This window comes from Roseburia sp. AF15-21, from assembly GCF_003479505.1.
Lineage (GTDB): Bacteria > Bacillota > Clostridia > Lachnospirales > Lachnospiraceae > Roseburia_C > Roseburia_C amylophila.
The window spans coordinates 1-57,671 of record NZ_QUHG01000007.1 but is presented as its reverse complement, the minus strand read 5'-3'; the positions used below and the strand labels follow the sequence as shown (position 1 = coordinate 57,671).

Annotated in this window: 51 protein-coding genes and 2 pseudogenes (1 of these 53 running past the window's edge); 47 read left to right on the top strand and 6 right to left on the bottom strand. The window is 39.5% G+C overall.

Annotated features, from left to right (window positions below; genetic code table 11):
- Positions 1-2,058: the 3' end of a DEAD/DEAH box helicase gene (locus tag DWW33_RS10710; RefSeq protein ID WP_118639487.1), read on the top strand. The gene continues 2,628 nt to the left of window position 1, outside the view; the window shows 2,058 of its 4,686 coding nt (coding positions 2,629-4,686); its start codon lies beyond the left edge, outside the window; the stop codon is at positions 2,056-2,058.
- A 371-nt stretch (positions 2,059-2,429) separates the two neighbouring features.
- Here DWW33_RS10710 and DWW33_RS10705 read toward each other — a convergent pair.
- Positions 2,430-3,328, bottom strand: a pseudogene (locus DWW33_RS10705) (virulence RhuM family protein); the annotation flags it as partial.
- 172 nt (positions 3,329-3,500) lie between these two features.
- On the opposite strand from DWW33_RS10705, the gene DWW33_RS10700 reads away from it, so the two are divergent.
- The 16 genes and pseudogenes from DWW33_RS10700 to DWW33_RS10620 all read left to right on the top strand — a co-directional run bounded on the left by DWW33_RS10700 (position 3,501) and on the right by DWW33_RS10620 (position 15,755).
- Complete coding sequence (locus DWW33_RS10700; protein WP_158577482.1) at positions 3,501-3,737, top strand: hypothetical protein; 237 nt, start codon at positions 3,501-3,503, stop codon at positions 3,735-3,737.
- A gap of 73 nt (positions 3,738-3,810) precedes the next feature.
- A complete protein-coding gene (locus DWW33_RS10695) occupies positions 3,811-4,176 on the top strand; it encodes a helix-turn-helix domain-containing protein (protein ID WP_118639485.1) in 366 nt (121 codons plus the stop codon).
- A 2-nt stretch (positions 4,177-4,178) separates the two neighbouring features.
- Positions 4,179-5,036, top strand: a complete 858-nt coding sequence (locus tag DWW33_RS10690; protein ID WP_118639484.1) for a KilA-N domain-containing protein — start codon at positions 4,179-4,181, stop codon at positions 5,034-5,036.
- Between the two features lies 1 nt (position 5,037).
- Positions 5,038-6,546: pseudogene (locus DWW33_RS10685) on the top strand (recombinase family protein); the annotation flags it as partial.
- Positions 6,547-6,980: 434 nt separating this feature from the next.
- Entirely contained in the window at positions 6,981-7,385 is a 405-nt protein-coding gene (locus tag DWW33_RS10680; protein WP_330419816.1) for a type II toxin-antitoxin system RelE/ParE family toxin, read from the top strand.
- Positions 7,372-7,659 (top strand): helix-turn-helix domain-containing protein, encoded by a 288-nt coding sequence (locus DWW33_RS10675; RefSeq protein WP_022432063.1) that lies wholly within the window; start codon positions 7,372-7,374, stop codon positions 7,657-7,659. The genes DWW33_RS10680 and DWW33_RS10675 overlap by 14 nt, the downstream gene beginning before the upstream one ends.
- A 149-nt stretch (positions 7,660-7,808) precedes the next feature.
- Entirely contained in the window at positions 7,809-8,444 is a 636-nt protein-coding gene (locus DWW33_RS10670; protein WP_055263184.1) for a hypothetical protein, read from the top strand.
- 202 nt (positions 8,445-8,646) lie between these two features.
- Positions 8,647-8,916 carry a hypothetical protein gene (locus tag DWW33_RS10665; protein WP_147404721.1) on the top strand — a complete coding sequence of 90 codons (270 nt, stop codon included), beginning with the start codon at positions 8,647-8,649 and terminating at the stop codon, positions 8,914-8,916.
- A 469-nt stretch (positions 8,917-9,385) separates the two neighbouring features.
- Entirely contained in the window at positions 9,386-9,550 is a 165-nt protein-coding gene (locus tag DWW33_RS10655) for a helix-turn-helix domain-containing protein (protein ID WP_118056992.1), read from the top strand.
- A 31-nt stretch (positions 9,551-9,581) separates the two neighbouring features.
- Positions 9,582-10,313: a LytR/AlgR family response regulator transcription factor gene (locus tag DWW33_RS10650; protein ID WP_158577481.1), complete on the top strand. Its 732-nt coding sequence runs from the start codon at positions 9,582-9,584 to the stop codon at positions 10,311-10,313.
- A 67-nt stretch (positions 10,314-10,380) separates the two neighbouring features.
- Positions 10,381-11,553: a sensor histidine kinase gene (locus DWW33_RS10645; RefSeq protein ID WP_158577480.1), complete on the top strand. Its 1,173-nt coding sequence runs from the start codon at positions 10,381-10,383 to the stop codon at positions 11,551-11,553.
- Positions 11,554-11,713: 160 nt separating this feature from the next.
- A complete protein-coding gene (locus DWW33_RS10640) occupies positions 11,714-12,871 on the top strand; it encodes a hypothetical protein (protein ID WP_118639479.1) in 1,158 nt (385 codons plus the stop codon).
- A gap of 2 nt (positions 12,872-12,873) precedes the next feature.
- Positions 12,874-13,629: a hypothetical protein gene (locus tag DWW33_RS10635; protein ID WP_118056996.1), complete on the top strand. Its 756-nt coding sequence runs from the start codon at positions 12,874-12,876 to the stop codon at positions 13,627-13,629.
- Complete coding sequence (locus DWW33_RS10630) at positions 13,622-14,467, top strand: hypothetical protein (RefSeq protein WP_118056997.1); 846 nt, start codon at positions 13,622-13,624, stop codon at positions 14,465-14,467. The genes DWW33_RS10635 and DWW33_RS10630 overlap by 8 nt, the downstream gene beginning before the upstream one ends.
- A gap of 6 nt (positions 14,468-14,473) precedes the next feature.
- Positions 14,474-15,103, top strand: a complete 630-nt coding sequence (locus DWW33_RS10625; RefSeq protein ID WP_118639478.1) for a hypothetical protein — start codon at positions 14,474-14,476, stop codon at positions 15,101-15,103.
- Between the two features lie 4 nt (positions 15,104-15,107).
- Positions 15,108-15,755 carry an ABC transporter ATP-binding protein gene (locus DWW33_RS10620; RefSeq protein WP_118056999.1) on the top strand — a complete coding sequence of 216 codons (648 nt, stop codon included), beginning with the start codon at positions 15,108-15,110 and terminating at the stop codon, positions 15,753-15,755.
- Positions 15,756-16,094: 339 nt separating this feature from the next.
- Here DWW33_RS10620 and DWW33_RS15995 read toward each other — a convergent pair whose 3' ends face one another.
- Positions 16,095-16,883, bottom strand: a complete 789-nt coding sequence (locus DWW33_RS15995; RefSeq protein ID WP_330419822.1) for a DUF3800 domain-containing protein — start codon at positions 16,881-16,883, stop codon at positions 16,095-16,097.
- Positions 16,884-17,558: 675 nt separating this feature from the next.
- Positions 17,559-18,401: an AraC family transcriptional regulator gene (locus tag DWW33_RS10610; protein WP_118173408.1), complete on the bottom strand. Its 843-nt coding sequence runs from the start codon at positions 18,399-18,401 to the stop codon at positions 17,559-17,561.
- 169 nt (positions 18,402-18,570) lie between these two features.
- On the opposite strand from DWW33_RS10610, the gene DWW33_RS10605 reads away from it, so the two are divergent.
- The 5 genes from DWW33_RS10605 to gtfA are packed head-to-tail and all read left to right on the top strand — an operon-like array spanning position 18,571 to position 25,880.
- Entirely contained in the window at positions 18,571-19,872 is a 1,302-nt protein-coding gene (locus DWW33_RS10605) for an ABC transporter substrate-binding protein (RefSeq protein ID WP_118639476.1), read from the top strand.
- Positions 19,869-20,744 (top strand): carbohydrate ABC transporter permease, encoded by an 876-nt coding sequence (locus DWW33_RS10600; protein WP_118639475.1) that lies wholly within the window; start codon positions 19,869-19,871, stop codon positions 20,742-20,744. The genes DWW33_RS10605 and DWW33_RS10600 overlap by 4 nt, the downstream gene beginning before the upstream one ends.
- Positions 20,744-21,583, top strand: coding sequence for a carbohydrate ABC transporter permease (locus DWW33_RS10595; RefSeq protein ID WP_442969663.1), 840 nt, complete (start codon positions 20,744-20,746; stop codon positions 21,581-21,583). Before DWW33_RS10600 ends, DWW33_RS10595 begins: the two co-directional genes overlap by 1 nt.
- A gap of 21 nt (positions 21,584-21,604) precedes the next feature.
- Positions 21,605-24,412 carry an alpha-galactosidase gene (locus tag DWW33_RS10590; protein WP_118639474.1) on the top strand — a complete coding sequence of 936 codons (2,808 nt, stop codon included), beginning with the start codon at positions 21,605-21,607 and terminating at the stop codon, positions 24,410-24,412.
- Positions 24,402-25,880, top strand: a complete 1,479-nt coding sequence (gene gtfA / locus DWW33_RS10585; RefSeq protein ID WP_118639473.1) for a sucrose phosphorylase — start codon at positions 24,402-24,404, stop codon at positions 25,878-25,880. Before DWW33_RS10590 ends, gtfA begins: the two co-directional genes overlap by 11 nt.
- 30 nt (positions 25,881-25,910) lie before the next feature.
- On the opposite strand, the gene DWW33_RS10580 is transcribed toward gtfA, so the two are convergent.
- Positions 25,911-26,225, bottom strand: a complete 315-nt coding sequence (locus DWW33_RS10580; RefSeq protein WP_158577479.1) for a helix-turn-helix domain-containing protein — start codon at positions 26,223-26,225, stop codon at positions 25,911-25,913.
- A 197-nt stretch (positions 26,226-26,422) separates the two neighbouring features.
- On the opposite strand from DWW33_RS10580, the gene DWW33_RS10575 reads away from it, so the two are divergent.
- The 23 genes from DWW33_RS10575 to atpC all read left to right on the top strand — a co-directional run bounded on the left by DWW33_RS10575 (position 26,423) and on the right by atpC (position 54,819).
- Positions 26,423-26,890, top strand: coding sequence for a hypothetical protein (locus DWW33_RS10575; protein ID WP_117841544.1), 468 nt, complete (start codon positions 26,423-26,425; stop codon positions 26,888-26,890).
- A gap of 168 nt (positions 26,891-27,058) precedes the next feature.
- A complete protein-coding gene (locus DWW33_RS10570; RefSeq protein ID WP_118639471.1) occupies positions 27,059-28,336 on the top strand; it encodes a substrate-binding domain-containing protein in 1,278 nt (425 codons plus the stop codon).
- Positions 28,337-28,424: 88 nt separating this feature from the next.
- Positions 28,425-29,933: a sugar ABC transporter ATP-binding protein gene (locus tag DWW33_RS10565; protein WP_117698237.1), complete on the top strand. Its 1,509-nt coding sequence runs from the start codon at positions 28,425-28,427 to the stop codon at positions 29,931-29,933.
- Between the two features lie 19 nt (positions 29,934-29,952).
- Complete coding sequence (locus tag DWW33_RS10560) at positions 29,953-31,605, top strand: galactose/methyl galactoside ABC transporter permease MglC (RefSeq protein WP_118173430.1); 1,653 nt, start codon at positions 29,953-29,955, stop codon at positions 31,603-31,605.
- A 167-nt stretch (positions 31,606-31,772) separates the two neighbouring features.
- Positions 31,773-33,371 carry a response regulator gene (locus tag DWW33_RS10555; RefSeq protein ID WP_117698265.1) on the top strand — a complete coding sequence of 533 codons (1,599 nt, stop codon included), beginning with the start codon at positions 31,773-31,775 and terminating at the stop codon, positions 33,369-33,371.
- 14 nt (positions 33,372-33,385) lie between these two features.
- Positions 33,386-35,266 carry a cache domain-containing sensor histidine kinase gene (locus DWW33_RS10550; protein ID WP_330408306.1) on the top strand — a complete coding sequence of 627 codons (1,881 nt, stop codon included), beginning with the start codon at positions 33,386-33,388 and terminating at the stop codon, positions 35,264-35,266.
- Positions 35,253-36,218, top strand: coding sequence for a substrate-binding domain-containing protein (locus DWW33_RS10545; RefSeq protein WP_117698236.1), 966 nt, complete (start codon positions 35,253-35,255; stop codon positions 36,216-36,218). The genes DWW33_RS10550 and DWW33_RS10545 overlap by 14 nt, the downstream gene beginning before the upstream one ends.
- On the top strand, positions 36,211-37,248 hold the full coding sequence (locus DWW33_RS10540) for a galactose ABC transporter substrate-binding protein (RefSeq protein WP_117698235.1): 1,038 nt from the start codon (positions 36,211-36,213) through the stop codon (positions 37,246-37,248). Before DWW33_RS10545 ends, DWW33_RS10540 begins: the two co-directional genes overlap by 8 nt.
- A gap of 18 nt (positions 37,249-37,266) precedes the next feature.
- Positions 37,267-37,842 carry a DUF6553 family protein gene (locus DWW33_RS10535; RefSeq protein WP_117698234.1) on the top strand — a complete coding sequence of 192 codons (576 nt, stop codon included), beginning with the start codon at positions 37,267-37,269 and terminating at the stop codon, positions 37,840-37,842.
- Between the two features lie 216 nt (positions 37,843-38,058).
- Entirely contained in the window at positions 38,059-39,990 is a 1,932-nt protein-coding gene (locus DWW33_RS16165) for a [Fe-Fe] hydrogenase large subunit C-terminal domain-containing protein (RefSeq protein ID WP_118639470.1), read from the top strand.
- 127 nt (positions 39,991-40,117) lie between these two features.
- A complete protein-coding gene (locus DWW33_RS10525) occupies positions 40,118-40,660 on the top strand; it encodes an ECF transporter S component (RefSeq protein ID WP_118639469.1) in 543 nt (180 codons plus the stop codon).
- Positions 40,661-40,969: 309 nt separating this feature from the next.
- Positions 40,970-42,871, top strand: coding sequence for an NPXTG-anchored protein (locus tag DWW33_RS10520; RefSeq protein ID WP_118639468.1), 1,902 nt, complete (start codon positions 40,970-40,972; stop codon positions 42,869-42,871).
- Positions 42,872-43,045: 174 nt separating this feature from the next.
- Positions 43,046-45,166, top strand: a complete 2,121-nt coding sequence (locus tag DWW33_RS10515; RefSeq protein ID WP_118639467.1) for a SulP family inorganic anion transporter — start codon at positions 43,046-43,048, stop codon at positions 45,164-45,166.
- 84 nt (positions 45,167-45,250) lie between these two features.
- Positions 45,251-47,917, top strand: coding sequence for a hybrid sensor histidine kinase/response regulator (locus DWW33_RS10510; protein WP_118639466.1), 2,667 nt, complete (start codon positions 45,251-45,253; stop codon positions 47,915-47,917).
- 23 nt (positions 47,918-47,940) lie between these two features.
- Positions 47,941-48,261 (top strand): rhodanese-like domain-containing protein, encoded by a 321-nt coding sequence (locus DWW33_RS10505; protein WP_022243517.1) that lies wholly within the window; start codon positions 47,941-47,943, stop codon positions 48,259-48,261.
- Positions 48,262-48,570: 309 nt separating this feature from the next.
- The gene (locus DWW33_RS10500; RefSeq protein WP_117698228.1) at positions 48,571-49,257 is read left to right on the top strand and encodes a F0F1 ATP synthase subunit A; all 687 of its coding nucleotides are present in this window, start codon (positions 48,571-48,573) and stop codon (positions 49,255-49,257) included.
- 56 nt (positions 49,258-49,313) lie between these two features.
- Positions 49,314-49,544, top strand: a complete 231-nt coding sequence (atpE, locus tag DWW33_RS10495; protein ID WP_012743658.1) for an ATP synthase F0 subunit C — start codon at positions 49,314-49,316, stop codon at positions 49,542-49,544.
- A gap of 33 nt (positions 49,545-49,577) precedes the next feature.
- Positions 49,578-50,030, top strand: a complete 453-nt coding sequence (atpF, locus tag DWW33_RS10490; protein ID WP_118639465.1) for a F0F1 ATP synthase subunit B — start codon at positions 49,578-49,580, stop codon at positions 50,028-50,030.
- Entirely contained in the window at positions 50,008-50,526 is a 519-nt protein-coding gene (gene atpH / locus DWW33_RS10485) for an ATP synthase F1 subunit delta (protein WP_118639464.1), read from the top strand. The genes atpF and atpH overlap by 23 nt, the downstream gene beginning before the upstream one ends.
- Complete coding sequence (atpA, locus tag DWW33_RS10480; RefSeq protein WP_442970220.1) at positions 50,523-52,043, top strand: F0F1 ATP synthase subunit alpha; 1,521 nt, start codon at positions 50,523-50,525, stop codon at positions 52,041-52,043. Before atpH ends, atpA begins: the two co-directional genes overlap by 4 nt.
- An 18-nt stretch (positions 52,044-52,061) precedes the next feature.
- Positions 52,062-52,955, top strand: a complete 894-nt coding sequence (atpG, locus tag DWW33_RS10475; RefSeq protein ID WP_118540792.1) for an ATP synthase F1 subunit gamma — start codon at positions 52,062-52,064, stop codon at positions 52,953-52,955.
- Positions 52,956-52,970: 15 nt separating this feature from the next.
- Positions 52,971-54,371: a F0F1 ATP synthase subunit beta gene (gene atpD, locus DWW33_RS10470; protein ID WP_022243511.1), complete on the top strand. Its 1,401-nt coding sequence runs from the start codon at positions 52,971-52,973 to the stop codon at positions 54,369-54,371.
- A 31-nt stretch (positions 54,372-54,402) separates the two neighbouring features.
- Entirely contained in the window at positions 54,403-54,819 is a 417-nt protein-coding gene (gene atpC, locus DWW33_RS10465; RefSeq protein WP_117699298.1) for an ATP synthase F1 subunit epsilon, read from the top strand.
- A gap of 195 nt (positions 54,820-55,014) precedes the next feature.
- Here atpC and DWW33_RS10460 read toward each other — a convergent pair whose 3' ends face one another.
- Positions 55,015-55,251, bottom strand: a complete 237-nt coding sequence (locus DWW33_RS10460; RefSeq protein WP_147404720.1) for a hypothetical protein — start codon at positions 55,249-55,251, stop codon at positions 55,015-55,017.
- A 178-nt stretch (positions 55,252-55,429) separates the two neighbouring features.
- The gene (locus tag DWW33_RS10455; protein ID WP_118639461.1) at positions 55,430-56,371 is read right to left on the bottom strand and encodes a hypothetical protein; all 942 of its coding nucleotides are present in this window, start codon (positions 56,369-56,371) and stop codon (positions 55,430-55,432) included.
- A 464-nt stretch (positions 56,372-56,835) separates the two neighbouring features.
- On the opposite strand from DWW33_RS10455, the gene DWW33_RS10450 reads away from it, so the two are divergent.
- Together DWW33_RS10450 and DWW33_RS10445 are read left to right on the top strand one after the other, a co-directional pair.
- Positions 56,836-57,072, top strand: a complete 237-nt coding sequence (locus tag DWW33_RS10450) for a helix-turn-helix domain-containing protein (protein WP_118639460.1) — start codon at positions 56,836-56,838, stop codon at positions 57,070-57,072.
- 11 nt (positions 57,073-57,083) lie between these two features.
- Complete coding sequence (locus DWW33_RS10445; protein WP_118639459.1) at positions 57,084-57,470, top strand: hypothetical protein; 387 nt, start codon at positions 57,084-57,086, stop codon at positions 57,468-57,470.
- Positions 57,471-57,671 lie beyond the last annotated feature (201 nt).

The window sequence follows — 57,671 nt, the reverse complement described above, 5'->3', positions numbered from 1 at the left end:
TTGTTTAAGAAGCATGAAACGAAGGAATGCTATCAAATTGAGGCGAGTAAGTATGTAGTCAAGAATTATAAAACCTCAAAATATTATATTTGCTCTAAATGCGGTCGTTTGACTCCATATAATGTCCACAACAAATGTGTTCAGGATAAATGCGACGGTATCTTGAGCGAAGTAGATCCGGATAAGGCACTTGCATCAAATTATTATAGAAGACAATATAAAACAAAGAAAATCGAGAGTATCGTTGTAAAGGAACATACTGCTCAGCTTGATCGCAAGAAGGCAAAACAATATCAGCAAGATTTTAAAAATAAAAAAATCAACATCTTAAGCTGTTCAACAACTTTTGAGATGGGGATTGATATTGGTGATCTTGAAACAGTATTTATGCGTAATGTGCCACCTTCACCTGCAAATTATGTTCAGCGTGCAGGACGTGCAGGTCGTAGAAAAGATAGTGCGGCGTATATTTTGACTTATTGTGGAACGGGCTCTCACGATTATACATACTTTTGCAGTCCAGAAAAGATGATTTCAGGCGTTATAAAGCCACCTTATTTTAATGTAGTAAATCACAAGATAATCGTTCGTCATCTGATGGCTACGTGTTTAGGTTTCTTTTTTAGACAGCATCCAGATTATTTCACCAGCATTGATGAATTAGTCTTTGGGAATGCGTTGGAGGAGTTTAAAAACTATATTTCGAGTCATCCGAGTGATTTGAATATCTACATCAACGAGAAAATACTGCCTGGTGATACATATCGAGCTTATCATAACTTTAAGTGGTTTGATGAAATTGAAGGAAATGATGAAAAGATGGAGCATTTTGTTTCAACGATTAAATCTATTGCAGAAGAATACGAAAAAGCAAAGAAAGAAGCGATAACAGAAGAAAATTATAAAGAAGCGGATTATTACCAGAGACAGATTGAGAATTTACATAAGGAAAAGGTAATTGATTCACTTTCAAAGTACTGCGTCATTCCTAAATATGGGTTCCCGGTGGATGTTGTTGAATTACAAATATATAAAGAAGGCATTATGGATAACAGCTATGATTTGAGTCGCGATTTAAAAATAGCGATCTCAGAATATGCACCGGACTCAGAAATCATTGTTGATGGTAAGAAGTATACTTCTAAGTATATATCTCTACCTAAAACAGGAGAGTATCCACGTAACTATTTCTGCACTTGTCCTAACTGTAAAAAGATAAATGTATCTGTAAGTACAAGAACAGGAAATGAGTGTAAGTATTGTGGTGAGCCTCTTGGTGCAGTTGTACAAGAATTTTATATTGAACCGATAAATGGATTTAAAACTGGTATTACGAAAGAAAGTACTCGTGCTAAGCCAAAGAGATCTTATGCCGGCGAAGTATCATATCTTGGTGGTGGTATAAAGGATGAGAATATTGTTTCTTTATCAAATGCTATTACCATTGAGACAAGCATCAATGATGAGCTTCTTGTAATGAATAAATCGTCATTCAATATGTGCCCGATATGTGGATACAGTGACATTGTTAAAGGAAAAGTGATAACACCTACTTCTTTAAATAAGCATAAGAATTACAGACAGTTTGACTGTTCATGTGAAGAGCTTACTCAAGTTAGGCTTGGGCATAGATTCCAAACAGATGTAGCACGATTTACAATTCCTATGTTAGGTTCCTTTACCAAGGAAGATTATGCGATTGCGTTGTCATTTATGTATGCATTTCTTGAAGGAATAAGTATTGGTCTTGGTATTGAAAGAAATGATATAGATGGTGTTCTTGAACTGAATCTTGAACAGTATAGCTACGATATTTTGCTCTACGACAATGTCCCAGGCGGAGCAGGTCATGTTAAGCGATTAGTCGAAAAGAATGCTGTAATTACATCGTTAAACGCAGCGTATGTTAAAGTGTCCCAGCAGTGTTGTGATGAAAACACTTCTTGTTATAACTGTCTTAGAAACTATTACAATCAGACAAATCACAGCAAGTTGAAACGTAAATATGCTCGTGATTTCATTGAAAGTTTATTGAGACAAATAGGTGTTAGACCTTAAAAAATAGTTTTATAAGAATAGGGATATATGTTTTGGAACAGGAGATAAGAACTATCATTGATAGATAAGTACAATGTGAAGAAATGAATGGCTTGTCAAAGGAAAATTATCCGAACTCATAATATTTAACGATAACTTTTCAATCGTTAAATATGTAGTAGAAAGGGGGAGAAATTATGTAGCGGTGTCCAGATTGCGACAAGGTATATTATGAATCTCGTCCATGCCATGAATGTGGTGGCTACTTACAGTGGGCTGGCGAAGTTTGGAAATGTTCTAATTGTGACTATTCAGAAGAAGTCTAAAACAGAAAAGCTCTCCATCACCGGATTTGTTCCAGTGGTGAAGAGGCTTTTTTTGATGAAAAAATGCTACTTTTTTGAGCTGTCTGTAATTTGTTCTAACATACCGATACTTTCAATAAAATCCTTTTCAACTGGAGAGAGGGTATCATCCAGTCGATTCTTATATTTATCATATTCTGCATGAGCTTTTTCGATAGTCTGTTTATGGCTGATGCGACCGCTACTGGTAAGAATATCACGTCGTGTCATTTTCAGATAATCGTCAATGGTTTCCAGCAGTCTTTCATATACATTGGTTCTTTGTTAAGGGCGTGTGCCTCAGCAATATCAAGGTAGGCGGTGACAATCTTATTGAGAGCATCAAGCTCCTGTTCAGTAAGATAGTTCTTTGCTACTTCTACATCAGAACGACGGATTTCGTTATGTTCCCACGAGGTAAGCCCCATATTTTCTTTTTCTGCATCGGCATGCTCATAGATTACTTCGGCGGCGGTATGCTTGTGGGCAGCCCAGTGCATTTTGTTTTGAACCTGTTTGAAGAACAGAACAGAGCTTTCAGCATGGGGATCATAATCAATGCTGGTTGCATAGATTTCCAGAACCTTTCTCCAGAATACTTTTTCGGAAGAACGGATGTCTCTGATACGGGCGAGCAATTCGTCAAAATAGTTGCCTCCGCCTAGTCTTTTTAGTCGGTCATCATCTAAGGCAAATCCTTTTTTCATATATTCCTTTAATATTCCCATAGCCCAGATACGGAACTGTGTACCACGGTGGGATTTCACACGGTAGCCGACGGAGATAATGACGTCAAGGTTATAGTGATCTACCTGATATGTTTTTCCGTCAGAGGCAGTTGTTGCAAATTTTGCAACAACTGAATTTCGTTGTAATTCACCTTCTTCAAATATGTTTTTGATATGCCTTGAGATAGTAGATTTATCTCTTTGAAAAAGCTCTGCCATACAGACTTTTGGTATTTACAGGTTTTGAACAGTAAAAATCAAAATCTAATAAGACTAATAATAACAATACTAATTTTAATGATATCTATCTTATCCTATCAGGAAGTGAAGAAACATCACTATGGATGGGATACGATGGATTTCAATGACAATGTCAGAAAGGATTTTAATTATGGTTAAAAATAAAGTGGTTCTAAAAGAAAGAGATGCCTGGAGTGATTTAGCAAATTTTATTGGAGAAATGGTAGCAAAGTATGCGGAAACAATGGACTTGGATAATTTGCCTGATCCGGATTTTTATCTTCGTAGGGAAAGAATAAGACAGTTGTACACGGAGCTATATAAAGAGAAGGATATAACAAAGTTCAGAAATACAAAAATCTCTATTGAAAGAAAAGTTGCAGCATGATACTATAACCGTATAGACGGATATATAAATTTATAAATACGGATATGTACGAAATGATGATGGAGGAAAAATCATGATTATCAGTGAAAGAATTTTTTGTGTGATGGAGCAGAAGAACATAACGCAGTTGGAACTCTCAAGAAGGACCGGGATTGCAACAAGTAACATCAGTGACTGGAAGAAGAAAAAGACGAATCCCAAAGCGGACTGTCTGTTGTCTATATGTGATGCATTGGAGATTACTCCCGAACAGCTTTTGACTGGAAAAGGAATTGATCCGGAATATAAAGATGCAGATATGGATTATGAAGTTACCAGGTCGGATATTAAGATTTTAAAGCAGATTCACAGCCTTGGAGATGCGCAGTATAAAAGATTGATGGCGTATATGAAAGCCTTGCAGAATCTGGAGCAGATGGAGAACATGGTGGAGGAATAGAGATGGCAAATAAAATAGTTAGGGAAATTATTCACGCAAAAGGAATTGATATTGGGATTTACACGAAAGATTTTGAAAATGAATATATTTCGTTGACAGATATTGCAAAATATAGAAATGATAATGATCCCAGATTTGTCATTCAGAACTGGATGCGAAACAGAAATACAGTTGAGTTTTTGGCTGTGTGGGAAGAACTTCATAATCCAGATTTTAACCGTGTGCAATTCGAGGCGGTTAGAAGTGAGGCAGGATTAAACAGGTTTGTTATGACGCCAACCAAATGGATTGAACAGACCAATGCTATTGGAATAGTGTCAAAAGCAGGCAGATATGGTGGAGGAACTTATGCACATAGTGATATTGCAATGGCATTTGCTACATGGATTTCTCCGGAATTTCAACTGTATATTATGAAAGATTACCGCAGGTTAAAACAAGATGAAAATAGTCGATTTTCATTGGACTGGAACTTGAACAGGGCTTTATCAAAGGTGAACTACCGTATTCACACGGATGCGGTGAAGGAAAATTTGATTCCACCAGAGCTAACACCAGAACAGATTGCTTATACATATGCCAGTGAAGCAGATATTTTAAATGTTGCTTTATTTGGTCAGACTGCAAAGCAATGGAAAAATAATAATCCGGGTAAAAAGGGGAATGTGCGTGATGATGCAAATTTAAATCAGTTGTTGGTGCTGGCAAATATGGAAAGTTATAATGCTATTTTAATTGAGCAGGGGAAATCTCAATCAGAAAGACTTATATTGCTTAGAAATTTGGCAATCAGGCAGATGGATACATTAGTCAGTATCAATCTGTCGGCAGTTTCGGCACTTCCTGGAGGTGATATGTAAATTGAATAAAGAGAAAATCAAAGTATATTTATACACCCGTGTCTCGACAACCATGCAGATAGATGGCTATTCTCTGGATGCACAGAAAACAAAAATGAAAGCGTTCTGCGACTATAATGAATATGAAATTGCCGGTGAGTATGAGGATGCAGGAAAATCCGGCAAATCAATAGAGGGAAGAGTTTCATTTAATTAGATGATGGAGGGTATTATGATATCTGTTCTGTCAGCAGTGGCAGAGATTGAACGTGAGAACATTCGTGTTCAGACCATGGAAGGCAGGATGCAGAAAGCCAGGGAAGGTAAATGGAACGGTGGTTTTGCACCATATGGATATTCTCTCATTGATGGAAAACTGGAAGTCAATGAGGAAGAAGCAGTTGCCATCAGAATGATATTTGACCAATATGTAAATACGGATTTGGGTGCAAATGGAATTGCAAAGTATCTTGAAAATCATGGAATCCATAAGATAGCCAGACAGAATGGTAAAAATCCGTTATTTGATGCTGCTCTTATCAGAAGGATTATACAGAATCCGGTTTATAGTGGTAAAATCTTTTATGGAAGAAGACGGACAGAAAAGGTTCATGGTACAAGAAATGAGTATAGGCAGGTTAAGAAAGACGATTACCTGTTAGTAGATGGTCTGCACGAAGCTCTTGTATCAGAAGAAGTATGGGAGCAGGCGCAGGTCAAGGTGGCGGCACAGGCTAAAAAGTATGAAAAGGTCAATCGTGACAAGAGAGAAAAGATTCATCTATTATCAGGAATTTTGAAATGTCCTGTCTGCGGTGCAGGAATGTATGGCAACAAGTCTATTAAGAAACGCAAGGATGGAAGCAATTATAAGGATTTTTATTACTATGGTTGCAAGCACCGCAATATGACCAGAGGCCATAAGTGTGATTACAGAAGACAGGTGCATGAAGAGATGTTGGACGTTGCTGTTGCAGAGGTGATCAGCAAGTTGGTTAGCAATCCTAAGTTCTCAGATTTGATCCGTAGCAAGATAAACATGGAAGTAGATACCAGTACACTGGATCAGGAGATAGCAAATTATGAGAAGCAATTAAGACAGCTATATCATAACAAAGATTCTATCTTGTCTGATATTGATTCTCTTGACTACGAGGATAAGCATTATCAACGAAGAAAAGCAGATTTGGAGAACCGTTTGTACAAAACCTATGATAAAATAGAGGAAGCAGAGGAACTGCTTGTATCTGCAAAAACCAAGAGACGTTCTCTGTTGGCAGATAAGATTACCGGAGATAATATCTACAAGGCACTTATTTTCTTTGATAAACTGTATGATAAAATGAACGAAGCAGAGAAACGAGAGTTCCTGTCGCAGTTAGTGGATAATGTACAGATTTATGAAGAACGGAAAGAAAATGGTCAGTGGCTAAAATCCATAGAATTTAAGTTGCCGATTATAGAAAAAGAGTTTACACTAAGTTTGGACAACAATGCGCAAAACGAGACGGTTGTCAAATTATCCCTCAAAAAAGATACACCTAAGATTGAGGTTACAATGGAGCCTGATGAAGAGAGTAATTATACCCCACAAGAAAAGGCTACTTATTCAAAGATTAAGGAATATGTGAAGAACAAGTATGGTGTGAATGTGCATACTTCTTATATTGCACAGGTAAAGCGTATGTGTGGTCTGGACATGGGCGAGAACTACAATAAGTCCAAGAAAGAGAATCCAGAGGTGAAGCAGTGTCCACAGGAGAAGGTGGAGTATATTAAGGATGCGTTGAGGTATTTTAAATTGATTTAGCAAAATTGATGGTGTGTCACGGCAATATCACTAGATACTCCTACAAAGCCTATAAATAAGCCATTTCTCGGCTGGAAAAGTGCTCTACTACACACTTACTATACGTTTTTAGAGAAATAGCTCGGTATGATTATATTAAATGGATAATTGACATTATGGCATATATGCCATATAATATTTACAAAGGTGATTACATGACAGAATTTAAACTGATAGCATATGAAAAAGAAAATGGCGAAGTTCCAGTGGAAGAATTTCTGGATTCTGTTAATCCTAAGATGCGAGCTAAGATATATGGTTTGATGGGAATTTTGCAGGAAAAAGGAAATATGCTTAGGGAACCATATAGCAAGCATCTGGAAGATGGTATTTTTGAATTGCGATGCAAATTCGGAAGCGATATTACCAGAGTATTATATTTTTTCTATTATGAGGGAAAAATTATAATGACGAATGGTTTTGTTAAGAAAACACAGAAAACTCCCAAAGAGGAGATACAGATTGCAAAAGATAGAAGAAAAAATTTCATAGAAAGGGTGATGAAGAATGAGAACATTTGATGATATGCTTTCTAATCAGTTGAAGGATGAAGAATTTAGAAAAGAGTATGAAGCGATTCAGCCAGAGATGGATGTTATCAGAGCTATCGTAGATGCAAGAACATCACAGAATCTTACGCAGAAAGAACTTGCGGAGCGTACTGGTATTAATCAGGCTGATATTAGTAAGCTTGAAAATGGAACAAGAAATCCTTCTGTCAATTTACTGAAAAGATTAGCGGATGGTATGGGAATGGCTCTTAAGATTGAGTTTGTACCGAAACAGAAAGCGTAATTATGTGACCTCACTGGATTTTGTCTGGTGAGGTTGTTTTATCAAGTTATATTAATGTATGATGAAAAAGATTATCTTATAAAATAGAAAGAATGTAAATTGATAAGAGATAATGGCAGAATAGATATATTTGCATAGGAGAACTAATTATGATAGCTAAAGATATTATTGCAATTGCAACATCAATAATTATAAGTGTGGGTGGCTCTGGAGTAATAATATGTGCATTAGCAAATTTTATTTCAGAGAGAATTGCAAAACGTATTGATGGAAAATATCAGCAGAGATTTGAGCAAGAATTTGAAAAGTACAAAAGTATAATGGAACATCGTAGATATATATCAAAAACTCAATTTGATAATGAATACCAGATATATAAACAACTATCAAAAGCATTTTTCTCTGTAGCAGTTAAGTTATCATCATTTGCATATAAGAGAATAGGCAATCGTATTATTTCTATTGAAGAAGATGATATAATTTCTATGGAAGAAGTTAGTAGAATAATTAGTGTAAATAGTACTGCTCAAAATTTGCTTTTTGAAAATGCACCATTTATTCCTGAGGAAATATATAATGAATATCTTGCGTTAAATGAGCTGGCAAATACCTTGTTTTGGGGAATTATTGCTAGAATAAAGGAATATGAAGCAGAATGCGTGGAAATTAATAAAATTATAACAGAAGATGAAATTGGTATGTCAGAAGATTTCCAAAATAGGTTGAATGATGTTAATAAAAAAGTAAGAAAATATTTAGAAACATTAACGATTATTGCTGATTAATATTAAGGAAGGTTGAAATACACCTTCTTTTTTTATACACATTTTTAAGGAGGTGGTGTCAAAAAGCATACATAAATACCGGGACGTTCCGTAAATGGATGTTCATACATTTTGGGACTGTTTAGCAGTCCTTTTTTTGTAGTTTCAAAAAGTACACATTTCAGGACTAAGGAAGGAGCTAATATCATGAAGAGATATGTGTGTGGTATATGATGTTAGGTTTGGCTTTATTGTACTGGAGTATTACATGGACGGATACTTTGAGAATAATTCCAACTACGTCAATGCAGAGGACTTGTATCATCACTTGTTGGATAAATGGAAATTCTGCTGGATTGTGGATAAGGCAAAGGTCAACGGGACAGAAGAATTTGAAGATTATGAACGGTCATTGACAAAGAAACAGCGGGCAGAAAGGGATAAGGCTTTAGCACATTTTGAAAAAGCATTTCAGCAGATACAGACGAAATAAGAAAGTGTCACAACATCTGAGGGGCAATCGGTTTGAACACTGATTGCCTTTTCTGGCAGGAAATGGACGATTTAAGCGGTTCCTGATGAAGTGACAGAAAAATATGCCTTGCATGTGTTTTGACATGCTTAGAGGGCATAAAAAACGGAAAAAGGCTACATAATTTGAACATTTTGAAGGAGGGTATCGCAGTGGCGAGGATGGGAAAAAAAGAAAAACGATTGTGGGTGTTCTTTTTGAATGATAAGAACAGGATACAATATAATGACCAGTGCAAGAAGTGTGTGCATGACTGTAAGCAGAGATTCCGGTGCTGGATTGTGTGGTGCGGGAAGTATCACTCTAAGCGGAGTAAAGGTAGAAATTTGATACGTTTGTTTTAGAAACTCTTGAATGATATATTAGCATAGAGAGTATAGTCTTGCTTTGTTCGAGAGAACGAATTATAATAACATTCGGAGGGATAGATATGGATTATATGACATTAAAAGAAGCTGGTGAAAAATGGGGTGTAACACCTCGTTGGATAAATTATTATTGTTCTGCCGGACGTATTCCAGGTGCTGTAAAGATGGGAACGGTTTGGCTGATACCCAAATCAGCGCAAAAACCTAAGGATGGTAGAAGAAAGTGATTGATGCTACGTTGACTGAAAGGAAATGACCATGTATAAGATTGGAATTTGTGATGATGATAAGATTTTATGCTCTGTTTTGGAAGAACAAATCTATGAAATTTCAAAAAAAATAGAAATAAAAGCTGATGTTGAGGTATGGTATTCTGGGGAAAGCATACAAAATGATTTGAAAAAGGGAATAGAATTAGACCTGCTTTTTCTTGACATAGAATTAGTCCAGAAGAATGGTATTGCAGTAGGAAATTTTATTCGCAACGAAATGGAGAATATGCAGACGCATATCGTATATATTTCTTCAAAGGAAAGTTATGCCATGCAGTTATTTAAGGTTCAACCATTAGATTTTTTGATTAAACCTATCTCTAACGAAAATATAAGAGAAGTGCTGATAAGAAGCGTAAAGCAAAAAAGCAGTGCGGATCCCTATTTTGAATACCAAAAAGAAAATTCTGTTTTCAGAGTTCCAATAAGAAACATTGCTTATTTTATGAGCATGGATAAGAAAATAATAATTGTAAAAAAAGATGGAAAGGAAGAATTTTATGGAAAGTTAAAAAACATAGCAGAGATTCTTCCTGCTGATTTTATGATGATTCATCAATCATATATTATTAACCAAGCATATGTAAGTGAATATTCTTATGAAATGGTAAAAATGGTAGATGGTGAAAATTTAAATATCAGTAAGCCGTATAGAAAAGAAACCCGAAGTAAAATAATACAGCATCAGAAAGCGAATATGAGAGATGGTATCATATAGTCCAATAATTGTGTTAATTGTAAATGTTCTTAGAGTTTTGCTATTAAAGAAAGTCATGGATGTATTTTTGTCAGCAGATGATATAGAGGAAAAATCATTAAAAATTGGTTTGGGGATATATTGCCTGCTAACTACAACAGTATATAGCATATTCCAGGTATCTTTTGTGTATGAAATTTGTAATTGTTTAGGAATCATAGGAATTACTTGTTTTTATCAGGAAATGTGGAAAAAAAGATTATGGGTATCGTTGGTATTATTTAGTTTGGATATGGCAAATTCCCTGATAGTCCTTTTTGTTTTTGGGGATATTGCAAAATTTCAGCAGCCGGCAGTTCAAGTTCTGTTAATGTTGATTTTTACAACGATTATAAATCATATTTCTTATCTACCCGAAACAAAAGAGATAGCTTTTGATAGAAAGCAGACATTATTGCTGTTGGTGATTCCAGCAATGAGTATTATTGTCTTAAGTGTGCTAATGCTGGGAGAACTTGAGAAAATGTTTGCAATATTGATTAGCGGCTGTATGTTAATTATCAATATCAGTGTATTTTATTTATATAATATCCTGATAGAAAATTATATACATTTAAGGGATAATGATATATATAAACAACAAACATATGCATACCAAAACCAGTTAGAAGTCATTATGGAATCTCAAAACCGAGTTCGCGCTTTAAGACATGATATGAAAAACCACATTTTAGCGTTGCAAGTCTTAATACAAAGGAAAGAGGTAGAGGAAGCAAATCAATATTTAGATTCTATGAAGAATTTTATGACCAATCCTCAGGAGTATGTTAAGACAGGAAATGATATGGTTGACAGTTTGTTAAACTATAAGATACAAAAGGCGAATGAGGTCTTAAATGTGGTAGAAACAAAAATCAGCATACCAGAACAGTTGCGATTGCATTCGTTCGACTTAAATGTACTTTTGGGGAACCTATTGGATAATGCAATAGATGCTTCTATGCAGACAGAAAATAAGAAACTGAAAATAACGATAAAGCTTGATAAGGGAATTTTATTTTTGAATATTTGTAATAGCTGCCAGAGAATTGTAGGCGGTAGAAAGAATTTTTTGGAAACGACAAAAGAAGATAAAGTAAATCATGGGATAGGACTTAAAAATGTCCATAGAATTGTAGAAAAGTATCATGGAGATATAGAGTTTATATATGAAAATGATTCTATGGAAACGGATGTTATGATGTATGTAAAAGAGATGTAGCAGAGGGCTGTTGCAAATTCATGCTGAAAGATGCGATATGATTTTGTAACAGCTCTTTTGGGTTGATTTCAGCAATAATGTGGTCGAATTTCGCAAAGCTGAAGAAAAAGATAAAATTGCATTTATAATATGCTCATAATAAATCGTACAGGAGGCAATTATGAGAAATAAAGTTTTTAGATTGGTAGTTGTAACGATACTGATGTCAATTGGTATTTGTGGCTGTCAGAAAGCTCCGGAAAGATCGGCTAACAGGGATATTCTTCACGCAAAAGATTCCGTAGAGGATGAAATGGCTGCAATAGTGAATGAGTCTGAAAGCGCAATGGAAAATGATATGCAGGAAATTAACAGTACCATTGGTACTGGAGATAATGTGATCACAATTCGGGCACAGATGCCGGATGTTCCACAGAATGTTTATAACATGGTGCTTGGCGAAAATGAAGCACTTACAAAAGACGTTTTGACAGAGTTTTTAGGAAGTGAAACAGGGAATATTAAGGATTTATCAGAGGAAGCACAAAAGGAAATGGAACAAATTAAGGAAGAAAACGAGCAAGGAGAAGAACGGGCAGAATATTCGGTCTTTGGAAATGCACCTATTTATAAATTATCAGATGAACAAAAGACAGCAAGTTTTTCATATGGAACAGGTGCATATTATCAGGATGAACTTTTGTATGAAAAGTGCGCATCTATTTATAAATCTGCAGATGAAACTGTATTAGAGGAAGCAGATAGTAAAAATGTTTATATGAATGCTGAAAAAATATTATTGGCAAAGCTTTCCTTAATTGGTATGACAGAAATTGATATTTACAAGATTACGCAGTATCAGAAAGAAAACGTCACATTTTATGAAATTGAGTTTACTCCGTCTTACGAGGGCATGGGGATTGTACATGAATTTGGTTCTATAACGTCAGGAGAAATTTTCCCGTCAGGAAAAGCATGGATATGTGAAGAAAGCATTGCAACCTTAAGTTTGGATGCTTGTATTGGCAAAGTGGAAACGCAGGAAAAATGCGAGACAGTATTGTCATGGAGTCAGATTGAAAAGATTCTGGAAACAAATCTGAATAGTGGAAAAATAAATGGAAGTAATAAAGCGGTTCTGACGGAAGTTGAATTTTTATATTATCCAATCTATAAAGAAGATGAAAATAAATTAGAATTGGTTCCCGTATGGCATATTTATACGCCTATGTCTGTATGGACGAAGAATGAAGAATTAGCTGAAGCGTTCACGGAAAATGGATCTATATGGAGTATTTGTGTGAATGCGGTATCGGGAGAAATCGTTAGGAGTGAGTAATTATGAAAGGGTTCTTTTTACAGGATTTGAAAAGAAGCTTCTTAAATAAAGGTTTTTTTGCAGGTCTTTTAGTAGTGACATGGATTTTAGTGTCAGCAGCATTCCATGCGCCACTTAACAGGAGCAGAAGCAGTTATTTTATTATGATGGAAGTATTTGCAGCATCAGGATTTACGCCGTTTGCGGCTATATTTCCGGGACTTGCTTATGCTTCTGCCTTTTGTGAAGAGTATAGCAGTGGATATATAAAAATGATTTATTCGAGAATGTTACCGAGAAAATTTGCTCTTACCCGTATTGTTACGGTCGCACTTTCAGGCGGGACTATGCTGGCTGTCCCATTTATCATTGTTTTGGGTATTGCTTACTGTTTCGGAATTCCTGGAATACCAACAGGAAGTGATGAGGGGCTTATGGCGGGAACGACATTGATTTTTTACATAGAACACTATGGAGAGTGGTATATCTTTCTTTGGAAGGTGATATTAGGTTTTCTATTTGGATGTATATGGGCATTGGCAGGTCTTGCATTTGCAGTATGGCTTCCCAATAAATATGTGGCGTTAATTGCACCATTTGTATTGTATGAGGCTATGTGGCTGGCGTTAGGAAAAATTTCGGTACTGAATCCGATTTATCTTATGCGGGGGGATGATTTGAACAATTATCCATTGTCTGGGTTTATGGAATGTGTTTACATTTTGCTCATATCACTTGTAGTTATGTGGGGATTGAAAAGGAGGTATCGAAATGGATAGGATAAAGCAGGTCTTTTACATGACGAAAACTACTTTTTTGGAAGAACAGCATAATAAGCGGGTAATTATGGGTTTTATTTTGGGAATAGCATTGTTTGGATACTGGTTAAATTTGTTTTTACAGTATGCATTGGATATCGGGGAACCGGTTAATGTCTTGGAAGCATTCATTGTAGTGGAACATCATCATAAAAGTATTTTGTTTCTTGTTGTTGGCTGGTTATTGATTATATCAGATGCTCCTTTTATTAAAAAGAATACATATCTGTCGCTATGTAGGAGCAGTCGAAAAAAATGGGATGCAGCTATGCTGCAATATATTATGATTCAGGCATTTTTATATGTTTCCAGCATAGCTGCTGTATCGGTAACTGTCAGTGCATTGCTTGGATTTTGGGGAAATATGTGGAGCAGTCCGGTTTATAATTTGGCGATGGATACGAATAATCATTTAGGAGTGAAATATAATATTTCATTTCCATGGGTGAATGTTATGCAAGCAATGACAGTACCACAGGCGTTTATGATTACTTTTATCCTTCTATTCTTTTATTTGGTATTGATTGGATTTTTGCTTTATGTGTGCAATCTTTTGCTAAAAGAAATTTATGGAATATTGCTCGTATTCGGTATACAAATTTCAGAATACTTATTACAACAAGAGGGAGTTACATATTTATCTCTCATGGCAAAAGCAATTCCCGGATATGCCATAGATGGAAATGGTGGACAATGGAAAGTCGTAGTTTTGTTTTGCACTATCATATTGGTTTTAGCGTTGATTTCTTTGTGGTTAATTGGACGGGTAGATTTTAAGGATGCAATGGAGGAGGAATAGACGGGAATGTCTTTGTTTTTTCAGTTATTTGCAGGTGTTCCTATGGATGAAATGGATACATTTCCGTTAGTTCCTTTGGGATGCTGGCTATTTCCGATAGGTATTTATTTATTGATAATTAGTTTTCGCCTTGACAGGGATAAGCAGAATAGATGTTTTGTTATTGCTCGATATGGGTGGATACAGAAGTGGTGGAAACATTATTTCTTGAGAAACTTGTTAAATGGAATATTTGTAACGGTTAGTTTATTGACACTGTTCAAGCTGATTGATTTGTTTGTATTACATATGTTTACAGGAAATCTAAAGGAAATGTCAGTGATTTTCGTATTATGGGCAGTTCATACAATGACTTTATCGGCATTATTTCTTTTTTTGGAAACTTTAAGGATAAAAAAAGTGATACCTGCAGGTCTATTGTTATTAGAAGGCTTAACTTTTCTGAGCGGTTTCCGTTTTAGAAAGAGTGCGAGATTTATGTTTGGAGTATGGGGAATGTATGTACAAAGTAATTTATATGAAGATATGTACGGCTTCTCTATTATAAGTGTAATTATTGTACAGGGCACAATCATTATTGCCTGTTATTGGCTTGGTAGCTATTTACTGAAAGGCAAAGAAATGGAAGGAGTTTAAGATTATGGAAAGCATTATAAAAGTTGATAAAGTAATAAAAAAATTTGGCTCAGATATTGCTCTTAGCAATGTTTCCATAGAATTTGAGAGAGGAAAAATTTATGGGATCATTGGAAGAAACGGTGCCGGAAAAACTGTTTTATTTAAGACAATGATAGGATTTTTAAAACCTACTAGCGGCAGAGTCATTGTAGACGGTAAAGAAATCGGCAAGGATACAGATTTTGCCGATAATATAGGAATTATCATTGAAACTCCCGGTTTTCTCAGCTCTTATAGTGGATATAAAAATTTGGAGTATCTTGCAAGTATTAAAAATATGATTGGGGAAAAAGAAATAAAGGAGAGCATGGAACGAGTCGGACTTGATCCGAACAGCAAAAAGAAAGTTGGCAAATATTCTTTGGGGATGCGTCAAAGACTAGGGATTGCTCAGGCCATTATGGAAAATCCGGATATTCTGATTTTGGATGAGCCTATGAACGGTTTGGACAATCAGGGCGTGGAAGATGTTAGAGAAATCCTTCTAAATTTAAAGGATGAAGGGAAATCTATTATTTTGGCAAGTCATAACAAAGAGGATATAGAAGTGCTGTGCGATGAAGTGTATGAGATGGATCATGGAAAGCTGATTACTGACAGAGGCAGATAAATATAATTATGAAAACAAATGTCCGTTTCAAATCATTTTAACAACTGGCATTGATACTTATCCAGAAGATTATAAGAAATTTGTATTTTTTAAATTGGAAGGAGAAAAGTATTTATTACAAGAGAATATTCTCGAAGAGAAATGTTAGTGTATATAGAACTCTCGAGGCTAAAGACAGTAGGTTCTCCTACTGTCTTTTCTTTGTGTAAAAAATCGCACCTGCTAAACTGCAAGTGCGACACTTTTGTTAATATTACGAGTCCTACGCAGCTCCAGGACGGAACAACATATGACTCTAGTAATATTATACATCATATTTGTATGAAGTCAAACAAAAAATTATTCAGATAAATCATTAGAAAATTCTTCACTTAAAAGGTTTTCATCATTATCAGAAGTAGTAAATTTCTCGCGTACAGGATAGGAGAAGTTTTTGCCTATTTTCTGAAAGCCATATTCCAGATAATGTGATTTGGGGATGAAGTTATTTTCCGTAAGATTATGTAGTTTGGCGAAAAGCGCTACAAGCCATTCCTGAAATTCTGTTTCTGGTTCTTTTTGGTCAAGCTCATTTTCGTAATAATGTCTCACGATACCAGCAAATATATCGGCGAACTGTACTGCAGGAGTTACAGCAGAGCTGACAAACAAAGGCATTTCTAATATGTGCTGGAAAGAACGCCCAAACTTCGTTTTGAAAAGAAAACCTGTAATTGCCTCAGCAATTTTTCGGTCAGCATCCTCCTGTACCTCATCAAATATCATCATAGCTTTGCCATAGTGATGATGGTTACAGTAAAAATCAACCTTTTTTAAAAGAAGGTAATACTGCTTCGGAAGATGATGCTCCGGAACAATAATTGGTTCATCTGGCTTGTCCATAATTACAGCGAAAATAGCAGCGTCATAAGAGGTAATGATGTCTACCATGCCCTCAACATATGCTTTATTATTTGTACGATTCTTGGTAATTGTCGCTTCACGAATAAGTTTTGTAGACTTTATTTCGTCCTGTTTTCCATAAATAGAATCTTTTAATTTGTATATCTGATTTGTGATTGGTTTAATATCATTCTCATGGATACAGACACCAAGCAGGATAGGATTCTTGGCTTTTTTGTAGCCGATATGATAGGAGCGGTTGTCTTTGTACGGATGTGCGTATTTGATGATTTCCGCAATGGTGCTTTTGATCAGAGAGTGGAATCCGGACAGGTTGAACGTGTTGTTCAGCGAATGATAAAATTGCTTGAAAAATAAGGAAAGGTTTATTTATAGCATTTAACTGCAACAGGATTCAGTTATTCGAAAAATTCGAATAACTCATAATTACAAGAGTGGTCCGTTATCCGATAATTTTGGATAACTGCTGGTAGCGGTTATTCACAGGGCGAAATTGGAAAAACAGTATCTACCCAATTCACAAATCAGTTTAAATGAACTATTCGGAATTTCCGGATAGTTCAAATCTAATGGAAGCTAGGGCATATGTAATACCGATAAAATAATGACCGGATACCAGGTCGAGACAGTGGCAGGGAGCAGCAGTGTAAAATTGCCTTGCATTATATAGATAGCAAAGGCCTTATACAGATTTGTTCCCATAGACTTCAATGGTTAAGACCGTAATATGGATGTCAATTTTGCCACAGATTGCATCTGTTTGCATCTGCGAATGCGCGATATCAGAGGTGTGGACATGTTTCCGTTTTGATCGGATATGTTTCAGCGAACGGGCACAATACCTGACATCAATCGGAAGGTATCTAAAACTGATAGGAATGATATCTATCTTATCTATTGTTACTTGTTCTGATTTCTCCATTCCCGTGGGGAGACACCATAAATATTTTTAAATGCACGGGAAAAATGAAGCTGATTTTCGTATCCGACAGCAGAGCCGACATCTGCAATGGATAAGGAAGTCAGCTTTAATAATTCCGTAGCCTTTACCATGCGGTAGTTCATAAGAAATTCCTGCGGGGAGCGGCCAATCGAGTTGCGGAAGATTTTTCCGAAATAACTCCGGTTGATGCCACATACCGCAGCGATATCTTCAATCGAAATATTATTCTGAAAATTCTGTTCCATATAATTGATCGCTTCTTTTATATAATAATCACTCATGCGTCCGCTGGAGACCAGCTTTGTCGATTGTGCCGACTGTAGCAGATAATCCAAAAACAGATACAGATGCCCAATCAGATGGAAGGAGGATTCCTGCGGATGATTGACGATATAAAGCATTTCATCGGCAAGCTTTTCCCGTAATTCTTTGGAGTGTGAATGATAAATGGGCGCGTCTTTGCACAAATCTGTGACACTTAAAGCCTCTTTTACACGTAAGCCGTCAAATTCGATCCACATATATTCCCATGGAAGCTGTTCATCGGCAATGTAAGTATTGATCTGCCCCGGGAAAATCATAAATCCCTGTCCGCTTTTTACGGAATAGGTCTGTGTATCCCCGTTTGCATTGTCTGCCATAAGAGTTCCGGTTCCGGAAAGAATGTAGTGAAACAGGTAGTGGTTGCGTGTTGCAGGCCCGAATGAATGGCCGGGATCACACTGTTCATATCCAAACTGATACATGCACAGATCGATAAAATTTTCATTTGGAAAAATATTAAAAAATGTATTACTCATAAAACACTCCGTATATACCAAAATGCAATATTAGTATCTATTATAGCACAAAATATTGCATTTGGGTATAAAATTAAAAAAAAACGGATATTTAAGGATGCATAAAGGTATGTTATAATCAGATTATCAAAAAGGTAAGCGGATATATTTAAGAAAAGGAGAGAAGAATATGGCAAAAAGAAGTATTTTCCGCAGTGTTGCGGTGGTGCTCGCAATTGGCATGTGTATGACGGATCTTGCCGGATGCGGAAGTGAAAAAAGGGCAGACGGGAAAACCGAAATCGAAGTGGTTTCCTACAAACCGGAAGCAGTTAAGGCATTTGAAAAGATTGAAAAGCAGTTCAATGAAACACATGATGACATCCATCTGACGATTTCATCTCCAAACGAAGCAATGACCATTTTAAAGACACGTTTTATCCGGGAGGATTATCCGGATATCATCGCAATCGGAGGAGACATCAACTATTCCAACTTTTTAGATGCAGATCTGTTTGATGATATTTCCGATCTGGATGAAGTCCAGACCGTAAAACAGGCATATCTGGATATGGATAAGGAACTGGAGTTTATTCCAAAGGATGGCACGTATGCACTTCCATATGCGGCAAACGCGGCAGGAATTTTATATAACAAAGATATGTTTGAGGAAAATGGCTGGAAAGTTCCGACCACCTGGCAGGAATTTACCACACTGTGTGATGAAATAAAACAGAGCGGAACACTTCCGTTGTATCTGGGCTTTAAAGATACCTGGACCTGTCTGGCTCCGTGGAATGCGCTGGCAGTCGGACTTACCGATTCGGATACCTGCAATCAGGTAAATATGGGAAATACCACATTTTCCGATACGTATGGACCGGTAGCAGAAAAGATGCGTGCGCTTTTGGATTACGCAGAAAAAAATCCGTATGCATATGGTTATAACGATGCATGTACAGCATTTGCCCGCGGGGAAGCTGCCATGTATCCGATTGGAAGCTATGCGATCCCGCAGATCAAATCGGTCAATCCGGATATGAATATCGGCTCTTTTACATTTCCTGCAAATGATGAGGAATCAGACAATGTATTAAATTCAGGAATTGATCTGCAGTTTTCCGTAATGAAATCATGCAAAAATAAAGAGGCTGCATATGAAGTTTTAAAATATCTGTATGACGATGAGACCATTCAGATTTATCTGGATGATCAGGGCGGAATTGCCTGCAAAGACGGGGATTTTGCAATTCCGGAAACACTCGAGGATATGCGTCCTTACATTGAAAACAACCGCATGGCAGATTATCAGGATCACCATTATCCGAGTGAGATGAGTGTGGATGCCATGATCCAGACGTTCCTGCTGGATACAAGCGACAATGCACAGGAAAAGTTTTTGACAAAATTTGATTCCGACTGGAAGCGCTATAACCGGGATCTGATTCGGAAAGTGCAGGATTATCAGAAAGAACAGGAGGATGCACAATGAAAAAGAAAATGTCAAACAGGGACAAAACATTCTGGGCGGTTATCATACCAGTTGTGATCTTATTTTTTGCATTCAATACACTTCCAATGATCAAAGGTGTGATTTACAGCTTTACCAATTATAAAGGATACGGAACGTACGATTATGTCGGATTCCGGAACTATGCAGAGCTGTTTACGGATTCCCGCGTGGGAAAAAGCTATTTGTTTACGTTTAAATATGCACTGGCAGGAACTGTACTGGTAAATGTGCTGAGCATGATCATGGCAGTTGGATTAAACAGTGCAATCCGTTTTAAAAGTGCACTGCGCGGTATTTATTTTGTACCGAATATTTTAGGAGGACTTGTCATCGGCTATATTTTCAGTTTTATTTTTACTTACATTCTTCCAACTGTGGGAAATGTGTTCCATATTGGATTTTTACAGAACAGTATTCTTGCAAGTGAAAAATACGCATGGATTGGTGTGCTGATTGTTGGTGTATGGCAGGCAGTTGCCATGAATACCATCATCTATATTTCCGGTCTGCAGACTGTACCGGAGGAAATCTACGAGGCGAGCATGCTTGACGGAGCCAGTAAATGGAAGCAGTTCTGGAAAGTAACATTTCCACTGGTGATGCCGTTTGTGACGATCAATCTGGTACTGAGCACAAAGAATTTCCTCATGGTATTCGACCAGATCATGTCATTGACCAAGGGAGGTCCGGCACAGAGCACCGAATCCATCTCTTACCTGATTTATAAAAATGGTATGGATGGCGGACAGTTTGGATTCCAGAGTGCAAATGCAGTCATTTTCTTTATTGTGATCGTGGCGATTTCACTTTTCCAGATGACAGTCATGAATAAGAAGGAGGAGCAGCTATGATGAAAGAAAAACAGAAAACAAACTGGGTACTTACGATTGTTCTGATTTTGGGGACGGTTACGGTATTTTTCCCGCTGTATATGGCAGTGATCATTGCGTTTAAGAAACCGAGTGAGATGACAAACGATGTGGCGGGTGCACTTTCTTTCCCGAAACAGTGGAGTTTTGAAAATTTCCGTCAGGCAATGGAAGTGACCGATTTCTGGCACTCTCTTGGAAACAGTTTACTGATCACACTGGTAACAATCGTACTGGCAATCCTGATCCACTCAATTGCAGGCTACGTGATCGGACGCGGCATGGCAAGAAGAAAAAGTTTCCGATTTATCTATCTGTATATTGTCAGCGGAATGTTTGTTCCGTTTTCCATCTTAATGATGCCTCTGGTAAAGCAGACGGCGCATATGGGACTTGGAAACCGCGCGGGTGTCATTCTGTTGTATCTGGTATTTTATATGCCAATGAACGTCCTTCTTTACAGTGGGTACTTAAAAAATATTCCGATAGCGCTGGAAGAGGCGGCAGATATTGACGGAGCAAGCACATGGACTACTTACTGGAAAGTGGTCTTTCCAATGATGATGCCAATGCATGCAACAGTTGCAATCCTGACAGCTCTTGGAACGTGGAATGATGTTATGACACCGCTTGTGATCATGTCTGGAACCGGACAGAATACGCTGCCGCTTGCACAGCTTAATTTCCAGACACAGTTTGGAACCAATTACAATCTGGCATTTGCTTCCTATATTATGGCACTGATTCCAATCCTTATTTTCTATGTGATTTGTCAGAAACAGATTTTAAACGGTGTGGCAAACGGTGCAGTCAAAGGATAAAAATAAAACGAGGTGACTTCTATGGCAATTATATACAATCCAAATAAAAAAATATTTAACCTGCATACGGTGCATACAACTTATCAGATGCAGGTCGATTCACTGGGATATCTGCTGCATCTGTACTATGGAGATAAAACAAACAGCCCCATGGATTATGTTTTAACCTATGCAGACCGTGGATTTTCCGGAAATCCTTATGCAGCGGGCATGGACCGCACCTATTCGCTGGATGCGCTGCCACAGGAGTATCCTTCCATTGGAACTGGGGATTACCGCAATATTGCGCTGAATATCAAAAATGAAAAAGGAGTGGAAAGTGCAGATCTGCTTTTTAAAAGTTATGAGATCCGAAGCGGCAAATACCAGTTACAGGGACTTCCGGCTGTCTGGGCAGACAAAGAGGAAGCACAGACACTGGAAATTGTCCTTGCAGACGAAAACGCACAGGTTGAAGTTCGTCTGCTGTATGGTGTTTTGGAAGAAAACGATGTCATTACAAGGAGCGTCCAGATTAAAAATACGGGAACTGGGCAGATTACGATCGAAAAGGCAGCGGCAGCCTGTCTGGATTTTGTACAGGGAGATTTTGATGTCCTGCGGTTTTATGGAAAGCATGCCATGGAGCGCAATCTGGAGCGTACACCGCTGGGGCATGGAACCATTGCGTTTGGCAGCCGCAGGGGAACGTCCAGTCATCAGTATAATCCGGCAGTGATTTTGGCAGAAAAAGGAACAACAGAGACCGCAGGCAGCTGCTATGGAATGCTGTTTGTATACAGCGGAAATTTCTCCTGTGAGGCAGAAAAAGATCAGTTCAACCAGACGCGCCTGCTTCTCGGATTAAATGAAGAACTGTTTTCCTATCCGCTTGCGGAAGGAGAAACCTTCACGGTACCGGAAGTCATTTTGTCTTATTCGGCAGACGGATTGTCTGCACTGTCGCAGCAATATCATAACTGCATCCGCAACCATGTGTGCCGCAGCAAATATGTCCATATGCAGCGCCCGGTGCTGATTAACAGCTGGGAGGCAGCATATTTCGATTTTACGGGAGATACGATCGTGGATCTGGCAAAAGAAGCTGCTTCCCTTGGAATTGATATGGTAGTGATGGATGACGGCTGGTTTGGGAAAAGAAACGATGATAATTCTTCCCTTGGGGACTGGCAGGTCAATGAAGAGAAACTGGGGGGGAGCCTGGCAGAGCTTATTACCCGTGTGCATAATCAGGGGGTGAAATTTGGCATTTGGATTGAGCCGGAGATGGTCAATGAAGACAGCGACCTTTACCGGGCACATCCAGACTGGGCAATTCAGATTCCGGGGAAAAAGCCGGTGCGCTCGAGAAACCAGTTACTGCTTGATTTTTCCAGAAAAGAAGTGCGCGACTGTGTATTTGATCAGATTTGTGCCGTGCTGGATCAGGGAAAAATTGATTATGTCAAGTGGGATATGAACCGCAGTATGGCAGATGTCTATGCCGGAAATCTTTCCTATGATTACGTGCTTGGTGTCTATGATTTTATGGAGCGCCTGTGCAGCCGGTATCCGGATCTTCTGCTTGAGGGATGCAGCGGTGGCGGTGGCAGATTTGACGCAGGAATGCTTTATTATTCCCCACAGATCTGGTGTAGTGACAATACCGATGCAATCAACCGCACAAGGATCCAGTACGGAACGTCGTTTTTCTATCCGGTTTCCGTAATGGGGGCGCACGTTTCAGCGGTGCCGAACCACCAGACCGGACGGGTAACAAATTTCCACACCCGAGGGGTGACGGCGATGGCTGGAACCTTCGGTTACGAATTAAACCCGGCGCTTTTATCCGATGAGGAAAAACAGCAGATCCGGGAGCAGATTAAAACATACAAGAAGTATGAAACGCTCATTAACGAGGGAACCTACTGGCGGCTGTCCGATCCGTTTATGGATGAAATTGCGGCATGGATGACGGTGTCAGAGGAACAGGATCATGCATTAGTCAGCGCAGTGCGTCTTAGGGCAGAGGCAAATCAGGCAGCCGTTTATGTCCGCCTGCGTGGGTTAAAACCGGATGCCGTGTATCTGGAAGAACAGAGCGGCAGACAGTATTCCGGTGCAGCACTGATGCATGCGGGAATTCCGCTTCCGCCGTTTACCAGAGAATATGAGGCGTATCAGTTTGTTTTTACAGAGCTGAAAGAGGCTGGAGCATTATACGAAAAAGTACAGAAATGGTGTGAGAGGAATACCAAAAATCGCATGGTCATCAGTATTTACGGTGGCTCCGGTTCCGGAAAAACAACACTTGCCACGGCATTGCAGCAGTATTTTTTAAATGACGGCAGGGGCTGTTACCTGCTCTCGGGCGATGATTATCCACGACGGGTTCCAAAACGCAACGATGAAGAACGGCTGCGTGTGTATAAAGAAGCCGGGGAAGACGGACTGCGTGGATATCTCGGGACAAAGAAAGAGATTGACTTCGACCGGATCAATGAAGTGCTTGCGGCATTTCATGAGGGAAAAGATTCAATCACATTGCGGCATATGGGACGGGAAGATGGCGAGATTTCATCGGAAGAAACCGATTTTTCCGGAATATCCGTATTACTTCTGGAGTGGACACACGGAGGCAGTGACGATTTACATGGTGTGGATCTACCCGTCTTTCTGGAAAGTTCCCCGGAGGAGACCAGGGAGCGGCGCATCCGCAGAAACCGCGATGAGAATGCCGCAAGCCCGTTTATCTGTCGCGTGGTAGAACTGGAACAGGAAAAAATTGAAGTGCAGCGCAAAAATGCAGGATTAATCGTGGGAAAGGACGGAAGAGTTTATGAACCATAAACCGATGCTCAATGCATATCCCGACAGCCTTGGAGGAAATCTGGGAGATATCGTAACATTGCTGAAAACTGAGGCTTTGCAGGATGTATTTTCTTCTTTTTACATTCTGCCGAGCCTGTACCATTCCGATCTCGACCGGGGATTTTCCGTGATTGACTATGACCTGAATGAGCAGCTTGCCAACCGGAAAGACCTTGAACAGTTAAAGGATATGGGAATTGATTTGAAACTCGATTTTATTTTAAACCATGCTTCCGCACAGTCCCCGCAGTTTCGGGATCTTGTGGAAAAAGGGGAGGCTTCTGCGTACCGCGATTTTTTCATCGATTGGAACCATTTCTGGGAAGGGCATGGAACCATGACGAAGGAAGGCTATATCCAGCCGGATGAAAGCTGCCTGAAGCAGATGTTTTTCCGCAAACCCGGGCTGCCGATCCTGATGGTGGAATTTCCGGATGGAAAAAAAGTGCCGTACTGGAATACCTTTTATCAGGAAGTGCATGGCAGACAGTATCTCGGACAGATGGATGTAAACATCCAGTCACCAAAAGTGTGGGAGTTTTATCGTGAAACACTGGAAAAAATAGCCTCTTACGGTGCGGCGATTGTGCGGCTGGATGCCTTTGCTTATGCACCGAAAACACCGGGAAAGAAAAACTTCCTCAATGATCCGGAAACGTGGGAACTTTTACAGAAGATCCATGCGCTGGCAGAACCTTTGGGACTTACGCTTTTGCCGGAGATCCACGCAGCGTATGATGAAAAAATATATGAGACACTTGCAGAAAAAGGCTATGCAACCTATGACTTTTTCCTGCCGGGACTGGTCATTGATGCGATTGAGAACCGGCGGGGAACGTACCTTGCGGCATGGGCGAAGGAGATTGTGGAAAAGAAGATCTCCACGGTCAACATGCTCGGCTGTCACGACGGTATCCCGCTTCTGGACTTAAAGGGGCTGCTTCCGGAAGAGGAGATCCAGTCGTTAATTGACCGGATTGTATCCCGCGGAGGCATGGTCAAAAATTTACATGGACAAAAGAATCTGTATTATCAGGTAAATGCCACGTACTACAGTGCATTGGGAGAGTCAGATGAAAAAATGCTTCTGGCGCGGGCAATCCAGATGTTTATGCCGGGCAAACCGCAAATCTGGTATCTGGATCTGTTTGCCGGAAAAAATGACCATGAAGCGGTGCAGCGCGCGGGAGAATCCGGACATAAGGAAATCAACCGGACAAATCTTTCCACTGATCAGATCACGGAAGGGTTGAAAAAAGATGTGGTTCAAAAACAGCTTGCGTTAATCCGCATGCGAAATACCCATAAGGCATTTTCAGAAGGCGCAGAGGTAGCAATCTCCGGAGGGGAGAGGTCTCTGGAAATCCGCTGGGAATATAATAGTGCATTTGCAACATTATATGTAAATTTTGAATCAGGAACATATACAATAGTAGAAAGCAGATAGTTAAGTTGGGCTGTCGATTGTACATGAAACCTAAACTTTATAATGGAAGCTTTCATGAGAGAGTAATTCTGATAATAACCGTGGATTATATTTTTCATCAGTCAGTATTTGAACTGCATCATCATTGAGATGCAGATGGGATACTGACTTATTTGTATGTTCACGTAGTTCGGTTCGGCAAAGAAGATAATCGGTGCTTACTTGATAAAAGTCTGCAAGCGTCAGTAGATTGCCAAGTGACATATCTACATTTTCATCTTTCTCATAGTTGCCGGGTGTGGAACTTGGGATGCCGGTAGCATCAGACAATTCCTGCAATGACATTCTTTTTTCTGCGACTCTCAAATCTTTCAGCCGTTCCGGTATGGTAAGCCTTGTGTGCATAGTACAAAGGAAGTGTGGGAAGCAGGTAATCGGAAGAAAGCAATAAGGACTTGTCAAAAAAATTTTTAAAAAATAAAACCTGCCATAATATTATTCCGTCATATAAGTGAAAACAATAATAAAAACCGGTGGAACATCGGAGAAAAGAGGAAAATATTATGGCAAAAGAAAAAAGAAATCTTTATGAAGAAGTGGAATTTGGTAACGATTATGGTTATGCAATGCAGGTAAAACGGGAAGCGGAGACACAGTTATATGAGATTCAGAAAATCTGGGGACTGGCAATTGCTGGAACGGTCTGTGGAGGTATCAGAATGATGCTGGCATTCCATCCGATTTTTATTATGATAGGATTTGTTATGGGCTGTGTTTGTTACAGCAAAGTGGGTGGTTTTGGAATAACGGCAAAATGGGCATGGAACATTGCAAAATTTGGCTGGTTTGTAGTCCCGTATTTTCCGATTGATTTATTAGTCGGTGCCATCGCATTGTGTTTAGGTTTCCTTTCCTTATTTTTCCTGCCTTTTTTCGTGGTTAATCATATCAGAAAACAGGCACAGCAGAACCAGCAGCTGGCAGAGGCATTCCTGCATACATGCCAACAGAATGATGGTGCAGCTGCATAGTTGTTCGTCAAAATACATATAAAAATTACAGATTATCAAAATATTTTGATATTTCATCCAAAAAAATTCTATTCTTTCCAGATCGGTTTGTGATTATAATGAATTTAGTCGATGAGACAGGTTCGGAGAAACCAAAATCAACAAATTGCAAACCAGGAGGAAAAAAGAATGAGAAGGAAAAAATTATTAACTGTATTGGTGGCAGCAACACTTGCATTATCCATGGTTGGATGTAGCTCTTCCGGAGGAAGCGGCTCTGGTGACTCAGGAAGCACCAGCAGCGTAGCAAACAAGGATAAACCACTTTGCTGGTTTAACCGTCAGCCATCCAACAGCTCCACAGGAGAACTTGACATGGATGCATTAAATTACAACAAAGATACCTATTATGTAGGATTCGATGCAAATCAGGGTGCTGAACTGCAGGGACAGATGGTTCTTGACTATATCAAAGAAAATGCAGCGACCATTGACCGTAACGGAGACGGAGTAATTGGTTATGTACTTGCAATCGGAGACATCGGACATAACGATTCTATTGCACGTACCCGTGGTGTCCGTTCTGCACTTGGAACCGGAGTAGATGCAAATGGAGCAATTGATTCAACACCGGCTGGTACAAACGTAGACGGTTCTGCAAAAGTTGTTCAGGATGCAACACTGGATGTAGATGGAAAGACTTATACAATTCGTGAACTTGCTTCACAGGAGATGAAGAACTCTGCTGGTGCAACATGGGATGCAGCTACAGCAGGAAATGCAATCGGAACATGGACCGCATCTTTTGGTGACCAGATTGATGTAGTTGTTTCTAATAATGATGGTATGGGAATGTCAATGTTTAATGCATGGGCAAAAGATAACAAAGTACCAACCTTTGGATACGATGCAAACAGTGATGCTGTTGCAGCTATCGCAGAGGGATATGGCGGAACAATTTCACAGCATGCAGATGTTCAGGCTTACCTGACATTAAGAGTGCTTCGTAATGCATTAGATGGAGTAGACATTGATACCGGTATCGGTACTCCGGATGATGCAGGAAACTGCTTAACAGAAGGAGAAGATTACAGATATAGTGAAGAAGAAAGATCCTACTATGCATTAAATATAGCTGTTACAGCTGATAATTATCAGGATTTCACAGACTCAACCAAGGTTTATGACAAAGTATCCAATCAGCTGGATGAAAGCAAGAGCCCAAGCAAGAAGGTATGGCTTGATATTTACAATGCTTCCGATAACTTCCTTAGCTCAACCTATCAGCCACTTCTTCAGAACTATGACAAACTTTTGAATCTTGAAGTAGATTATATCGGTGGTGATGGACAGACAGAGTCTAACATTACAAACCGTCTTGGCAACCCGGGTGAGTATGATGCATTTGCAATCAACATGGTTAAAACAGACAATGCATCATCTTATACATCACTTCTTTCAAAATAAGGTTATTGCCTGGAAGAAAACAGCATAGATACAGAAGGGCATCAGATAAAAATGGTGTCCTTCTTTTCAAAGAAAAGGAAGTAGAATTATGGCAGAGGATAAGAATAAATATGTCTTATCGATTAACGGCATGAGCAAATCGTTCGGAAGAAATAAGGTTCTGAATCATATCAATCTGAATGTCAGACCTGGAACAATCATGGGACTTATGGGTGAAAATGGTGCCGGTAAATCGACAATGATGAAATGTCTCTTCGGAACTTATCAAAAGGACGAAGGAACAATAATATTAGATGGAAAAGAAGTTAATTTTTCTGGCCCAAAGGATGCACTTGAAAATGGTGTCGCAATGGTTCATCAGGAATTAAACCAGTGTCTGGAGCGCAGTGTCATTGACAATATGTTCTTAGGACGCTATCCGAAGAATTCATTGGGAATGATTGACGAAGGAAGAATGAGAAAGGAAACTTCCGATTTATTCCGTAAACTTGGTATTACTGTTAATCTGACACAGCCAATGAAAAAAATGTCTGTATCACAGCGCCAGATGTGTGAAATTGCAAAAGCAATTTCTTATCATTCCAAAGTAATCGTATTAGACGAGCCGACTTCATCACTGACAGCACCGGAGGTTGCAAAACTTTTCAAGATGATGCGGCAGTTAAAAGAACAGGGAATTTCATTGATTTATATTTCACATAAAATGGATGAAATTTTTGAAATTTGTGATGAAATATCAGTTCTTCGGGATGGCAGCCTTGTTATGACAAAGGCAAGTAAAGATACCAATATGAATGAACTGATTTCTGCAATGGTTGGCCGTTCTTTGGATAACCGTTTTCCACCGGTAGATAACCAGCCTGGTGAAACGGTTCTTTCTATACAGAATCTTTCAACTAAGTATGCACCAAAATTACAGAATATTTCTTTTGATATTAAAGAAGGAGAAATTTTTGGACTGTATGGTCTGGTTGGAGCCGGTCGTACGGAACTATTGGAAACTATTTTTGGTATGCGTACCAGAGCGGCAGGAAATGTAATTTATAATGGAAAAGTAATGAATTTTACATCCCCGAAAGATGCAATGGATCATGGATTTGCTTTAATTACAGAAGAACGAAAAGCAAATGGACTTTTCCTGAAAGCAGATATTACATTTAATACTACAATCGCCAATATGAATCATTATAAAAATGGATTCGCACTTTCCAATGATGATATGGTTCGTGCGACGGCAGAAGAAATTAAAGTCATGCATACAAAATGTATGGGACCAGATGATATGATTTCCAGTTTGTCCGGAGGAAATCAGCAGAAGGCAATATTTGGTAAATGGCTGGAGCGCTCACCAAATATATTTATGATGGACGATCCTACAAGAGGAATTGATGTAGGTGCCAAATACGAAATATATGAATTAATTATCAATATGGCAAAACAGGGAAAAACAATCATTGTTGTATCCTCTGAGATGCCGGAAATCCTTGGAATCACAAACCGGATTGGTGTTATGTCAAATGGACATCTTGCCGGAATTGTTAATACTAAGGAAACAAGTCAGGAAGAGTTATTAAGACTCAGTGCGAAATATTTATAATCAGGAAGGAGCATTGGATATGGCAGACAGTAGTATTATTCTTTCATCCGCTGCAGAGGCAGAGCTTTTGAAGCCGATTGATGAATATGTAGGAAAAATACAGGCACAGATTGATGAACTTCGTAAGGATGGTTCAGATAAGGTGCGCAGCTTAAAAAATCACATTGCAATCGTAAAGGAAAATAAGAATTTAACAAAAGAAGAAAAGAGCAGAATGATTGCAAAGGACAAGGAAGCCTTAGAACAGGCAAAAGCGGTAGAGTCTTCGAATAAAGACAAAGTATCAAAACTTATCGCAGATGCAGAAGGTTATCTTGCAAAACATTATAAAAATGATTACTATCAGAAAGTTGCTGATAGCTGCAAAGCTGAGAAAGAAGCTGAAAATGCAGAATACAAAAAGATATGTGCTTCCATCAAAGCAGAGCATGAGCAGAATATGAGCAGACTCAGCGATGCAGATGAGAAAAAAGACGAGAAGTATGTTTATAAGAATAAATTATTTGATGCCCAGATGGCACATGAGTCCAGACTTCAGGAGATTAAGGACAGAAAGCATGATGCATATGCACATAAGTATCATCTGATTGACTTACTCCGTATGTCAAGATATACATTTGCACAGAAGAGAGCACAGAAATTTGAAAATTACAAATATACCTTTAATACCACACAGTTCCTTTATAAAAATGGATTGTATATTGTCATTATTTTAATCTTCATTGCTTTATGTATTATTACACCGGTTGTAAAGAATACACAGTTGCTGACAACGACAAACATCTTAAATATTCTGCAGCAGGCTTCACCAAGAATGTTCTTGGCATTAGGTGTTGCAGGACTGATTCTTTTAACAGGTACTGACCTTTCTGTTGGACGTATGGTTGGTATGGGTATGGTAACAGCAACCATCATCATGCATAACGGAATTAATACAGGTGGTGTATTTGGCCATATCTTTGACTTTACCGGTATCCCGGTTGCTGCAAGAGCAATTCTTGCATTGGCAGTCTGTATTGTACTTACAACAGCATTTTCTATGCTGGCAGGCTTCTTTATGGCGAAGTTCAAGATGCATCCGTTTATTTCAACCATGGCAAACATGCTGATTATTTTCGGACTTGTAACATATGCAACAAAAGGTGTTTCCTTCGGAGCTATTGATTCTGCAATCCCGGCTATGTTTATTCCGCAGATTGGAAAATTCCCGACAATTATCCTTTGGGCTGTTGTTGCAGTTATCGTAGTATGGTTCATCTGGAATAAAACAACATTTGGTAAGAATCTGTATGCGGTTGGTGGAAATCCTGAAGCAGCAGCAGTTTCCGGTATATCAGTATTTAAAGTAACATTAGGAGCATTTATTCTGGCAGGTATCCTGTATGGATTTGGTTCCTGGCTGGAATGTAACAGAATGGTTGGTTCCGGTAGTGCAGCATATGGACAAGGATGGGATATGGATGCTATTGCAGCCTGCGTAGTTGGTGGTGTATCCTTTACCGGTGGTATTGGTAAGATTTCCGGAGTTGTAACTGGTGTACTTATCTTTACATCCCTTACATATTCCCTTACCATTCTGGGTATTGATACAAATCTTCAGTTTATTTTCGAAGGAATCATCATTTTGGCAGCAGTAACACTTGACTGTCTGAAATATGTACAGAAAAAATAAGTAATTCGTAATCAGAATCATTCATATATAATCACCATAGGCCGCCCGCTCATCGCCAGAGATGAATGGACGGCCTAAACAATATCAGGTATTCAGAAAAAGACATTTGTCTGATATAATAAGAGCAGGAGAAGAAAGAGCTGAACATGCTGAAAGAGGAACGTCATATGGAAAAGTATAAAGTGATTTTAGTTGATGATGAAATAGAAGCAATCCAGGCAATGGAGCATAAGATGGACTGGGATGGACTGGGCTTTGAGGTGTCAGGCAGTGCAACCAATGGAGTGAAAGCCCTGGAACTGGTAGAAAATATACAGCCGGATGTTGTGATAACCGATATAAAAATGCCTTATATGAATGGCCTGGAACTGGCGCAGAAGTTAAATAATGATTATCCAAATATACATATTATTATTTTTACAGGATTTGATGAATTTGAATATGCCAAAGAGGCAGTACATCTGGAAATTGAAGAATATATGTTAAAGCCGGTAAATGCAGTTGAATTATCTGACTGCATGGAAAGATTGAAAGAGACTTTAAACCGGGAAAGAGAAGAAAAATTAAATGTTAAAAAACTGCAAAATTATTTCCAGGATGCACTTCCGGTGCTAAGGACGAATTTTTTTGTTTCGTTAATTGAAGGCAGGGTAAATGAGACAGAATATGAGAAATTTTTATCTGCCTATCAGATTCCACTGGAGGGACCCTATTATTGCAGCGTGGTATTTCATACTTCAGAGCACCATGTGCCGGAAGGAATGAATCCATTGTTGTTATCCATGTCTGTCGAGCATGAAATAAAGGAAAGGATTGCATCAGAACTCAACTGTCAGGAATTTATGTATCTTGGGAATACAGTTTTGATAGTATCGCTTGATTCAGAAGATAAGGCAACAGAACTGACAGATTTTTGCGATAGATTCTGCAGATGGGCGAACCGTGTGATTGGTGCAGTTGTAACGGCCGGTGTTGGAAGATATTGCGATAGTCTTTTGAATATCAGTAATTCTTATGAAGGTGCAAGAAAAGCAGTATCCTACCGGGTTCTTTATGGAACTGCAAGGGCTATAAATATTGCGGAAGTAGTTCCACGGGAGCAGACGGTAGCCGTACAGTCAGAAGATACGAAAATGCATGAGTTGTTTAAAACGATTTATCTTGGAAATGTAAAAGACATTGAGTCAGCAGTAGAGAGGGAAGTGGAAAAACTTCATAAAAGTGCTGCCACAGTAAATCAGTATCATTTATCAGTTATGGAGATGGTAGGTGCTTTTTACCGGTTCTGCGCCAATAATTTTATGGACTTTAATGATTTCTTTGAAGAAAAAGAAAATCTCTATGAAAAGGTGCCGGAACTGGATAAAGCAACTCTGATGAAGTGGATGAAAAAAGCAGCAGTGGCAATTAGTGAAAAACTGAAAAGTGCAAGAAATAATACTTCAAGGCGGCTGATTACAGATGCAAAGAATGTTGTGGCAGAGCGTTATATGGAACCTGATTTTTCCCTGGATACGGTATGCTCAGTGCTTGGTGTATCCAATTCGTATTTTTCAACGATATTTAAAAAAGAAACTGGGAAATCCTTTATTACATATCTGACGGATTACCGGATGGATGTCGCAGTCAGGCTTATTGTAGAAACCAATAATAAAAGTTATGAAATTGGAGAAAAAGTAGGGTATCTGGACGCAAATTACTTCAGTTATGTGTTTAAAAAGAAATTTGGAGTATCTCCGTCAAAATACAGAAAATCACCAGAATAGGAATATGGAGAGGTATGGATCAGAAAAAAAACAGAAAGAAAAAGCACGAAAAAAGGAATACAATTCAAAATATGATGCAGAATATTTCAGCCTGGATGGATATACAGTCACTGCTTATGACAGTTCTTTCTGCCATGACCATTGTTACAACAATAGTTATGGGATTACTGATTTATAGCCGTTTTAAAATGTCAGTAAAAGAAACCGCAATTTCCAATGCAGAAAGCCGGATAGAGAGTACAGTGGATCAGGTAAATAATGAATTGCGGAATATGAGACAGATTTGTAATGCTGTTAATTATAATATCGTACAGGAATATGATATTTCTGACCAGGAATTCAGCAGGCAGTTCAGTCTGTTGTATGAAGTAAATAATGATAAGCTGCAGAGTATGGCCCTTTATGACAGTGATGGGAAAATTATTGCAGCAGAACCAGTAGCTACCAGAGAAAAGAATCAGAAAGTAACAGAGCAGGACTGGTATAAAAGCGCTATAGATGAGATAGAAAATATACATATATCAACACCCCATATACAGGATTTGTTTGAGAATGAGACATATCAATATAACTGGGTGGTGTCTTTAAGCAGTCTTGTGGATATGAATCATGGTGACACTCCGGACAGTGGAGTATTGCTGGTTGATATGAAGTATTCCATGATAGAAGAGGTTTTAGATAACCTGAATGAAGCAGCGGGAGAGACGTATTATTATTTATGTACAGATGATGGGGAAATTCTTTATCACCCAAGAAAAGCAGAAATAGACAGGGGATTTTTTACAGAAGATAGCAGTACGGCTGCCGGTTATGCAGATGGTACATATGAGATTTCTGTGAATGGGGTAAAAAGTAATATAGTTGTGAACAGTCTATCTTATACCGGATGGAAACTGGTAGGAGTTGTACCGGAGGGGGTACAGACGGCAAGCATTAATAAGTTCCGGTATTATATAATTGCCACGGCAATTATTCTTCTGATGATGCTTTTTGTTGTGAATAAAATTATGGCAAGAAAGATTTCGAAACCGATTTTGAAATTGGATGAATCCGTAAAGTCTTATGAAACAGGAGAAAAGACTGAAATATATATAGGGGGTGCTTCAGAGATAAGGCATCTGGCATATTCTGTCCAAAATTCATATAAGCAGATAGAACAATTGATGGAAGAAATTATCCGGCAGCAGAATAAGCGGAGAAAAAGTGAAATGGATGCACTGCAAAGCCAGATTAATCCACATTTTCTTTATAATACACTGGAATCCATCACCTGGATGGTAGAGGCAAATAAGAATGAAGAAGCTGTTTTTATGATTTCGGAACTGGCAAAACTGCTTCGCATCAGTCTTTCAAAAGGAAAGACAGTGATAAGGATTTCGGAAGAATTACAACATAGCAAAAGTTATATGAACATACAGCAGATTCGTTATAAAGACCGTTTTCAGGTGGAATTTCTGATTGATAAAAACGTAGAGGAATGCTGTACTGTAAAACTGGTAGTACAGCCATTGCTTGAAAATGCAATTTATTATGGAGTAGGAAATATGGATGAAGATGAGGGTGGCAAAATTATTGTCCGCGGTGAGCAGAAAGGGAATGATATTTTCCTGTCAGTAGAGGACAATGGAATGGGCATGAGCCAGGAAGTGGTTGATAATCTTCTGACAAATAGTGAAAAAGTTCCAAAGCATGGTTCGGGAGTTGGGCTTATCAATGTGCATACCAGAATACAACTGATGTTTGGCAAAGAATATGGATTAAAAATTTACAGTGAGCCGGATGAAGGAACAAAGGCTGTAATACATATCCCGGCAATTCCTTATTCAGAGGAAAAACGTGGAGAACTTGAAAATCAGAACAGAAAAAGAGAGAGGGTAGAAGATGAAAAAAAATAAGATTACCTTTATCCTCACAGAACTGATGCTTATTGTACTGGCTGCATTTTTTATAATCAGGATTTTTTCAGATAATGAGTCTATGAAAAGAGTTGCGGTTATTGTGGAAGATTCCGGAGATAAGAGATGGGATGCATTGCTGAATGGGTTAAAACAGTCTGCGGAAAATAATAATCTGCATCTGATCATTTGTAATACAGATTTAATTGAAAGCATGGAGGATGAAGAAGAACTGATTAATGAACAACTGCAGAATAATGTAGATGCATTTGTAATCTGTCCGGCTCCGGGAAAAGAAACAAAGACTATGCTAAACCGGCTGCAGGGGGAGAAACCGTTTATACTGATTAATGAGGATACCTACGCAGAAGAGCCATCTGGTTATGCAACGGTAAAACCGGATAATTATAAGATTGGTCAGATGCTTGCGGAGCGGTTAATACAGGATGATGAAGAACAACTGGAGAATAAAAAAATCGGTGTCATTCTTGGAAAGGCAGAGACAGAGGAAAATGTGAACAGAATTGCAGGGTTAAAAGATGGACTGGAGGGAAGTGGTTGTGAAATTTCCTGGGAGTACAATTATGCCAGGGGAAACCAGAACACCAGTGAGATTATTGCATCTAAGAAACAGGTAGATTATCTGGTAATACTGGACAATTGGGCATTAGAAGAAGTGGGTGAGGCTGCAGAAGAAAATAAGTATCACGGTGCAAAGATTTATGGAGTTGGAAGCAGTGAAAAAGCAATTGTGTTATTAGATAATCAGAATATAGAATGTCTTGTCGTACCAGATGATTATGAGACGGGGTATAAGAGTATGAATGAGATTGCAAAAAAGCTAAGGCATTCCTTTTACAAAATGAACAGTTGTGAAACAGAAGTCAGAATAATCAATAAAGAAGATTTGTATTCAAAAGATCTGGAAAGGTTTTTGTATTCATATGAGTAGAACAAGAAGAAGGACAATGGCGGTTACGGTAACACTGATAATACTGATACTGGTGCTGCCCGGATGCAATCAGAAGACAAAGCGGATAGAAAATACACTGAGGGTGAGTGTAGTTACCTATACGCATGATGACCCGTTTATCAACGCCACGGTGGATGAACTGAAGGAAGAGTTAAAGAAGCGGGAAACAGAAGAACGGAAGATTATAACATCTGTCAGAAGTGCAGATAATGATCAGAAAGCCCAGAATGAAATTGTCGAAGAAATGATAGATGCCGGGTGTGATATTTTATGTGTAAATCTGGTTGACCGGACGGATCCGACAACCGTTATCAGACTGGCAAGACAGAATGATATCCCTGTCATTTTCTTTAACAGAGAACCGGTTCCGGAGGATTTGTCGCAGTGGAATCAACTATACTATGTAGGATGTGAGGCAAAACAGTCCGGCGAGATGCAGGGAGAAATTGCAGCAGATTACATAAAGAATCATCCTGAGGTTGACAGGAATCAGGATGGGAGAATTCAGTATATTTTACTGGAGGGAGAGGCTGGACATCAGGATGCCATCAGCCGTACAGACAGTTCGGTAAAGACACTGATAGAACAGGGAATCAATCTGGAAAAACTGAGCTACCTGTTTGCAGACTGGAACAGGGGACAGGCGGAAAATAGAATGAATCAGATTATCAGTCAGTATGGGACCGAAGTGGAGATGGTTATTTCCAACAATGATGAAATGGCATTAGGGGCAATTGAAGCTTATAAAGATGCCGGTTATAACCGGCAGGAGTGGCCGATTATATTTGGTATTGACGGATTGGAAGATGCATTAGAGGCAATACAGAATGGAACCATGCAGGGAACCGTATATAATGACAAGGAAGACCAGGCTGGAGAAATGGCAAGGCTTGCAGTGGACATTTATGATGGAAAGAATCAGGAAGTACAAAGCCTGCAGGAAGAAAAATACTATGTATCCCAGTATCGTAAAGTTGACATCAGTAATGTTGAAGATTTTATAAAATAGTGACGAAGAGGAAATATTATGCAGGAAGATTCAAAGTGGCTGAATGATTTTTATCAGGAAGTTAATGCTGGAAAAAGAATGGAACTATGGCAGAAGCACGGGTGTACGGAACAAGCAGAAGGAGATACTTTCCGGGAGCAGCTTTTATATGCTCGATATGGAAAGAAGAAAAAGAAAGAGGATACCTTTATTGGTTATCTGATGCAGATGAAATATCTTTCGGAAAGTACCGGAGTAGATTTTTCGGGACAGCGGAAGAAACAGGCAGTTGAAATCATAAATGGGTTATATCTTCTGGATGCAGAGAACCGAAGCCGGGTGGAACAGGAGATACTTCAGGCAGAATTAAAGAATACGTTTCTTACATTTATGGATGTGAGTAAAAAGGGAAGAGGTTTCACCTCTTTCGTATTTGGAATGGGACAGCTGTCAGAGGAAGGAATTGCTAAAAAAATAGCAGAGCAGATAAGTGCAATTGCATTTACAATGCCACATAAATTTCATATGGACAGGGAATTTGCAGTTTTGCAGAAAGCTGCGTTGGAAGCATTCCGGCAGCAATACCCTGAGCGGGAGCATTTTCTGATGAAATAGCAACAGACTTCTGTTGGACAATAGAGGCAAGGGCTATTTCTTGTTCAAAAAGTGTCGAAAATTGCGGGAAATCGTAAGAATATATCATATAAAAACATGAAAATTTGACAATTTTATTAAGAAATAATATTATTAACGAATAGACAAATATGAGATATTATTTGTTGAAATTGAAAAAAGGTAGCTTATGAATATAAGTAAAGGGTGGTGCTTGAAATGAGTCTGGTTTTTACCAATGACAACTGTATTGGGTGTAACAAATGTATTCGCGTGTGTCCTTGTCCGGGGGCATGTGTGGCAGTAACAGAAGAAGATGGAACAGAGCGGATTCAGGTAGATCCGGCAAGGTGTATTGGCTGTGGTGCATGTATGGATGCCTGCAAGCATGGTGCAAGAGAGTTTGAAGATGATACGGAGCAATTCTTTGCAGACCTTGCAAAAGGTGAGAAAATATCCATACTATTAGCTCCGGCGTTCAAGGCAAACTATCCTGAAGATTATGAGAGGGTATTGGGAGGATTAAAGAATCTTGGAGTGAACCGTATAATCAGTGTATCTTTCGGTGCAGACATTACAACCTGGGGATATCTTAATTATGTAAAGAAATACAACTTTACCGGTGGAATTTCCCAGCCATGTCCGGCAATTGTGGGATATATTGAACACTACTTACCGGAGCTTCTTCCAAAGTTATTCCCGGTACACAGTCCGATGATGTGCAGCGCAATTTATGCAAAGCAGGAGATGGGAATTACAGATAAACTGGCATTTATCAGTCCGTGTGTTGCAAAATGGTCAGAGATTCATAACCCGGATACAGAAGGCTATGTATCGTATAATGTGACATTTGACCATTTGATGAAATATGTAAGAGAACATAATATATCAGGCACATTTGCCAGTGATGAAATTGAATATGGACTTGGTTCCATCTATCCGATGCCGGGTGGCTTGAAGGAAAATGTATACTGGTTCTTAGGGGACGATGTATATATACGCCAGATAGAAGGAGAGAAACACACATATCGTTATTTAGAGGAGCATAAGGAAGAAATTGCAAAGGGCATGAATAAAGAATTATTCATTGACGCATTAAACTGTGGAATGGGTTGTATTTACGGAACCGGTGTTGAAGAGGAAATTGCAGGAACAGATAAAGCTTTATATAATATCCATCAGATACAGGAGAACTGTAAGAAGAATACGAAGAACAGTGCATGGTCAAGGAAACTGACTCCGGCACAGCGGCTTGCAAAATTAAATAAGCAGTTCTCAAAATTAAAACTGGAGAATTATCTTAGAAAATATACAGACTGCTCCGAAGAGTGTAATTATAAACTTCCGTCTACAGAGGAACTGAATCAGATTTATGATGAGATGGGCAAGAAGACTAAGGAAGCAAGATGCATTGACTGTGAATGCTGTGGCTATGAAAGCTGTGAAAAGATGGCATTGGCTATTTATAATGGCTTCAATAAGAAGGAAAATTGTATTCATTTTGTAAAGGATACCGTAGAGGAAGAGAAGAAGAGAGCATTAGAACTTGCTGATGAAATCAAGGCAGAAAAAGATGCAGTGGAGAAACAGCAGGAGAATATTAAAACAACGGTGGAGACAGTCAATGACTTGTTTGTATCACTCTATGATTCTGTGGATGATATGGTGAATGGAAACGAAAGTAATGCGACGGAATGCAGTGCAGTATCAGAGGAAATTGGTAATGTGTCTGAATTCTGTGAGAAGCTGACTGGCAGAATGCAGGAGATTGATATGCTGTTGGAATCTATGGCAGAGAATAATCAGGAAGTAGTCTCCATTGCTGCACAGACTAACCTTCTGGCATTGAATGCCAATATCGAAGCAGCCCGTGCAGGAGAGGCGGGAAGAGGTTTTGCAGTAGTTGCGGATGAGATAAATAAACTGGCCATGAATTCCAAGGATACGGCATCCCGGAGTACAGAGAGTCAGGCAAAGGTAAAAGAATCCATTGCGGAGATTATCAAAGATGCGGACGAGCTGGCAAATGTTGTAAATGATACCGGCAACCGGATTCAGAATCTTGCCGCAGCAACGGAGGAGATTGCAGCATCGTCCAATGTGATTTTAAGTGCCGCAAATAGTGTAAAGAGCACACTGGAACAATTATAAAAATGGTTTACAGAATCGCAGATGAGAAATCATCCGGTTGCATTCTAGCTTTCATTGGAGTATGATTGCGTTGGTATGGAACCGGTCAGTTCCTACGAATATAGATGCACAGGAGGAGAAAGACATCATGAAAATGAAAACCAGACAAATTACAGTTACTGCAATTATGCTTGCAATCTGTATTGCAAGTCAGTTCTTTAAGAACTTAAGTGTATACATAACAGGACCAGTTATCAATGCAGCATTAATCTTAACTGTATTGTATGCGGGACTGGCATGCGGAATTATTTTAAGTATTATTACACCGGTTACTGCATTCTTTATTACCGGAAGCCCGGTAATGGCAGCCATTCCGGCAATGTTTCCATGCATTATGGCAGGAAATGCCATTCTGGTGCTTTGTATAGCGTTGCTTAAGGGGAAGCTTGGTAGTAAAGCAGGATTCCCGGTTTCTATTGTAATCGGTTCTATCTTAAAAGGATTATTTATGGGAGTTGTAATTTCCCTGATTATTTTACCAAATATGCTTCCGGAGAAAATGGCACCAATGTTAAAGGTATTGCAGCTTCAGTTCTCATTTACCCAGGTAGTTACCGCACTGATTGGTGGAGTGTATGCATTTATTATTGCGGCAGCATTAAGAAAGACTTCATTAGGCAAGCAGGATTAGTAGAGTACGAACAGAATAAAAATAAAAATGGAATCCCCCGGAGCAGGCGGTTAATAATAACCCAAATCTGTTTCGGGGGATTTTTGGTTATGCGATAATTGGAAAAACTTGCAAAGCGTGTTTCTCGTAGTTGCCGGGTACCCGTAAAAAGCTGCCGGCAGCTATTGGTGCGGGTTTTGTAGATTGAAATTCTGCCCCAAAAAGCTGGGTGAGATAAATTTCTCATATTTTGAAACGGATGTAGACTGCACAGAATCTATCGTTTTCCTTATAGTGTTTTTATAATACGAAGAAAGGAAGGATAGATTTATGAAAATGAAACGTGCTTTAAAATGTATTGGTGCAGTGGCACTGGCAGCATCCCTGATGATGGTTCCGTCCATGATTCCGGTGCAGGCATCAAATGGACCATGCATGGAAGGAGAGTTTGCATTTGCCAATATTCAATTGAATGATACGGTTGTATTTTCCACCAATGAGAAAAATACAGTGGACGGAGCGTCTTATGACCAGGCAAGCAATACGCTGACCTTAACCAATTATGACCATCCGGATGTTGCACTTTATACCAACATGATGGGAGACGATTTTAAATTGAATCTGGTAGGCAGTAATAAGCTGCAGAATCTTGGAATCTGGCATGGCGGCTGGGGCGGCTCCCTGACAATCTGCGGTTCCGGAAGCCTTACCGTCAATGAAAACAGAAAGAACCCGGATGGTATTGAATTATTTGCAGAAGGCGGCAAGTCGCTGCTGACGGTTTCCGGGGACAGTACAGTAACGGTATATCGTGGAACTGACGGATGTCCGTTTGGTTCATCCTGGAATTATATGTCATCACCGATTGTGGCAAAGGGACAGGTTAATGACATGAAGATGCAGGCAGAGCATCCTTTTGAAATGATTCAGGTATATGGTGGTTATTTTGGAACTGATATCAGTCCGGTCCAGAGTGATGTGTATACAAAAACCGGAGAAGAAGGCCGGTTTGTTATAACAGAAGTAACCGATATGTCCGGAAATAAGACCTACCGGATTGAAAAATTGCAGGAATGCACTACGCTGGGTGCAGAGGTAGCAATAACTGTAGAAGATAAGCTTACGGATATTTCGGCATATACAGCAAATGGAGAGATAGCAGCTTATTATTCCACTACGATGGCAAGTGGAGGAAGTGATGCCTGTCTGGTAAAGAAACAGGATACGGGAGACACCTTTATTTATAGAGGAACCTATTATGAGGCTGGTAATTCTTACCGGATTCTTTGTCCGATTCTTATGAGTTATACGGATTATAATACACAGGAAACCAGATATCTTATGGACGCAGCACATCCGGTTATGAAAGAGCTTGTAGAAAACATGGCGCTTGCGGAAGATACCTTACCGGCTGGTTATGAATTTGAAGGAAAAGAAGTAGAGAATGTTTACAATGTATATTCCGGGGCGGATGTGATTTCCTTTACACCGAAGCAGGTTGTAGTGAATGGCGTAGTGGATGTAACAGATGGAGATACCGTTATTTCCGACAATGGATTCCGGCAGATATTGGCAGAGAATCAGACAAAGGACATTGTTATCAAATCCAATGATGAGCTTTCCTTTACCTTTGGAAAAGGAACCATGTCAGCCGTTGATAATGTTTCCAGCTATGATTTTGGAGTAAAGATTGTAAAAGATTACAGTGAGCTGGGCACGCTTCCAAATGCAGTAAATAAGAATATTTTCATTGAACAGATTAAGTATAATTATTCCGGTCAGCTTCCGGCAGAAGCACAGATTCGTATTTTTGTGGGAACCCGGTATGCCGGAAAGACATTATATTACAGCCGGTTATTTGACAATGGAACGATTTTAAATATTGATGCGGGAGTAGTAGATTCAGAAGGATATCTGACCGTAAAACAGAATCATTGCTCTACTTATCTTATTACCACAGAAAAGCTGGCAGATACGGCTGCCACAGGAAATGGTGGTACAACATCCGGAAATGGCGGTACAACTTCTGAAAGTGACAGTACAGCTTCCGGTGGTGCGGCTGGAACAGCAGCAAATGCATCAACAACAGCAAATAGCCAGCCAACCGTAAAGACATCCGGTAAACCAAAGACAGGTGATAATTCTGCAATTGCAGTTTGTATGACATTGATTGCAGCAGGTTGTGGAGGAATGTTTGTTTTCAGAAGAAAGAAAGCAACTGAAAATGAATAATCAGAAATAAAAAAGAATAATCAGAATGGAATAAACAGAACAGAATAATTAGAACAACCAGAACAGAAAGGACAGGCACGGATAAAGAGCCTGTCCTTTCTGCTGCCAAAAGAATTGTACAATCATCTTATTTGCCGTATAATAAAAAATAATATAGTAGAAAGAAGCGATAATATGCGCATACAACTTGCAGCTACCATTCGTAAATATGATAAGAAAAATCTTCCAAAGGATATTCTGGCCGGTATTATTATTATGGCAGTTTCCATTCCGATAGCTATGGGTTATGCACAGATTGCAGGACTTCCGGCAGTCTATGGTCTGTATGGTTCCATTTTCCCAATTCTGATATTTGCACTGTGTTCGACTTCACCACAGTTTATTTTTGGCGTAGATGCGGCACCGGCAGCCTTAATCGGTTCGGCACTGGTGGGACTTGGTATTGAGAGTGGAAGCAGTGAAGCAATTGCAGCAGTGCCGGTACTTACTTTCTTTGTGGCAGTCTGGTTATTGGCGTTTTATTTTATGAAAGCAGGAAAACTGGTGAACTATATTTCGGCACCGGTTATGGGTGGATTTATTACCGGAATCTGCACCACGATTATTCTGATGCAGGTACCAAAGTTAATGGGCGGTACCGCCGGCGTTGGAGAACTCATTGAGCTGGTGGAGCATATCGGGCAGACGAAGGTGAATCTGCCATCACTGATTTTAGGCGGCATTTCCCTTCTGATACTTCTTGTATCAAAGAAAGTAATGCCGAAATTTCCAATGGCAGTGCTTTTAATGGCAGCAGGAGCAGTAATGACAAAATTTTTTCCGGTGAGGGAATGGGGAATCCAGACGCTGTCTGCAGTAGAACCGGGACTTCCACAGTTTGTGATTCCGGATATCCGCATGCTTCCGATGAAAGAGGTAGTAACTATCAGCCTTTCGGTGGCAGTGGTCATTATGGCAGAAACGCTTCTGGCAGAAAATAATTTCGCACAGAAGAATGGATATCGAATTAATGATAATCAGGAAATTTTTGCATTCTCCATGGGAAATTTCCTGGCAGCATTTACAGGCTGCTGTCCTATTAATGGCTCTGTTTCAAGAACTGCAATGGGAGAACAGTATCAGAGTAAGACACAGCTGACCGGAATCATAGCCGGTTTATCCATGCTGGTATTGCTGCTTTGCGGAACCGGATTTGTCGGCTATCTTCCGATTCCGATGCTGACGGCAATTGTAATTTCTGCATTACTTGGGGCAACGGAATTTGAGCTTGCTGCAAGATTGTTGAAGGTCAGCCGTACAGAATTCTTCATTTTCTTAGGAGCATTCTTTGGCGTGCTGATGCTTGGAACCATCAATGGCGTTTTGATTGGCATTATACTTTCCTTTACTGAGATGATTATCCGTACTGCCAAGCCATCAAGATGTTTTCTTGGAATCCAGCCGGGACATCGCCATTTCCGGGATTTAAAAGAAAGTCATCAGATACATGCGATAGAAGGTGTTCTGATATACCGGTTCAGCAGTAATCTCTTTTTTGCTAATGTGCAGATGTTAAAGCGGGACATTGAAGACAATATAAAAGAGGATACGAAGGCAGTCATTTTAGATGCCAGTGCTATCGGCTCCATGGACATTACAGCGGCGGATCAGTTGGAAATGCTGTATCAGGGTCTTAAGAAACGTGGTATCTGTTTTTATATTACAGAACATATTGCAGATTTGAATGAACAGATGCGAAAGCTTGGTCTGGGACACATCATAGAAGAGGGCAGCGCAAGAAGAACAATACATATTGCTTTAAAGGATATGGGTTATGAACGTCCTTATCCGCTGGAGGGCGGTGTAGACAATAAACAGCGCAGTGCCTCAAGAAAGAGGGCGGATAACCGGGTGCAGGAATTTGTCTGGGCATTTGGTTCGGAAACTGAAGATGCTATAGAGCGGCAGATTGTGGCACAGATAGAACAGCTGAAAAAGACAGGAGATGTGGAAAAGCTGTTACATGGAAGCTGGTCCCATATGGAAGAACTGGACGAAGATGAGTGGCTGGAGCATTTAGAGGAGCATTTGAAAGAGATTGTTAATATTTCCGGTAAAGATGAAAGAACGCTGGCTATGCGGTTAGAGGAACATCGACGGGAAGTACATGAGCGTATTGCAAAGGAACATCCGGAACTGGCAGAGCGCTTTAAAGAACGCCGGCATGCGTTAGACGAACATCTGAAGGAACGGAGACCGGAGGTTTATGCACTGGTAGAGGACTTAAGGGAAAAACGGACTTCAGGAAAGATTTAATTAGGCAGAGACATCTTGCTTTTTCGACAAAATTTGCAGGAACCAGTCTGATAATCTGAAACAGATTGGAAGGTATTATGCGGGATGAAAAAGGAAAAGCAGGAAAAAAAGGTTTTTACGGTATTGATTGTATGTATTGTGGTTATGGCTTTGATATTTGGCTGGATGTCAAAAGACCTTGGGGGTTCAAATCAATACATTGATAAGAACAGCAAACAGAGTTTATCTGAACTGATGGAACAGATGGAGCGTGCTTACCGGAACCGTCTGGAGATTACTTATGAACAGATAGATTCTATTGAAAAATATATGTTCGGGGATGGGGAAAGGGAAGCAGAACTGAAAGATTACCAGAACTATTTTGACTCCATGGAAAGTGATATGGTGCGGGATATTGTCTTTGTTAATGATGAAGGCGAATATCTGTGTATGCGTGGACTGAATGGCAGGATACAGATGCAGGATGGATTGTCGGAATTATTTGGTGAGAATAAAGGAATTGCCCAGTACTGCACCTGGAAGGATGGAGAGGAAATCTTTATAATTGCAAAATCAGTAGATTCTTTTTGGGTCAATGGGGAAGAATATGAAGCAATTGCATTTCTATTCCGGCCACAGATTATTAACGATCTTTTTGTAACGTCTGCTTATAACGGACAGGCTAATATCTATGTCATGGATGAAAACGGCGAAGTGGCGTACGCAAGCATTAATAATGAGCCGGGCGAAGTAACCATAAATTATAATCTGTTTGACAGTTACCATGAACAAAAGATTATGAATAAGAAAGATTATGAAAAAGTGAAGTCGGACTATGCAGAACGAAGTTCCGGGTGTATAACCCTGGAACGTGAAAATGAGTCCGACTATTTTTCGTATCGTGCATTAAAAGGAACACAGTATATGATAGCCTGTGAAGTGGACATTACGATTGTGCAGAATGTACTGGCAGATTATCAGATTATGATGCTGCATATCTGGCTGACAGTGACCTGCATTATCATTGCAATGTTAGCAGCACTGGGTATTAGTATTCTATGGATTTATAATGAAAAGAATAAGGTAGCTTACGCGAGACGAAATGCAATGCAGCAGGCAGAAGCAGCAGAGAAGCTGGAAGAAGTCAATTCTGCATTGGAAGAGACGGTGCTGTTTGCAAATACGGCAAAAGCAGAGGCAGAGCGTGCCAATGAAGCGAAAAGTGTATTTTTATCCAATATGAGCCATGATATGCGGACTCCTTTAAATGCGGTTATGGGACTGGCTACACTGATTTCAAGAGATGCTGAAAATTCGGATTGTGTCCGGGAATATGCAAGAAAACTGACTTATTCAGGGGAACATCTGCTTGGACTCATTAATGATGTCCTTGATATGTCGAAGATTGAGGCCGGTAAAACGGTCCTTAATATTATGAACACGAATATTGCTGAACTGGTGGAAGAACTGGATATGATCATCCGTTCACAGACCAGAGAGAAGGGGCAGGAATTCATGATTCATGTACATCGGATAGAAACAGAAGAAGTGGAAGCAGATAAATTACGTCTGAAGCAGATACTGCTGAACATTTTATCCAATGCAGTAAAATATACCCCAAAGGGCGGTAAGATAGTATTTGATATTACAGAAGTACCAAAGAAAAAGGGAAACTTTGCACAGTATCAGTTCCGGATCAGTGATAATGGACAGGGGATGGGTGAAGAGTATCTTAAGAATCTTTTTGACCCATTCAGCCGGGAAGTGCAAAGCACTGTTAATCCGGTTTCCGGAACGGGTCTTGGAATGCCAATTGCCAAGAGCCTGGTGGAGTTAATGGGTGGAAGCATTCATGTGAAGAGTAAGCTTGGAAAAGGAACTACTTTTGAGGTGATTTTGAATTTCCGGAAAATAAAGTACCAGGAGAAGGTTAACTGGTGGAAACTGCAGAAGATAAGCCAGGTACTGGTGGTTGATGATGAGAGTGAATCAAGAAGATATATTATGGATACGCTGCATCCGTTTGGGATTGATGTGCAGACAGCAGATTCCGGCAAAATGGCGGTTCATATGGCAGAACAGGCTGTGGAAGCCGGAAAAACAAAGACCTGGGATGTTGTAATTATAGACTGGAAGATGCCGGGAATGGATGGTGTTACTACAGCAGAAAAATTGCATCAGATTCTGGGAGAGAAAACAGTATTACTGCTTTTTGCCTATGATTGTAAGGAGATAGAAGAAGCAGCGGGTTATGCTGGAATTCAAAGTATTTTAAGCAAGCCGTTTTTTGTGACAAATTTTAAACGGTGCATCGAACAGGCAAGAAAAGAGCAGCAATTGCAGGGAAAAGGACAAGCAACAGAAAAAGAGAAAATGACATTAAAAGGAATGCGTTTTCTGATAGCAGATGATAATGATTTAAATGCAGAAATATTGGAAGAACTGTTAAAAATGGAAGGTGCAGACTGTGACCGGGCAGTAAATGGCAAGAAAGCAGTAGAAATGTTTGCAAGAGCGGAGGAAGGACGATATAATATTATTTTAATGGACATTAAGATGCCTGTTATGAATGGCTATGATGCAACGAAAGAAATCCGGAGACTTAAGAAGAAGGAAGCAGCGAAAATACCGATTTTTGCCATGACAGCCAATGCCTTTGCGGAAGATATCCGGACCTGTATGGAAGCAGGGATGGATGCACACATTGCCAAACCGGTGGATCTGGATTTATTAGAAGAAAACATCCGGATTTATATGCAGGCAAAAGCATAACAAAAGAAGAAGGGAACAGAAGAATGGGTATTTTTAAGAAACGTCTGACTGTAAATGAAGCAATCAATGCAGCGCATACTTCGGAAAATGCAATTATAATTGACTGCCGGGCAAAGGAAGATTACCAGAAAGGACATGTGGCAGGAACAAAGAATATTCCGCTGGACAAGATAACGGAAGACCGTATTTTGCGGAGATTCCCGGATAAGGAAAAATCTTTTTATATTATAGGAAGTTACAGCTACCGGTCCGAAAAGGCGGTAAAAGCATTTAAGAAATTAGGCTATAAGAATGCCATTTTCGGCGGTTATATGGAGGAACACCACGGAATTCTGGTGAAGTAAGCTTAATGATTAAAATTGTATAAAGTCTATAAAGAATAAGAAAAATGCAGAAAATGTTTGTGAAAAAACAGGAAATTTCTGCATTTTTTTAATACCAAAATATACAAATTGACGCAAGTGTACAAATTGCATAAAAAAACAACCAAAAAACTGGCAAAAATTGCAGAAGAATATGGAATATTTACACGAAAAAACAGCAAATGGTCAGACCTATTTTTGCAGGAAGAAAACGGTTGCGTTTGCATTTTTTTCTTGTTAGAATTTTAACGATTTAAAAATGCCTTAGAGCAGCAGAAGGAAGTGAGACAGATGGATGCTCTGGTAAATAGCCTGATGGAAGAATTGAACTGTGAAACGGTATTTACAATTCCGATTTTCGGAGGCATTCCCATTTATGAATCCGTAGTAGTAACCTGGATTATCATGGCAGTAGTTATTGTGCTGTGCATACTCCTGACCAGGAACTTAAGTGTGGAACATCCGGGACGCAGACAGATTATTCTGGAAACGGCTGTAAACGGGTTGAATAACTTCTTCCGGGATACCATAGGCGAGAATGGAAAGCAGTATATTCCTTATCTTATGACGGTGGCAATCTATATTGGAATTGCCAACTTAATCGGTCTGCTGGGATTTAAACCACCGACCAAGGATATGAATGTTACTGCAGCATTGTCCCTGATGAGTATCATATTGATTGAGATGGCGGGTATCCGCAGGAAAGGAACGAAGGGCTGGCTTAAGAGTTTTGCAGAGCCGATGCCGGTAGTACTTCCAATCAATATTCTGGAGGTCTTTATCAAACCATTGTCGCTGTGTATGCGACTTTTTGGAAATGTATTAGGTTCATTTGTCATTATGGAATTGCTGAAAATGGTAGTACCGGCAATTCTGCCAGCAGTATTTAGCTGTTATTTTGACATTTTTGACGGATTGATTCAGGCATATGTATTCGTATTTCTGACCGCATTGTTCGTCAAAGAAGCAACCGAATAGGGAAGAAAAAAACAAAAAGAGAAACAAAAAAGTAGAAAAGAAAAGGAGTGCATATTATGTCATCAACATTATTAGTAGCAATCGGAGCAGGTATCGCAGTATTAACAGGTATTGGAGCAGGACTTGGAATTGGAAAAGCAACATCATCCGCAGTAGATGCAATTGCAAGACAGCCGGAAGCAGAGAGCAAAATCAGCAAATCACTTCTTCTTGGATGTGCATTGGCAGAGGCAACTGCTATTTACGGATTCGTTATTGCATTGTTAATCATCCTCTTCTTAAAATAATAAAGAAAGATTATAGAAAGGCAGGTACGGGAAATGCTTAGCATTAATTTTTGGAATATTTTATGGACCGTTGTAAATCTGCTGGTATTATATGTAGTCTTTCGTAAATTTCTTTATCAGAGAGTCATGAATGTGATTGAGGCAAGAGAAGAAATGGTAAAGAAGCAGTTCGATGATGTAAAGAAAAGCGAAGAAGATGCCAGAAAATTAAAGGCAGATTATGAAGAACGCTTATCGGATGCAAGAACGGAGGCAGACCAGATTATTATTGATGCCAGAGCAAGAGCAGAAGAAGAACATGCACGCTCGGTAGAGAAGACCCGGGAAGAGACTGAGCATATGTTAGAAAAAGCCAAGGAAGATATTGCAAACGAGCAGGAAAAGGCACAGCAGGCAGCTCAGGCTGAGATTGCCAGACTGGCAGTCATCGCTGCACGGAAAATTATGAAAACAGGTGATGCTCATGACACAGGAAGCAGTAAATAACGCAAAGGTATTGTATCGGCTGGGTGCCACAAGACAGGAGGCAGATGAACTCCGGGAGCTTTATGAGCTTACACCGGAACTGCTTAAGGTTCTCACAAGTCCGGTGATTTCCATACATAAGAAGGATGCCGTGATAGAGAAGATTTATCAGGATGCCGGATTATCCAAGGTGCTTGTGAACTATACCAAGATGATGTGCAGACTGGGTTATATCGGAGAAATGGAGGATATCCTGGATGCATTTTATCTCTATTGGGACAGACAGAATCATATCCTGCGTGCAGAACTGACCTGTGCAGGCACACCACAGCCGGAAGAAGAAACAGAGGCAAGAAAGATTCTTGCAGAGAAATATCCCGACTGTGAGATTGTTCTGACAGAAAAGGAAGATGAGAATCTCTTAGGCGGATACATCATTAAGGTTCATCATAAAGAATATGACAGAAGCTATGAAGGCCGCTTACGTCAGTTGGAAAGAAAATTAACAGGGAGGTGAAGCCTGTGGGCGCAATTAGTGCTGCAGACATAATCTCGATTATCCAGAGCGAGATAGAAGAATTTGACTGGGATGAATCCAGTCGTGAGACCGGTTCCGTAATCTGGGTTGGTGATGGAATTGCAACCATTTACGGAATTGACCATGCAATGTATGGTGAAATTGTTGTATTTGATAACGGTGTCAAAGGAATGGTACAGGATATCAGACAGAATGAAATCGGTGTTATTTTATTCGGCCGTGATACCGGAATCAAAGAAGGAACCAAAGTGGTTCGTACCAGGAAAAAAGCCGGAATCCCGGTAGGGGAAGGCTTTGTTGGAAGAATTATCAATGCATTAGGTGAGCCGATTGATGGAAAGGGCGAGATTAAGGAAGATGATTATCATCCAATCGAAGAGGAAGCACCGGGCATTGTAGAACGTAAATCAGTAAATACACCAATGGAAACAGGAATCTTGTCCATTGACTCCATGTTCCCAATTGGTAGAGGACAGCGAGAGTTAATTATCGGAGACCGTCAGACCGGAAAGACCTCCATTGCAACAGATACCATCATTAACCAGAAAGGCAAAGGAGTAATCTGTATCTATGTTGCCATCGGACAGAAGGCGTCCAGTGTAGCAAAAATCGTATCTACACTGACCAAGCATGATGCAATGGATTATTCCATTGTGGTTTCCTCAACTGCAAGTAATCCTGCATCCATGCAGTACATCGCACCATATGCAGGAACTGCAATGGCAGAATACTTTATGCATCAGGGAAAAGATGTGTTAATCGTATATGATGATTTATCCAAACATGCGGTAGCATATCGTGCAATCTCTCTGCTGTTAGAGCGTTCTCCGGGACGTGAAGCTTATCCTGGTGACGTATTCTACTTACATTCCAGATTGTTAGAGCGTTCCAGTCGTTTAAGTGATGAATTGGGCGGAGGTTCCATTACCGCACTGCCAATCATTGAGACACAGGCAGGAGACGTATCCGCATATATTCCGACCAACGTCATTTCCATTACAGACGGACAGATTTTCTTAGAGAGTAACCTTTTCTTCTCAGGTATGCGTCCGGCAGTCAACGTTGGTTTGTCCGTATCCCGTGTCGGTGGTGCTGCACAGACCAAGGCAATGAAGAAGGCATCCGGAAGTATCCGTATCGACCTGGCACAGTATCGTGAGATGGAAGTATTTACCCAGTTTGCATCGGATCTTGATGATATGACCAAGGCACAGTTACAGCATGGAAAAGCATTGATGGAGCTTTTAAAACAGCCACTCTGCCATCCGCTTTCCCTGCATGAACAGGTAGAGACACTGTGTATGGCAAACCATGGTGTATTTGATAAAGTAGAAACAAAGAATGTAAAACAGTATCAGAATGAGATTCTTGAATATATGGATTTGAAGCATCCGGAAATCGGCAGGGAAATCGAAGAAACCAAAGTGCTTTCCGATGAACTGACCGATAAGATTGTTGCGGCTGCAAAAGAATTCGAAGACAGTAGAAATCAATAGGAATGAGCAGGTGTTGTTATGGCAAATGCAAAGGAAATTCAGGATCGGATGAAGAGTATCAATGATACATTGAAGATTACCAATGCAATGTATATGATTTCTTCTTCGAAGCTGAAGAAATCAAAGAAAATGCTTTCTGACACAGAACCTTATTTCTTTACCCTGCAGTCGGAAATGAGCAGAATCTTAAGACATCTTCCGGATATTGAGGACATTTATTTTAAGACCAACGAAGAGAAAAAGCCGGAAGAACGGATGGTAGGTTATATTGTTATTACGGCAGATAAGGGTCTGGCAGGCTCCTATAACCATAATGTATTAAAGCTTGCAGAGGAGCATTTGAAAGCACATAAAAATAACAAACTGTTTGTATTAGGTGAGTTAGGCCGTCACTATTTTGAACAGCGTGGAATTGAGATTGATAAGCAGTTCCACTATACCGTACAGAATCCGACACTGAACCGTGCAAGAAATATTGCAGAGGAACTTCTGGAACTGTACCGGAAAGAAGAGTTAGACGAAGTCTATATCATCTATACCAGCATGGTCAATGCGATTCAGGAGGAGACACAGATCAGACAACTGCTCCCACTGAAGAAAGCAAGTTTTAACGTGAAACTGCCTGCAGATATTCCGATGGAGGAACTGGCATTGAAACCATCTCCGGAGGCAGTGATGGATAGAATTGTACCGGATTATGTAGTTGGTTTCATCTATGGAGCGTTAGTTGAGTCTTATTCCTGCGAGCAGAACGCAAGAATGATGGCAATGGAGGCAGCAACCAAAAGTGCCAGAGATATGCTCCATGAACTTGATATCTTATATAATCGTGCAAGACAGGCAGCAATTACCCAGGAAATAACCGAGGTCATTGCAGGAGCGAAGGCTCAGAAACGGAAAAAGAGGCAGTGATAAGGAGGCTTTTTCATGAAGACAGGAAAAATTATACAGGTGTTAGGTCCGGTAGTGGATGTCTCATTTGAAGACGAAGAATTGCCGGCAATCAAAGACGCCCTTGAAGTGAAAAACGGCGATAAGAAGTGCATCATGGAAGTGGCACAGCATATCGGAAATCATACGGTACGTTGTATTATGTTAGCTTCCAGCGAAGGACTTTGCCGTGATATGGAAGTAACCGCTACAGGAAGCGGAATTAAAACTCCTGTCGGAGAGCAGACATTGGGAAGACTGTTCAACGTATTAGGAGAAGCAATCGATGGTGGCGAACCATTGAAGGATGCACCGGAATGGGTCATCCATCGTGAACCGCCGGCATTTGAAGACCAGAACCCGGCAGAGGAAATCTTAGAGACCGGTATTAAAGTTATCGACCTTTTAGCACCATATGCAAAAGGTGGTAAGATTGGATTGTTCGGTGGAGCCGGAGTAGGTAAAACCGTATTGATTCAGGAGTTAATCAGTAACATCGCAACAGAGCATGGTGGATATTCTATTTTCACCGGTGTTGGAGAGCGTTCCCGTGAGGGTAATGACCTCTGGACAGAGATGAAGGAATCCGGTGTATTAGAGAAGACTGCCTTAGTGTTCGGTCAGATGAACGAGCCGCCTGGAGCACGTATGCGTGTGGCTGAGACCGGACTTACCATGGCAGAATATTTCCGTGATGAGAAACACCAGAATGTGCTTCTTTTCATCGACAATATTTTCCGTTTCACACAGGCAGGTTCTGAGGTATCTGCATTGTTAGGACGTATGCCTTCCGCAGTAGGATATCAGCCGACACTGGCAACTGAAATGGGTGAATTGCAGGAGCGTATCGCATCTACAAAGAATGGTTCTGTTACATCTGTACAGGCAGTCTATGTACCGGCAGACGATTTAACTGACCCGGCACCGGCTACTACTTTCGCACATCTGGATGCGACCACCGTACTTTCCAGAAAGATTGTAGAGCAGGGTATTTATCCGGCAGTAGACCCGCTGGAATCTACATCCCGTATCTTAGAGGCAGACATCGTTGGAGAAGAACATTATCAGGTAGCCCGGAAAGTACAGGAGATTCTGCAGAAATACAAAGAGTTACAGGATATCATCGCAATTCTTGGTATGGAAGAGCTGGCAGATGAGGACAAGTTACTGGTATATCGTGCAAGAAAGATTCAGAAGTTCTTATCACAGCCGTTCCATGTAGCAGAGAACTTTACCGGCGTAAAGGGTGTTTACGTTCCATTATCTGAAACCATTCGAGGATTCAAGGCAATCATCGATGGTGATATGGATCAGTATCCGGAAAATGCATTCTTCAACGTAGGAACAGTAGAAGACGTTATCCGTAAAGCAGAAGAGATGGAACACCAGAATGCATAGGAGCTATCATCTTTAGAATAGAGGTACAGGTATGGCAGGAAATACATTTTATTTAAAAATAATTGCAGCAAACCGGGTATTCTATGCCGGCAGATGCCGTTCTCTGATTGTTCCGGAATATGACGGACAGAAAGAGATTTTAGCACACCATGAAGATATGGTCATTGCCATTGATGAGGGTGAAATGCGTTTTCAGCCGGAAGGTACTGCAAATTGGGAATACGCAGTAGTTGGCATGGGTTTTGTGGAAATCGTCAACAACCGTGTGACGCTTCTGGTAGAAACTGCAGAGCGTCCGGAAGAGATTGACGTTGCCCGTGCCAGAGAAGCAAAAGAACGTGCCGAGGAGCAGATGAGGCAGAAGCAGAGCATCCAGGAATACTATCATTCCAGAGCATCCTTATCCCGTGCCCTGACCCGGCTGAAGGCAACCAGCAAGTACCAGTAAGCAACAGAAAAGTCGAGATATGCTGTGATAGTGTTATAAATGAAGATATAATATAGATAGAACCGGAAATAGAATTTGAAATAGGATTATAGCAGGAAACCCGCAGATTATCTGTTTGAAAACAGGTGGTCTGCGGGTTTCTTGAGCTGCCGGTGGCAGGTTCTATAGGTATCAAATATTTATGTAATATAAAAGTTATTTCATGAGTGCAGTAACGTCCTCTAAAGGAAGATTACAAAGTTCTGCGATTTCCTTTACATCAAATTTTCTGGTATTCAATAGACGAAGGGCGGTATCGGTAGAAGCCTGCTTTAATCCTTGCTCAATCCCCTGTTCAACGCCTTGTTTTAATCCCTGCTCAACACCGGCGTCAAATTCAGCTTTTCTCAGTTTTTTCTCTTCTTCAACTTTATCATATTCAAAAATACTCATAGCAATTACCTCCGCCTGATTTTTCCTAAGAAAATCTGCCAGAATATTTTCCTGAATGCATTCGGTGACAGCCTTTTGTATGGCATCATCCAAAGGCATCTGTTCTGCAAGGAAACGAACCTTTGCAACATAAATGGAATATCTGGCAATAGGATGTTAGTGAAAAATTGAAACAAAGTTATTTCATGAGTGCAGTAACATCCTCCAAAGGAAGATTACAAAGTTCAGCTATTTCTTTCGTATCAAATTTTCCTGTTTTTAAAAGGCGAAGGGCAGTATCGGTAGAAGCCTGTTTCTGTCCCTGCTTAATACCTTGTTTAACACCTTGTTTTAATCCCTGCTCAATCCCTTGTTCAACACCGGCGTCAAATTCGGCTTTTCTCAGTTTTTTCTCTTCTTCAACTTTATCATATTCAAAAATACTCATAGCAATTACCTCCGCCTGATTCTTCCTAAGAAAATCTGCCAGAATATTTTCCTGAATGCATTCGGTGACAGCCTTTTGCACGGCATCATCCAAAGGCATCTGTTCTGCAAAGGAACGAACCTTTGCAACATAAATGGAATATTCCTTTAATATCTGGCAATGGGACATTAACTCGGTGTTGTGTCCTGCGTTTACATTGAATGTAGTAACAATAAGTTCTAACGATGGATTGTCAGTTACATGATAAAAAGCATCTGACAAACGGCTGGTATAGCAGTCATCTATCGGTGTGCTTCCATTATAAAATACAATAAAATGGGGATTTGGAATTTTTTGTAGTGCAGAAGAATACAGGGATTTCTTATCCACAAGCTTCTGGTATTCCGCTGCGATGTAGAATAAATCCCGAAGCGGAATATTTGGATTCATTGTGGACTGATGCTCGTATAGATAGAGATTCATGTCCAGAATAAAAGCCAGATCGTTCTTCATTCCCATGTAAATGGCATTTTCCAGGGTTACAATTTCGAGGGCACCGGAATCCGTGTAATGACTGTTATTAATTGCATTGTAAAGGGATAATAGTGCTTCCTTATCCGAAAACAGCATCCGGAAAACAGTGTCCTTAAATTTGCGGTTCGCCACCGGTGTGCGTTTCGTTGTTTCATTTGCTTCATGTGCTTTTCCTGTCATAGGCAAGTCCTCCTTGTGTGTGGCAGGAGGATAAGCAGCAATAGAAAATAAATATCATATCCAGTGGCAAAAGATTATCTGCTATCGAATAATGGCAGTTATTTCCATACTGTATCGCTCCTGCTTTTTAGTTAAATAGTGAATCAAAAGCATAGATAGATACAGAAATGCGGGGTTCTATGCAGAACCGGATTTGAACTATAGAAAGTGCCATATAGATTGTATAATATATGCTTTTTCACATTTTAACATAGGAAGAAGGCAGGAGCAAGACGGAAAAATATGAAAAAAGTATTAGAAGTATAAAATCCGGTACAAGCACAATGATGAAAAAACCAGAAAATAAAGGGACTTACAGACTTTTTGATAAAAAAAACGTGTCGTTGAAACTATTATGGTACTTTGGTAAAATAATGTTAAACAGTTAGTACTAAATGTAATTTAAGCGAAAGGCGAAAAAGAAAATGGAACAAAAAATGGTATATCAGTCAATTGCAGATTTAAAGGAAATGAGAAAGATTTTGGGTTTAACAAAAGAAGTTGTAGCAGACAATATTGGATATAGTGTAAGAACTTTGGAACGAATAGAAGAAGAAAATATAGTTTCGACAGAAAGTATTGCAAAGAAGTTATGCCAGTTATATCAATTAAATTTTGAAGAGCATTTTTATAGGACTGATAAAAAAATGACGATAAAGTAAAAGAACTTGAGATGCAGTTAGGAAAAAGACCTGAAAATCTTATTTACAAGGAGAATGAGTATTATTATTTATATGTCAGGAAAGTAGGCTTGCTTGGAGAGTGTATCGTAGGGAGAGTAACATATATAGCAAATTATAATCGTAATAAAGAAAGAAGAAAATTAGAAAAAGTTAGTCCGGAAAGAGTATTATATAAGGAACCACATATTAATATTATAAATACTGGCGATGAGTGGAAATATTGGCGCTTTAGTTTGAAAATTGGAAAAACATATAAGGTATTAGTTTCTAAAAAGTGTATGAAAGAGTGTTTGAATTGGTGTTTAAAGGAATATATTGTCAGACGAGATGAACTTATGATTGTGGATGGAATATCGGATTTGATATTTTTAACTTAATAGAAAAAATAATGAGGTGAAACAGATGAGTATAATGGAGGTATTAACATTATTGTTAGTTGTTTTTGAAGTGCTATCATATATAGATGGACATTACTATAAGAAATAACGATTTATCATTAGCAAAAAGGAAGGGCATCTGTGTACCGACCCCTAAAAGTTAGACCAAAAAATCTAACGATTGGAGGTCGGTATTTTTAT

Excerpts from the sequence above, each read along its gene's own strand:
- DWW33_RS10460 (WP_147404720.1), bottom strand. The coding sequence starts at position 55,251 with ATGAGTATTTTTGAATATGATAAAGTTGAAGAAGAGAAAAAACTGAGA.
- DWW33_RS10565 (WP_117698237.1), top strand. The coding sequence starts at position 28,425 with ATGGCAGAGGATAAGAATAAATATGTCTTATCGATTAACGGCATGAGC.
- DWW33_RS10595 (WP_442969663.1), top strand. The coding sequence starts at position 20,744 with ATGAAAGAAAAACAGAAAACAAACTGGGTACTTACGATTGTTCTGATT.
- DWW33_RS10555 (WP_117698265.1), top strand. The coding sequence starts at position 31,773 with ATGGAAAAGTATAAAGTGATTTTAGTTGATGATGAAATAGAAGCAATC.
- DWW33_RS10590 (WP_118639474.1), top strand. The coding sequence starts at position 21,605 with ATGGCAATTATATACAATCCAAATAAAAAAATATTTAACCTGCATACG.
- DWW33_RS10610 (WP_118173408.1), bottom strand. The coding sequence starts at position 18,401 with ATGAGTAATACATTTTTTAATATTTTTCCAAATGAAAATTTTATCGAT.
- DWW33_RS10655 (WP_118056992.1), top strand. The coding sequence starts at position 9,386 with ATGGATTATATGACATTAAAAGAAGCTGGTGAAAAATGGGGTGTAACA.
- DWW33_RS10650 (WP_158577481.1), top strand. The coding sequence starts at position 9,582 with ATGTATAAGATTGGAATTTGTGATGATGATAAGATTTTATGCTCTGTT.
- DWW33_RS10670 (WP_055263184.1), top strand. The coding sequence starts at position 7,809 with ATGATAGCTAAAGATATTATTGCAATTGCAACATCAATAATTATAAGT.
- gtfA (WP_118639473.1), top strand. The coding sequence starts at position 24,402 with ATGAACCATAAACCGATGCTCAATGCATATCCCGACAGCCTTGGAGGA.
- DWW33_RS10625 (WP_118639478.1), top strand. The coding sequence starts at position 14,474 with ATGTCTTTGTTTTTTCAGTTATTTGCAGGTGTTCCTATGGATGAAATG.
- DWW33_RS10550 (WP_330408306.1), top strand. The coding sequence starts at position 33,386 with ATGGATCAGAAAAAAAACAGAAAGAAAAAGCACGAAAAAAGGAATACA.
- DWW33_RS10690 (WP_118639484.1), top strand. The coding sequence starts at position 4,179 with ATGGCAAATAAAATAGTTAGGGAAATTATTCACGCAAAAGGAATTGAT.
- DWW33_RS10545 (WP_117698236.1), top strand. The coding sequence starts at position 35,253 with ATGAAAAAAAATAAGATTACCTTTATCCTCACAGAACTGATGCTTATT.
- atpC (WP_117699298.1), top strand. The coding sequence starts at position 54,403 with ATGGCAGGAAATACATTTTATTTAAAAATAATTGCAGCAAACCGGGTA.
- DWW33_RS10600 (WP_118639475.1), top strand. The coding sequence starts at position 19,869 with ATGAAAAAGAAAATGTCAAACAGGGACAAAACATTCTGGGCGGTTATC.
- DWW33_RS10450 (WP_118639460.1), top strand. The coding sequence starts at position 56,836 with ATGGAACAAAAAATGGTATATCAGTCAATTGCAGATTTAAAGGAAATG.
- DWW33_RS10455 (WP_118639461.1), bottom strand. The coding sequence starts at position 56,371 with ATGACAGGAAAAGCACATGAAGCAAATGAAACAACGAAACGCACACCG.
- DWW33_RS10675 (WP_022432063.1), top strand. The coding sequence starts at position 7,372 with ATGAGAACATTTGATGATATGCTTTCTAATCAGTTGAAGGATGAAGAA.
- DWW33_RS10630 (WP_118056997.1), top strand. The coding sequence starts at position 13,622 with ATGGATAGGATAAAGCAGGTCTTTTACATGACGAAAACTACTTTTTTG.
- DWW33_RS10520 (WP_118639468.1), top strand. The coding sequence starts at position 40,970 with ATGAAAATGAAACGTGCTTTAAAATGTATTGGTGCAGTGGCACTGGCA.
- DWW33_RS10540 (WP_117698235.1), top strand. The coding sequence starts at position 36,211 with ATGAGTAGAACAAGAAGAAGGACAATGGCGGTTACGGTAACACTGATA.
- DWW33_RS10505 (WP_022243517.1), top strand. The coding sequence starts at position 47,941 with ATGGGTATTTTTAAGAAACGTCTGACTGTAAATGAAGCAATCAATGCA.
- atpF (WP_118639465.1), top strand. The coding sequence starts at position 49,578 with ATGCTTAGCATTAATTTTTGGAATATTTTATGGACCGTTGTAAATCTG.
- DWW33_RS10535 (WP_117698234.1), top strand. The coding sequence starts at position 37,267 with ATGCAGGAAGATTCAAAGTGGCTGAATGATTTTTATCAGGAAGTTAAT.
- DWW33_RS10695 (WP_118639485.1), top strand. The coding sequence starts at position 3,811 with ATGATTATCAGTGAAAGAATTTTTTGTGTGATGGAGCAGAAGAACATA.
- DWW33_RS10635 (WP_118056996.1), top strand. The coding sequence starts at position 12,874 with ATGAAAGGGTTCTTTTTACAGGATTTGAAAAGAAGCTTCTTAAATAAA.
- DWW33_RS10620 (WP_118056999.1), top strand. The coding sequence starts at position 15,108 with ATGGAAAGCATTATAAAAGTTGATAAAGTAATAAAAAAATTTGGCTCA.
- atpH (WP_118639464.1), top strand. The coding sequence starts at position 50,008 with ATGACACAGGAAGCAGTAAATAACGCAAAGGTATTGTATCGGCTGGGT.
- DWW33_RS10445 (WP_118639459.1), top strand. The coding sequence starts at position 57,084 with ATGCAGTTAGGAAAAAGACCTGAAAATCTTATTTACAAGGAGAATGAG.
- DWW33_RS10510 (WP_118639466.1), top strand. The coding sequence starts at position 45,251 with ATGAAAAAGGAAAAGCAGGAAAAAAAGGTTTTTACGGTATTGATTGTA.
- DWW33_RS16165 (WP_118639470.1), top strand. The coding sequence starts at position 38,059 with ATGAGTCTGGTTTTTACCAATGACAACTGTATTGGGTGTAACAAATGT.
- DWW33_RS10680 (WP_330419816.1), top strand. The coding sequence starts at position 6,981 with ATGGCATATATGCCATATAATATTTACAAAGGTGATTACATGACAGAA.
- DWW33_RS10605 (WP_118639476.1), top strand. The coding sequence starts at position 18,571 with ATGGCAAAAAGAAGTATTTTCCGCAGTGTTGCGGTGGTGCTCGCAATT.
- DWW33_RS10700 (WP_158577482.1), top strand. The coding sequence starts at position 3,501 with ATGGTTAAAAATAAAGTGGTTCTAAAAGAAAGAGATGCCTGGAGTGAT.
- atpE (WP_012743658.1), top strand. The coding sequence starts at position 49,314 with ATGTCATCAACATTATTAGTAGCAATCGGAGCAGGTATCGCAGTATTA.
- DWW33_RS10575 (WP_117841544.1), top strand. The coding sequence starts at position 26,423 with ATGGCAAAAGAAAAAAGAAATCTTTATGAAGAAGTGGAATTTGGTAAC.
- DWW33_RS10640 (WP_118639479.1), top strand. The coding sequence starts at position 11,714 with ATGAGAAATAAAGTTTTTAGATTGGTAGTTGTAACGATACTGATGTCA.
- DWW33_RS10500 (WP_117698228.1), top strand. The coding sequence starts at position 48,571 with ATGGATGCTCTGGTAAATAGCCTGATGGAAGAATTGAACTGTGAAACG.
- DWW33_RS10560 (WP_118173430.1), top strand. The coding sequence starts at position 29,953 with ATGGCAGACAGTAGTATTATTCTTTCATCCGCTGCAGAGGCAGAGCTT.
- atpG (WP_118540792.1), top strand. The coding sequence starts at position 52,062 with ATGGCAAATGCAAAGGAAATTCAGGATCGGATGAAGAGTATCAATGAT.
- atpD (WP_022243511.1), top strand. The coding sequence starts at position 52,971 with ATGAAGACAGGAAAAATTATACAGGTGTTAGGTCCGGTAGTGGATGTC.
- DWW33_RS10525 (WP_118639469.1), top strand. The coding sequence starts at position 40,118 with ATGAAAATGAAAACCAGACAAATTACAGTTACTGCAATTATGCTTGCA.
- DWW33_RS10570 (WP_118639471.1), top strand. The coding sequence starts at position 27,059 with ATGAGAAGGAAAAAATTATTAACTGTATTGGTGGCAGCAACACTTGCA.
- DWW33_RS10515 (WP_118639467.1), top strand. The coding sequence starts at position 43,046 with ATGCGCATACAACTTGCAGCTACCATTCGTAAATATGATAAGAAAAAT.